Genomic DNA, 54,954 nt, shown 5'->3' with positions numbered 1-54,954 from the left:
CGGCCTCGGCTTCCAGGCGGGCGCGCTCGCGGGCGATGAAGGCATTTCCCAGCTCTCCTGTTCGAGCATAGAAGGCCGTGTCCACTCGAGCCAGATCGTCCAGACAACGCTGAGTCCATGGTGCCAGGTGGGTCATGAAGAAGCGGGCGCCCTCCGCGGAGCCCTCGTCGACCAGCATGGCCATCACCTCGAACAGGGCGGCCAGGTGATCCTCGGGGTCGTGGCTCGATTCGCTGCGCTCGAAGCCGAGCCGGCGCAGGTCGTGGCGCAGCTCCACCAGGGCCTGATCCATCAGCTCGCCGTTGCGGTACCAGGAGGCATAGGGGGTGATCTCGCCCTGGATCACGCCGACCAGGTGGCGGAAGTGAGCGCGCTCGAGCGCCTCGCGATCGGCCTCGGCGGCGGCCTGGGCAAGCGACGTCAGGGCCTGGCTCACCGGGTCCTGACCCGGGTCCACCTCGAGCCCGGCCAGCCAGTCGAGCAGGTCGGCGTCCGCCGGTTCGCGCACCAGCCGGGCGAGCAGGCGGTAGAGGTCGGCGCGCAGCGCCTCCTGCTCGTCCAGACCCGCCTGGCTGGCGGCGTCATCCGGGAGTATCTGCTGGCTCATGGCGTCATACCTTCAGTTGGGAGTCGGGATCACGGGCCATGGTCTGCCACACATCCTTGACCCGGCAGTCCTCGCACATCTCCAGGCGTGCGGCCGCATCGCCGGCGAAGTAGGGGTGATCGGCAAGCTTGGCCTTGATGCTGGCGATGGTGCCTGCGCTGGCGAAGGGCTTGCCGCAGCGGATGCAGCAGAATGGCGCCTCCTCGTGGCAGACGCGCCGCTCGGTGCGCGCGGCGTCGGCCAGGAAGCCCGGGTGCAGGCGGATGGCATCCTCCGGGCAGGCCTCCACGCAGAGCCCGCACTGCACGCAGTCCGCCTCGCGATAGCTCAGCATGGGCGTGTCGTCGCCCGCGGCCAGGGCCGGGGTAGGGCAGTTGCTGACGCAGGCGAAGCAGAGGGTGCAGGCCGCCTGGTTCACCACGATCCCCCCGTAGGGGGCAGCCGCCGGCAGGGCGTGGCGCGCCCCGTCCGGCTCGCCCAGCTCGGCGAGCCGGGCCAGCACGGCATTGAGGCGCTCGCGCTTGCTGCCCTGGGGCAGGGCGAGGGGTGCCTCGCCGAGCGGCAGCGACGCGGGCAGGGCATCGCGGGCCGTCGTGTCTCCGCGCTGGATCGTCCGGATGCGGCCTGGCGAGTGACCCAGCGCCGCCAGCAGCCCGTGGGCCTGGGCCAGCTGGTCGTCGATGAAGGCGGCCAGGGTCGGCGGCAGGTCGAGATGCAGCTGGACGCGCACCTCGGCGGCGCCCGCCGCCAGGGCGGTGAGCCACTGGTCATGGCCGGCGTTGCCGAGCTCCTCCAGGGGCACGTCGAGCAGGTGACCGGCCGGGGCGTCGCTCTCGGCCTCCTGGTCGCCGGCCTCGATGAAGCGCAGCACCGGCAGGTGACCGCCCGCCTGGCGGTAGGCGTCGAGGCGCTGAATCAGCGCCTCCTGCTGGCGTGCCGGTTCGGGCAGGCGGAACTGGATGGCCCCGGTGGGGCAGGCGCTGGAGCAGCTGCCCACCCCCTGGCAGCGGTAGGGATCGATCTCGATACGCGACTCGATGCGCCCCTGGTGACTGGAGATGGCGTCGGCGGGACATACCTCCAGGCAACGGGTGCAGCCGAGGTTGCCCGAGGCGGAGTGGGCGCAGAGGTCGGGGTTGATCTGGAAGTAGCGGGGCTTGTCGAACTCCCCCACCAGCTCGGCAAACTCGGCCAGGGCGGTGTCGCGTTCCGGGCTATCCCAATGCAGGTGGCGATAGCCCGGGGGTGGCAGCTCTAGGGCCAGGGTGGGCGAGCGGCCGAGGTCGAGGACCAGGTCGGCGTGGCGACGCCCCAGCAGCGCCAGCGTCAGGTTCAACGGGCCTTCGTCGCCCTCCAGGCCCACGGCGAAGCGTCCCAGGTAACCCTCGATACGCAGGGTGGCGCGCTGGACGGCGGTAAGCGTCCGGCAGGGCAGGTGGCGGGTGCTGGCCAGCAGCGCCTCGACGTCAGCGTCGTCGGCGTCGGCCTCGGTGGGCTCGGTGATCAGCAGGGCGATGGCGGCGAGTCCACTGTCGGCCAGGGCGGCCGCGGCCCGGTGCACGGCGAGCTCGTCGCCCAGCAGCAGCGTATGGCCCGCGCTCTCGTAGGTGACGCTGGCGGGGGCCAGGTTGACCGGCCAGGAGACGCGACGGCGCGCGGCTTCACGCGCGGCCCGATTGGTGGCGTCATCCACGGTCACGGCATCGATGGGAGATGTCATGCGTCCTCACGGTTCACGGTGCGTATGGCGTGTTGTCGTTGTCGTATTGTCTTGTGCGCAACTTTGAATAATATATCAGTCTTTTACGGTTTTTCCCTCTTGTCCAACACTCCCTTGGTCTAAGGGGCACGACGCCTGGGCCTCCTCCTCGTCGGTCGCGGAAGCCGACGCGACGTCCCGGGTCTCGCGCTCCCGAGACTCGTCGTCGGCGTGTGCGGCGGGCTGGTCTCGTTCCGCGGCCGCCGGCTTCTGGTCGTCCTGGGTCTGAACCTGAGCGTCATCGCTATCGGGCTCGGATCGGGTCCAGCGGCGCAGCTGGTCGGCGAGGTCACGGGCCAGGGGCTTGAGCGCCTCGCGGTAGTTCTCGTCGTAGTCGTCGAGGCCGTCACGCAGACCGTAGCCGCCGGTGGACCACAGTCGGCGCAGGGCGCGGCGGCGCAGCTGGCTACTGACCCCCTTGACCAGGTAGGCGGAGAAGTCGGCATCCGCGGGCAGGCTGTCGGGGTCCGGCAGGGTGGCGTCGAGGCTGCCGGGAGCCGGCTCCGCGTCGACGGCCTCCGTGGAAGAGGCGTCGGCGGCGGGGCGCTCGGCCTCTCGCGCTTGCTGAAGCTCTTCCTGCAGCGCCTCGACCGGTTCGTCGCCTTCCTGGCCGAGCTTGCGCCGTGACCAGCGTTCGAAACGGCTCATGGGGCCAGCTCCCGGGCGCGACCCGCGCCCTTGCGCTTCTTCTTGCGTCCCTCTTCCGGTGCCTCACCGTGGCGGGCGAGGTAGCCTTCGATCCAGACCTGGATGGCTACCGGCATCGCCACATCCAGCACCTGCTGCTCGCCATCCATCCAGCTGGCGGCGACGTCCTGGCTGGCGGTGATCGCCGAGGGCACGGCGGCCTGGCCGGCATCGCCGCAGCGCACGAAGAGTCGCGGATGGTCGGAGGTGAGGTTGAAGCGGTAGGCGGCACGCTCGGTCAGGGTGAGCTGCAGCGTCAGGGAGCAGGGGCCGGCGTCGCCGGGGACCAAGTCGCGAATGACCGGGCGGCGTGAGACGAAGCCCTTGATGCGGGTGCGCTCCTCGCCCAGGGTCAGGCTGAGGGTGCGGCGATTGTCGGGGAGTGACATGATGAGGCCTTCGACATGAATGACTGCGACACGCCCATTCAACCCCCGCAGCCCCCCGCTGCGCAATCAACGCCGCACAGGAGCCCGCCAGGATGCCAGCGATCAGCCTCAGCCGTGCCCGCCTGCCCGCGACCCTGGAGATCGAGGTGCTCGACGAATTCGGCGACCCTCGACGCCAGGCTATCGCCGCCGAACGCCCACTGACCCTCTATCTCAACAAGCGCGAGATCGTCACCCTGATGACGCTGGGTGCCGACCCGGAGGCGCTGGTGGTGGGCTACCTGCGCAACCAGGGGCTGCTTTCTCGTCTCGAGGACCTCGAGGCGGTCCACGTGGACTGGGAGGTGGAGGCGGCCGCGGTGGTAACACGCCACTTGCCCGATGACCTGGAGGAGCGCCTGGGGCATCGCACCGTGACCACCGGCTGCGGCCAGGGCACGGTGTTCGGGCGACTCCTCGAGGCGGTGCCGCGCCAGGCCCTTCCCGATACTCCGGTGCGCCAGTCGGTGCTCTATGCGCTGCTGGAGAACCTGGGTGCCTACAACGAGACCTATCGCAGCGCCGGCGCCGTGCATGGCTGTGCGCTGTGCCGCCAGGAGACGGTGCTCGACTTCGTGGAGGACGTGGGGCGGCACAACGCCGTGGATACCCTGGCGGGGCGCCAGTGGCTTGGCGAGAGCGAGACCGGCGGGGCGGATATCTTCTACACCACCGGCCGGCTCACCTCGGAGATGGTGATCAAGGTGGCCCAGATGGGGATCGGGGTGCTGGTGTCGCGCTCCGGGGTGACCCAGAAGGGGGTCGAGCTGGCGGAGCGCTTCGGCGTCATGCTGGTGGCGCGGGCCAAGGGGCGTCACTTCCAGGCGATCCATGCCGAGGGACGGTTGACCCTGGACGCGATCCCGACCCGCCGTCCCGGGGAGCGACGCCGCGAGAAGGCCTGATCAGGCCGCCTCGCCCCGGGTACAGACCGACAGCACCACGGCATCCTCGCGGCTGGTGGAGACCAGGGCGTGGCCCATGTCGCTGTCGAAGTAGATGCTGTCGCCGCTCTCGAGCCGGAGCGGCTCGTAGAACTCGGTGTAGAGCAGGATCTCCCCCTCCAGCACCATCAGGAACTCCTCGCCGTCATGGCGCACCCACTCGCTGAACTCCTCGAAGCGCCGTGCCCGCACGATGGTCTTGAAGGGGATCATGCGCTTCTGGGCCAGCTCGCAGCTGAGCAGTTCGTGCTCGTAGGTGGGCGTGGGGTGAAGCTCCCCCTGGCCGCGCCGGGTGAGGTCACGCCGGCCGTTTGTGCGGGCCTGCTGGCGGGGCGGTGAGAGCAGCTGTGGCAGGTCGATGCCGAGTCCCGCGATCAGCTTCTGGACTGCGGTGAAGGTCGGCGAGATCTGGTCGTTCTCGATCTTCGACAGCGTCGAGCGGGCGAGGCCGGTGCGCTGGCTGACGTCCTCGAGGGTCCACTGGTGGGCGAGGCGGATCTCGCGCAGGCGCTCGCCCAGTCGCAGCGGCTCCACGAAGGGCTTGCGCCCGGAGGCGATGCGCAGGGCGGCGTCCTGATCGGTGGTGGCGGTCATGGCGGCGTGTTCACTATAGGAAACAGGTTTCCTGCAGCTTAACACGCCGGCCGGCCAGCAGCACCTCGCTGCCGATCCATGATCAACCGGCGCGGCCCTGCGGTGCTGGCGGTGGTGCCTGGGGCGCCGGGTTCGGTACCGGTCTGAAGGCCAGGTTTCCCGGGGTCATGAAACGCCGTCGCCGAAGGGCAGCCCCAGCAGCGCCTTGACATGGGCATCCACGCAGCGCCCCAGCGACTCCAGGTGGTAGCCCCCCTCCAGCACCGAGACCAGGCGGCCATCGGCGTAGAGCTCGGCGATCTCCAGGGCCATGTGGGTGACCCAGTGGAAGTCCTCGTCCTCCAGGTTGAGCTCGGCCATCTCGTCCTCGCGGTGGGCATCGAAGCCCGAGGAGAGGAGCACCAGCTCGGGCTTGAAGCGGTGCAGCGCGGGCAGCCAGTCATCCTCGATCGCCTGGCGGAAGGCGGCGCTGTCGGTGCCGGCGGAGAGCGGGGTGTTGACCACGTTCTGCCACTCGCTGCGAAGGTAGCGCCAGGGATAGAAGGGGAACTGGAAACTGGTGCACACCAGCACCTCGGGGTCGTCCTTGAAGATGTCGATGGTGCCGTTGCACTGGTGGACATCGAAGTCGAGGATGGCGATGCGCCTGGCGCCGTACTTGTCCCGGGCATGGGCGGCGCCCACGGCGACGTTGTTGTAGAAGCAGAAACCCATGGCGTCGGTGGCCTCGGCGTGGTGGCCGGGGGGGCGCACCGCGCAGAAGACGTTGTCGGCCTGCCGCCGGAACACCTGGTCGACCCCGCGGATCACCGCCCCGGCCGCGACCCTTGCGGCCCTGAGGCTGTCCGGGTTCATCATGGTGTCACTGTCCAGGGTGATGATGCCCGCCTCGGGAACACACTTGTCCAGGGCGCGCAGGTGGCGCAGGGGGTGGACGCGGGCCAGCTCCTCCTCGGTCGCGGGGCGCGCCTCGGACTGCATGGTCTGCTGCAGGGTGCCGGAGAGCGACAGGCGAGCGCGGATCGCCTCCAGGCGCAGTGGGCTCTCCGGGTGCTCCGGCCCCATGTGGTGCAGGTGACAGTCGGGATGAGTGATATAACCGGTGATCATGGGGCCTCCGTGCTGACTGGCATCACTTTACGTCGGCCCCGCCCTTGCCAGACAGTGTCAATAGGTCGTACACAGTAGGCAGCCCATTCACGCCAGCATCCCGGGAGATCGCCTTGAGCACCCGCTTCCTGCGTCACTTCTTCGAACCTCGCACCATCGCCGTGATCGGCGCCTCGGAAAAGTCGGACTCGCTCGGCGGCATGGTGATCCGCAACCTGCTCGAGGGCGAGTTCCCCGGCACCCTCTGGGCGGTGAACCCAAAGGGTTACGACAGCGTGCACGGCCAGGCGGCCTTCTCCCGGGTCTCCCAGCTGCCCGAGGTGCCGGACCTGGCGGTGATCTGCTCGCCCGTCGCCACGGTGCCGGGGCGCATCGCCCGGCTGGGCAGCTTCGGCTGTCGTGCCGCCCTGGTGCTCTCCGGCGGCTCGCACCTCGACGAGGCGCGCGACGGCAAGGCCTCCATCCGCAGCCGCATGCTAGATGCCGCCAGGGCTTCCGGCATCCGTGTGCTGGGCCCGGAATGCATGGGGCTGATCGTGCCCGGGAGGCGGCTCAACGCCTCCTACGCCAACCAGACCATCAAGCGCGGCAAGGTCGCCTACCTCGGCCAGTCGGGGATGCTGGGCACGGCGATGATCGACTGGGCCGCAGGGCGCGGGGTGGGCTTCTCGCACCTGATCACCCTGGGCGACAGCGTCGACGTGATGCTTCCCGACTTGCTGGACTACATCAACCAGTACTCCCCCACCCAGGCGATCCTGCTGCACCTGGAGAAGGTGATGGACGCCCAGCACTTCATGACCGCGCTGCGCGACGCCTCTCGCAACCGCCTGGTGCTGGCGATCAAGAGCGGACGCACGCCGCAGTCCGACCTCACTGGTCTGCCGCCGACCCCGGGCATCGCCAACCGCGACCAGGTGTTCGACGCCGCCTTCTCGCGGGCCGGTGTGGTGCGGGTCCACGACTCCGACGAACTGTTCGACGCGCTGATGACGCTGTCGCGCATGAAGCCGCTGCGCGGTGACCGCCTGGCGATCGTCTCCAACGGCCTGGGGCCGGCGATGCTGGCCATCGACAAGCTGATCCACGCCGGCGGCAAGCTGGCCGACTTCAGCGAGGAGACCCGCGACGCCCTGAACCGCGGCAACTTCGACATGAGCAAGCCCGGCGAGAATCCGGTGGACCTGGGCGGTAATGCCACCCCGGAGAAGCTGGTGGACGCCCTGGAGATCGTCGCCGCCGACCCGGGCGTGGATGCCGTGCTGGTGGTGCATGCGCCGACGCGGCTGGCCCCCTCCAAGGTGACTGCCCAGGCGCTGGTGGCCAACCGCAAGCGCTTCCGGCGCAACCTGCTGACCAGCTTCATGGGGCTGGAGGAGGCCTTCTCGGCCCGCCACGAGTGCAACCTTGCCGGGATCCCCACCTATGTCTCCCCCGAGCAGGCGGTCAAAGCCTTCATGCACATGGTGGACTACCAGCGGGTCCAGGCGCTGCTCCAGGAGACGCCGCCCAGCCTGCCGTTCTCCACCACCCGGGAGATCCGTGCCCGCTGTCGCAAGCTGATCGAGACGGTCAAGGCGGAAGGGCGCGAGACCCTGACCCACTCCGAGACCGCGCGGGTGCTCGAGGCCTATGGCATCGCCGTGGCGCCCAGCCGCTACGTGGCGACGCCGGAGGAGGGTGCCGAGGCCGCCGCGGCCTTCGAGGGCGCCATGGCCCTCAAGGTGATCCACGAGGGCAACTGTCGCCCCTTCCGCTACCGCAAGCACCCGCATCGCCTCTCCGCCGGCCTGCTGCAGGACCTGCGTACCCCCGAGCAGGTGGCCGAGGGCGTCACCCTGCTCGGCGACAAGGTGGCGGAGAAGTACCCCGCCTTCGAAGTGCGCGAGTACTGCCTGCAGCCGATGCAGCGGGGCAAGCACTCGATGCAGGTGTGCGCCGGCATCACCCGCGATCCCGTGTTCGGCCCCGTCATCGTGTTCGGTATCGGCGGCTACAAGGTCAATATCCTGGCCGACCGCCAGGTGGCGCTGCCGCCGCTCAACATGCGCCTGGCCGAGGACATGGTGGAACGCACCCACGTCGCACGGCTGATCCACGAGCACTCCGGCGACCCCCACCGCGACATCGACCGCCTCTGCCAGCTGCTGGTCAAGCTGTCGCAGATGGCAAGCGACCTGGTGGAGTTGCGCGGGCTGGAGATCAACCCGCTGCTGCTCAACCGCGACGAGATGGTGGCGGTGGACTTCGCCATGGACCTGGGCCAGCCGGCGCGCTTCGCCATCCTGCCCTACCCGGAGGAGCTGCGCGAGTGGGTCACCCTGAAGAACGGCTGGGAGGTGGAGGTGCGCCCGATCCGCGCCGAGGATGCCCCGCTGATTACCCGCTTCCACGAGCAGCTCTCCGAGGAGAGCATCCGCTTCCGCTACTTCCACAACAAGGCGGACCTCACCCAGCGTGACCTCTCGATCCTCTCCCATATCAACTACGACCGGCAGATGGCCTTCATCGCCGAGCACCTGCGGGAGGACGGCGGCAAGGAGATGCTGGGGGTGGTGCGCGTCTGGAACGATCCCGACAACATCCGCACCGAGTTCTCGGTCATCATCCGCGACGACCTCCAGGGGCTGGGGATCGGCAGCCTGCTGATGAACAAGATGATCGACTACTGCCGCAGCATCGGCACCCTGGAAATGATCGGCAAGATCATGGTGGACAACCACCCGATGCGCGCACTGATGAAGCACCTGGGCTTCAGGCAGCGCTACAACATGGAGGAGCAGGTGGTGGATGCGGTGCTCCGGCTCAACGAGCCCGAGAGCGAGTGGCAGCGTCACCGCTTGGAGAGCCTGCCCGACTGACGGGGCGCCCGCGCCCCTGGCTGAACGACACAGGCCCCGCCTCGGCGGGGCCTGTGTCGTGGTGTGGGTACCCCGGGCGGGATCAGGGCGCCAGGCGGAAGTGGTGCCAGTGGCCGTCGCGGCGCTCATAGCGGATGCGGTCGTGGAGCCGGCTGGGCTGGCCCTGCCAGAACTCGATCATCTCCGGCAGCACCCGGTAGCCGCCCCAGTGCACCGGACGGGGGATCTCCTGGCCCTCGTAGGCCTGCTCGAAGCGGCTCTGGCGCTCCTCGATCCAAGTGCGATCGGGGATCACCACGCTCTGGGTGGCGATCCAGGCGCCCAGCTGGCTGGCCCGCGGTCGGCTGGCGAAGTAGCTGTCCGACTCCTCGTCGCTGACCTGCTCGACACGTCCCTCGACGCGCACCTGGCGCGACAGCGACGGCCACCAGAACACCAGGGAGGCATGCGGTACGTTGGTCAGCTCGCTGCCCTTGTGGCTGTGGTAGTTGGTGTAGAAGACGAACCCCTGCTCGTCGACGCCCTTGAGCAGCACTACCCGCGCATGGGGCAGGCCCTGGCTGTCGACGGTGGCCAGCGTCATGGCGTTGCCGTCGAGCCCCTCACTGTCCAGCGCCAGGGTCAGCCACTCCTCGAACAGCGGCATCGGATCCTCGGTGACCTGGGCCTCGTCGAGCTGGCCGCCCTCGTAGTCACGGCGAATATCGGCAATCTTGCGTGTCATCGTCCATTGCTCTCCTGGAAATTACTGTGCATGGTCGCCGCTCCGGCGCCGCAGCTCAACACCTCTTTATGATCGACGTCAGGTTTTTTGACGCTGAGCTTAGGCCGTGTCGCGGGGCCTCAGCCCCACCAGCCGAGCTGTACCATCGCCATATAGGCGCCGGTGCCGGCGATGATCGAGAGCAGGGCGTTGCGGCGCCACAGGTGCAGGACGACCACCAGCAGCGAGGCGAGGATCATCGGCCAGCCGTCGGCTCCGGCATTGAGCCGGCCGTCCAGCAGCGGGCGGAAGTCGCGCAGCGCATAGATCACCAGGATCATCATCACCGCGGGGGGCAGGTAGCGCCCCAGGTGCAGGATCAACGGGTGGTCGGCATGCCGGGCCAGGGCGACGAAGGGGATCACCCGGGTGGCGAAGGTGGCCAGGGCGCAGACGGCGATGAACAGCAGAAGGGAAGGAGTGCTCATGCGCTCACCTCCCGGCGGCGGGTGTGGTGGAAGTGCAGCAGAAGCACCAGGGTCGCCGCCCCGATCGCGCCCAGCAGCAGGTGGCGGTCGGGCAACAGCAGCAGGGCACCGAGCCCTGTGGCGAGCGCGATGACGAAGGGCAGCCCCTGGCGCAGGCGTCGTGCCTGCTCCAGGGTCAGCACGATGAACAGCGCCGTCAGGGCGAACTCGATCCCCTGGCTGTTGAAGTCCAGGGTGGTGCCGATCAGCACCCCGGCGATGGAGCCCAGCACCCACCACCCCTGGTTGAGCAGGGTGACCCGGAAGGCCAGGGCCTGGTCGCCGGCGCGTTCGGCGGGCAGGGTGGTGATCAGCGAGTAGGTCTCGTCGGTGAGGGCGAAGATCAGGTAAGGCTTGCGCCATCCCGCGCCCTGGAAGCGCTTGAGCAGCGATAGCCCGTAGAAGAGGTGGCGCGAGTTGAGCATCAGGGTGGCCACGGCCAGCTCCACCAGCCCGGCGCCGGCGGCCAGCAGCGCCACCGCCAGGAACTGGCCGGCGCCGGCGTAGATCACCAGCGACATCAGCACCGCCGCCCACCACGGCACGCCGACCTCGATGGCGAGGATGCCGTAGGCGGCCCCCAGGGGGAGATAACCGAACATCACGGGGAGGGTCAGCAGCCCGGCTTCCTTCCAGGCGTGGGGCAATGACACGGTGGTAGACTCCTTGTGGGTCGATGGGCATTGAGGCGCCCCGAGCCCTTCATGGTAAGCCAGAATCACCGTCTTGGCAGCCATGCTCGCGACGATCATCTGACTAGCGCAGGGAGGCAGGATGAAACGACTGCTCGTGTGGGATATTCCGGTTCGGCTCTTCCACTGGGCCCTGGTCGGGCTGGTGGCGCTCTCCTTCTACACCATGAAGACCGAGGGGGCCCCCTTCGTCTTCCCCACCGACATCCATGCCCGCGCCGGCTACCTGCTGCTGGGCCTGCTGCTGTTTCGCTGGCTGTGGGGGCTGGTGGGCAGCTTCCATGCCCGCTTCGCCAGCTTCCTGCGCTCGCCGCGGACCATGCTCGACTACGCTCGCGCGATGCGGCGCGGCCGCCCGCCGGCCTATGCCGGGCATAACCCGCTGGGCGGCGCCATGGTGCTGGTGATGCTGCTGTCGCTGAGCGTGCAGGCGGTAAGCGGGCTGTTCATGAGCGACGACATCTTCTTCAACGCGCCGCTGAAGGGCTGGGTGGATGACGACACCGCCTCGCTGATTCAGTCGATCCACCACCTCAACGCTAACCTGATCCTCGTGCTGGTGGCCGGCCACCTGCTGGCCCTGGTGGTGCACCGCCTCAAGGGTGAGCGACTGGTCGGTGCCATGTTCAGCGGCCGCAAGACGCTGGAGGAGCTCCCTCGGGACGAGCCCGAGGAAGGTGCGCAGCGGCGGGTGGCGAGCCTGTGGCTTGCCCTGGTGCTGGCGGGGATCAGCCTGCTGCCCGTGGTGTGGTTGTGGCAGGCATGACCCGGTTGCGGCAGCCATGACGACGACGGGGTGGCCGGTGGCCACCCCGTCCTGCCTGGCGACGCCGTCGCTTATTCGGCGCGGTAGTTGTCGTGGCAGCCCTTGCAGCTGTTGGCCACGGCGCCTACCTGCTTGCGCAGGGCGGCGAACTCCTCGCCGTCATCGACCATCTGCGCCAGGGTGTTGGCCTCCTCGATGAAGGTGTCGCGACGCTCGTGGAAGCCCTCCCAGTCATCGCCGATCTTGGCCAGGGCCTCGGTCTCCACGCCGTGGCCGTCATCGCGCAGGGTACCCTCCATGAACCCCTCCCAGGGCAGCGGGGCGGCCGCGGCCAGGTTGGCGGCCTTGGTGGCGAACACCTCGGCGTCATAGTCGATCTCGCCCTGGGCCATGGCCCCCATGGGGCCGAGCTGCCAGGCCAGCACCCGCAGCGCGGACTGGCGGTACTCGATGGCCTCGTCGGGCTCGGCGGCCTGGGTGGCAAAGGGCAGAGCCAGGGCGGCGGAGAGCCCCAGGGCGAGCAGGGGGCGCAGGGTCACGGTCATCACGTACTCCTTTCGTCGGTCTGTCGTCGGCGTGTCGATGGTTGGCTTGATCCCGTTGACGTCCTCCTCTCCCTCAGCTTCTCAGGAAGCTGAGGGAGGGGATTCCTACGGCGCTCAGGCGCGGCATTGAGCCACTCCCAAGTCGCTTCGGTGGGTTCCTGCTGCTGGCGGCCTTACCGCACCACTCACTTCACAGGCTAGCCGGGCGTGCCCCGCCCTTAACACATTGATGGCGCCGACATGATCGGCGTTGGCCTGGTAGCCACATTCGACGCAGGCGAAGCGTTCCTGGCTGCGCCGGTTCTCCGCGGCCACATGGCCGCATTCGGGACAGGTCCGGCTGGTGTTGTGCGGTGGCACAACAACCAGATGCGCCCCGCGCCAGGCCAGCTTGTAGTCGAGCTGGCGGCGAAACTCGAACCAGCCCTGGTCGAGGATCGAGCGGTTGAGACCGGACTTCTGACGGATGTGGCGGCCGGGTTGCTCGACAGTGCCTCTGGCTGAGCGCGACATGTTGCCCACCTGCAAGTCTTCCAGCACCACGAGCGCGTGGTTTTGGCTGATCGTGGCGGAAGCCTTGTGCAGGGTGTCGCGCCGGACATTGGCGATGCGAGACTGAACCTTCTGGACGCGGACCTTGGCCTTCTTCCAGTTGTTGCTGAACTTGACCTTGCGGCTCATGGCTTGCTGCGCCTTTCGCAGCGCCGCCTGGTGCTTTCTGAAACTGTTGAGGGGTGCCAGGTAGCTGCCATCAGAGAGCGTCGCGAACCGCGCCACGCCCATATCGATGCCCACGGCACCGCCAGTCGGCGCCGTCACCGCGACCTCCCGCTCGGTCTGGATCGACACGAACCATCGGCCCGCCGACTGGCTGACCGTTACGTTCTTGACCGCTCCCAGTACCTCGCGGCTCTTGCGGAAGCGCAACCAGCCGAGCTTGGGCAGGTACAGCCGACGATTGCCCTGGTCGAGCTTGATCTGTTTCGGATCGGGATAGCGGAAGCTGTCGCGGAGCCCCTTCTTCTTGAAGCGCGGAAAATCGGCCCGCTTGGCGAAGAAGTTGGCGTAGGCACGCTCCAGATCCTTCAGCGACTGCTGAAGGGGGTGGATCGGGCCGTCCTTGAGCCACAGCGTGTCATCGCTGTTGCGCCAGCCGGTGAGTTCCTTGCACAGGGCCGCATACCCCAGCTTCTTCTCACCGACCTCATACCGTTCTTTCTGTAGCGCCAGCCCTCGATTGAACACGAATCGTGCCATGCCGGCGAACTGGCGCATCTTGCGCACCTGCTCCCCATTGGGCATCAGTTCGTATTTGAAGGCTTGGAGGCGTTTCACAAAGCACCATTAACTGTCTGTATGTCCAGCATTATAGGGCGCCTGCGGCGCCCGCGCTATCCTTCCCCGCACTAAAAGTACGGGGCATGCCGCGCACTTTGGTCAAGCCTTCTTCCAGCGAACCTAAGCCTAGCACCCCGGCGTGTCAGTTGCCCTCGGCCATCTGTCGCAGCTGGCGAGCACGGAAGCGGGCATAACCGGTACAGCCGGCGAAGAGGAAAAGCGACACCAGCGCCTCCAGAGTGCCACGCAGCCCCTGCCCGGGCAGGGTCGCCACCATCACGCCCTGGGAGAAGTAGAGCAGGCTGACGAAGGCCAGCCAGGCGTGGCCGCGGGGGCGCCTGCCAATGAGTGAGGGCAGGAAGAGCACCAGGGGAAGCACGAAGGCGACGATAGGGATCAGCGGACCGCTGTCGCCCTCGATCTGCAGCCCGCGGTAGACCATCAGCGCCATCAGTACCCCGTAGCTGCCCAGCACCAGCCGGCGCATCTTCGCGGTCAGGTGATCCAGGCCGCGCTCGTTCTCGAGTCGTTCCAGCCAGGCCCTCATGCGCTCTCCTCGCGCATGGCGGCCAGGGCCAGGGCGAGACGCGCCAGTCGCCTGCCCTGGGCATGGGCCAGGCTGCGCTCCTCGTCGTCCAGCGGGCGGTCGCTGCGCTTCCCGGCCAGGTGGCTGGCTCCGTAGGGCGTGCCCCCGCCGGTGGTCGCCATCAGTTCGGTCTCGCTGTAGGGGAGGCCGGCGTAGACCATGCCGTGGTGCAGCAGCGGCACCAGCATGGTGAGCAGGGTTGCCTCCTGGCCGCCGTGCAGGCTCGAGGTGGAGGTGAAGGCGGTGGCGGGCCTGTCGATCAAGGCGCCGCCCAGCCACAGCTCGCTGGTGCCGTCGAGGAAGTGCTTGAGAGGGGCGGCCATGTTGCCGAAGCGGGTCGGGCTGCCGATGGCCAGGCCGGCGCAGTGACGCAGGTCGTCGAGACTGGCGTAGATCGCGCCCTCTTCGGGGATCTCGGGATCCACCGCCTCGCAGGTGGGCGAGACCGGCGGCACGGTGCGCAGCCGCGCCTCGACGCCGCGCACCGACTCGACGCCGGCGGCGAGGCGCTCGGCCATGGCACAGGTGGCGCCGTGGCGGGAGTAGTAGAGGATCAGCACATAGGGCAGGGAAGCGCTCATCGATGCTCCTGATGGCAGGAAGGGAAAAAGGGGGTCACGCCAGCAGCGTGAGGATCGCCTCGGGAGGGCGGCCGATCACGGCGCGGCTGCCATCGTCGGCGATCGGCCGCTCCATGATCCTGGGGTGGTCGAGTATCGCCCGGATCACCTGCTCGGGGTCATTGGTGTCCGCGTCGAGGGCCTTCCACTCGGCCTCCTTGCGACGCACCAGGCCCGCTATGTCGCCCTCTAGGCGACCGATCAGGGCGCGGAGCTCCGCCTCGTCGAGGGGCTCGTCCAGGTAGCGGCGTACCGCGACCTCGATACCGCGCGCCTCGAGCAGGGCCAGTGCCTCGCGCGACTTGGAGCAGCGGGGATTGTGCAGCAGGGTGATGGCGGGCATGGGGACTCCTTGTCGACGGGGCCGGTATGAATGACCGGCACAGTGTAGCAAGCCGCGTCCCGCCGCTCACGACGAGAGCACGGCACCCTCTGCCTCGGGCAGGCGGCGATAGACCCAGGCCTCGCCGCCGTCGTCCAGGGGGAGGCGCACCCGCTCGTAGCGGATGCCCAGGCGTTCGTAGCGATCCAGCCGGCGCAGCGCCTCGGCATCGACGGTCAGCACCTCGCCCTCGACACGCTCCCCGGGTGCCGGCTCGAGGTCGAGCCCGGTGCGTCGCCAGCCAGAGAGGGTCGCCGGCCGGGTGTCGACCCGCTCCCCCAGCACCACCCAGCGGATGGCAGGGACACGCAGGGTGCCGTAGACGAAGACCTCGTGGGGGCCGTCGTTGATAGGCGCCAGGTGGTCGGGGCGCTCGTAGGTGAAGGGGCTGAGCATGGTCAGCCACAGCCAGCCCGCCAGGGCCAGCGGGGCGCCGATCAGGGTGGTGATCACCAGGTGTCGGGGTCGCATGGGCGTCTCGCGGTCGTGGTGGGACCATCCTGCCATGCGTGGGCGTCGCTGTCCGCCTCGGCGCTCTGCTAGGATGGAAGTCCCCATGACGACGGAGGGTTGAGCCATGAACCAGTCGGCACGCGACGACCTCGATTTCCAGGCGCTGATGGGGGATGTGCAGCCGCTGACCCGGGGGCGGGGGCGCGCCGATACCGGGCGGGGCGCGCGTTCGCCCAGCGAGGCCCAGCTGGCCCGCCGCGAGAGCGCCGAGGCCGAGCTCGAGGGCCACGGCTTCCTCTCCGACGACTTCGTCGACCTGGTGCCGCCCTTCGACCCGCTCGAGTATCGCCGCGACGGTATCCAGGAGGGCGTGGTGGATCGGCTGCGCCATGGCGGCTATGCCGCCCAGGCCCGACTGCATCTGCTGCGTCGCCCGCTGGAGGAGTGCCGGCGCAGCCTGCCGCCCTTCATTCACGAGGCCTACGCCCACGACCTGCGCTCGGTGCTGATCGTGCATGGCCGCAGCCAGGCCATCGACGGGGCGCCCAACGTGCTGCGCTCCTACCTGGCCAAGTGGCTGCGCGAGTTCCCCGAGGTGCAGGCCTATGTCTCGGCGCAGCCCGCCGACGGCGGCCTGGGTGCCACCTGGGTGATGCTGCGCAAGAGCGAGCGGGCCAAGGCCGCCAACCGCGAACGCCAGCAGAAGCGGCGGGGGTGAGCCAACCCTGGTACCTACCCTCCCTGCCACCGAGGTCGGAAATGCCCCGGGGCTTACCCGGTGACATACCTGTGCGGGGGCGCTGTGAACCCCTCCCTGGGCGCTACCGACGCCATCCCTGGCGTAGGACCCCCTTCAGGCCTGTCCCCGGCGTCCCTCGATGTTCTATTCGATGTCGAAACAGCAACGGTTGGCTCAGGCTCAGGCGAAGGCGGGGGCCGCCTCGCGGCGCTTGGTCAGCTCGCGCTGGCGAAGGCGGAACAGCGGCTCGGGCTGGTCCACCGCCGGCTGGTAGGCGCGGCTGAAGACCCGCAGGTTACGCAGGGCGTCCTCCAGCCACTGGTCTTCGCGCAGCGCCAGGCCATCGAAGCCGCAGCGGGTCATGAAGTGGAGCTGATCCACCAGCACATCGCCTACGGCGCGGATCTCGCCGCGGTAACCGTGGCGCTCCCGCAGCAGGCGCGCCAGGCTGTAGCCGCGCCCGTCGGTGAACTTGGGGAAGTCGATGGCGATCAGCGGTGCTGAGGCGAGCTCCGCCGCCAGTGCCGGCGTCAGCTCGGTATCGGCGGCCAGCCAGGGAGCACGAGCGGCATCGTCCTGGCGCTCACGCCACTCCTCGAGAGGCACGATGGCGGCCGCGTCGGCCGGCGGCTCGCCCTCGCGCACCAGGGTCCAGCGATCCGCGGCGGGTTCACCGCGGAAGAGGTAGGGGCCGGTGGTCACGGCGTGAAGGGGCTGATCAGGCATAGACGCGCTCCTTGAAGGGCTTGAGGCCGATGCGACGGTAGGTGTCGAGGAAGGTCTCGCCGTCATGGCGCTCGCCGACGTAGACCTTGAGCAGGGTGTCGATGACGTCGGGGACGGCATCACGGCTGAAGGAGGGGCCGAGGATCTTGCCCAGCGAGGCAGCGTTGCCCTGGGCACCGCCGAGCGAGACCTGGTACCACTCCTCGCCCTTCTTGTCGACGCCAAGGATGCCGATGTGGCCGACGTGGTGGTGGCCGCAGGCGTTCATGCAGCCCGAGATGTTGAGGTCCAGCGGGCCCAGGTCGTAGAGGAAATCGAGATCCTCGAAGCGCTCCTGGATCGCCTGGGCCACCGGGATGGACTTGGCGTTGGCCAGGGCGCAGTAGTCGCCCCCCGGGCAGCAGATCAGGTCGGCCAGGGTGCCCACCGTGGGATTGGCCATGCCCAGTGCCTCCAGGCGCTGCCAGAGTTCCTCCAGGCGATCCATGGGCACGTCGGAGAGCACCAGGTTCTGCTCGTGGGTGACGCGTAGCTCGCCGAAGCTGAACTCGTCGGCGAGGTCGGCCACCTGGTGCATCTGCTCGGCGGTGACGTCGCCGGGGGAGTGGCCATGCCGCTTGAGCGACAGGGTTACCGCCTTGTAGCCCGGCACCTTGTGGCCCTGGACGTTGTTGGTCATGAAGCGGCCGAAGGCGCGATTCTCGCCGCGCAGCGCCTCGACGCGGGCGATGGCCTCCTCGGCCACCGGGCGCCGCTCGGGGTCGACGAAGTGGGCCGCCACCCGCTCGACGCTCTCCCGGGTCAGGGTCTGGGGCCCCTCCTTGAGGTGGGCCCACTCCTCGTCGACGCGGCGGCGGAACTCCTCGATGCCCAGCGCCTTGACCAGGATCTTGATGCGCGCCTTGAACTTGTTGTCGCGGCGGCCGAACTGGTTGTAGACGCGCACCAGCGCCTCGAGGTAGGTAAGCAGGTGTTGCCAGGGCAGGTCCTCGCGCACCACCTCGCCGATCATCGGCGTGCGACCCAGGCCGCCGCCGGCCAGCACCTTGACCCGCACCTCGCCGTCACCGTCGCGCCAAAGGCGCAGGCCCACATCGTGCACCTGGATGGCGGCACGATCCTCCTCGGCGCCGGTCACCGCGATCTTGAACTTGCGCGGCAGGTAGGCGAACTCGGGGTGGAAGGTGGACCACTGGCGGATCAGCTCGCACCAGGGGCGCGGGTCGACCTCCTCGTCCTCGGCGACGCCGGCGAACTGGTCGGTGGTGGTGTTGCGGATGTCGTTGCCGCTGGTCTGGATGGCGTGCATCTGCACGCTGGCGAGCTCCGCCAGCATGTCCGGCACCGTCTCAAGCTTCGGCCAGTTGAGCTGCAGGTTGGTGCGAGTGGTGAAGTGGCCGTAGCCACGGTCGTAGTCCCGCGCCAGGTCGCCCAGCTTGCGCAACTGGTAGGCGGCCAGCATGCCGTAGGGGATGGCGATGCGCAGCATGGGGGCGTAGCGCTGCACGTAGAGGCCGTTCTGTACCCGTAGCGGCAGGAACTCCTCCTCGCTCAGGCGACCGGCCAGGTAGCGCGCCATCTGGTCGCGGAACTGTTCCACGCGTTCGTTGACGAGGGTCTGGTCATGAGCGTCGTAGCGATACATTCGGCCATCCTGCTGCAGTGAAGGTGCGGATCCTGGCCCTGTACCTTATGCCGCGAGCGATATTATTTAAAAGAATAAATATTCATAGTTTTTATACAAAAAGTAATTACACGATCACCCGCTGCCAGCGCCGGCGCTGCCAGATCGCCGCGAACCACAGCGAGTTGAGGGCGCGATAACCCAGCTGCACCCACCAGATGCCCACCAGCCCCTGGTCCAGCCAGACCCCGACCCACCACGCCAGGGGCAGGAACAGTAGCCACTGCAGCGAGAGGGTGGCGGTCATCACGGTACGGTTGGCACCGGCGCCCAGCAGCGCCTGGGCCAGCACCAGGGCGGCGGCGTCGAGCACGATCATCAGCGCGGTGAGGCGCAGCGGCAGCCGCGCCAGCTCGACCAGGGCGGGGTCATGTAGGAAGAGCCCCAGCACGGCGTCGGGAAAGAGCGCCATGGGCAGGGCGATCACCGCCAGGCACAGCCAGGCCAGGTGGACCACCTCCCAGCCCCAGCGATGGGCGTCGCCATGGGCCTCGCGCCCCAGGGCCTCGCCCACCAGGCTCATCGCCGCCATGCCGAGCCCCACGCCGGGCAGGATCAGCAGCAGCGAGAGGTTCACCAGCACATGGCCCGCCGCCACGCTGGCGGTGCCCACCTGGCCGAGGATCCAGAACAGCACCGCGTAGCCGCCGGCGAACCACAGCTGCTGGAAGGAGTGGGGGGCGGCCAGGCGCAGGGTGGTCAGGAAGGTGAGGCGGCGCGGCAGCCCAGCAAGGAAGCCGCTGGGGCGGGCATGACGCAGGCTGGCGGCCGCCCAGAGGGCCAGTCCCGCGTACAGCGACAGGGTGGTGCCGGCCCCGGCGCCGGCCGCGCCCATGGCGGGGAGTCCCAGGTAGCCGAAGATCAGTCCCAGGCTCGCCGCCACATTGACGGCGTGCATCGCCAGGATGATGCGCAGGTAGAGGCCGGTCTGCTGGATACCGTTCCAGTAGCCGCGGAAGCAGAAGATCATCGCCACCGCCACCAGCGAGAGCACCCGCCAGCGGAAGTAGGCGACGGCCTCGGCGCCGACCGCGGGGTCCTGGTTGATCAGCGCCACCAGGCCAGGGGCCTGCCACAGGCAGAGCAGGGTGATCGGCAGGGCAAGCAGCGCGGCGATCACCAGTCCCGCATTGAGGGGCACGGCGCGCCGCTCCCAGGCCGCCTCCCCATGGCGTCGGGCGGTCTGGGCCTGGACCCCGGAGGAGAGCCCGAACAGCAGGGCGGTGACCATGAACATCAGGTAGCCGCCGATGCCGACCCCGGCCAGGGGCACCTCGCCCAGGCTGCCCACCATGGCCGCATCGATCAGGTTGATCAGGCTCTGGGAGAGCATGCCGGCGATGATCGGCAGGGCGAGACGCAGGATGGTACGACGGCGTGATGATGGGGGCAGCATGGCGATCCGCGACAGGGAAAGAGGGCGGGCCGACGACACGGCCCGCCGCGAGTCAGGCGGGGTCGTAGGAGAGCACCGGCGCCAGCCAGCGCTCCATCTCCGCGAGGCTCATGCCCTTGCGCTCGGCCAGCGACTCGACCTGGTCGCGGGTGATCTTGCCGGTGGCGAAGTACTTCGACTGCGGATGCGAGAAGTACCAGCCCGCCACCGCGGCCGCCGGCCACATGGCGAAGTTCTCGGTGAGGGTGATGCCGGCGGCCTCGGTGGCCTCGAGCAGCCGGAATAGGGTGGGCTTCTCGGTATGGTCGGGACAGGCGGGGTAGCCCGGCGCCGGGCGGATGCCCTGGTACTTCTCCGCGATCAGCGCCTCGTTGTCCAGCGTCTCCTCGGGGACATAGCCCCAGAACTCCTTGCGCACCCGCTCATGCAGCCGCTCGGCGAAGGCCTCGGCCAGGCGGTCGGTGAGCGACTGCACCAGGATGGCGTTGTAGTCGTCGCCGGCGGCCTTGTACGCCTCGGCGAGCTCCTCCACGCCATGGCCGGTGGTCACCGCGAAGCCGCCGATCCAGTCCGGTTTGCCGCTCGCCTTCGGCGCCACGAAGTCGGCCAGGCTGTAGCAGACGCCGTCGCGGTTCTTGGTGGTCTGCTGGCGGATATGGTGCAATCGCTCGATCACCGTCTCGCGGGATTCGTCGGCATACACCTCGATGACGTCGTCATCGACGCTGTTGGCGGGCCAGATGCCGATCACCCCGCGCGCCTGCACGCGCCTCTCGTCGATCAGTTTGGCGAGCATCGCCTGGGCGTCGCGGAACAGGCTGCGGGCCGCCTCGCCCACCTTGTCGTCGTCGAGAATCTTCGGGTACTTGCCGGCCAGCTGCCAGCTCATGAAGAAGGGCGTCCAGTCGATGCGCTCGACCAGCTCCGCGAGGTCGTAGTCGTCGAAGGTCAGGGTGCCGGTCATGGCCGGCCGCGGCGGCGTGTAGCCGGCCCAGTCCAGCCGGCACTTGCGTTCCCGCGCCTGGGCGTAGCTGAGGTCGGCGGCCTTGGGGCGGCGCTTGGCGTTACGCTCGCGCACCTTGTCGTACTCGGCGCGGATCTCCTCGACATAGGCCGGCTTGAGGGTCGGCGAGAGCAGCTTGCCTGCCACCCCAACGGCGCGGGAGGCGTCGGCCACGTAGATCACCGGCTGCTCGTACTGGGGCTCCACCTTGACCGCGGTATGCGCCTTGGAGGTGGTGGCCCCGCCGATCAGCAGCGGCAGCGTGAAGCCCTGGCGCTGCATCTCCTTGGCCACATGGACCATCTCGTCCAGCGACGGGGTGATCAAGCCTGAGAGGCCGATGATGTCGGCGTTCTCGTCGCGGGCGGTCTGCAGGATCTTCTCCGCCGGCACCATCACGCCCAGGTCGATCACCTCGTAGTTGTTGCACTGCAGGACCACGCCGACGATGTTCTTGCCGATGTCGTGGACGTCGCCCTTGACCGTGGCCATGACGATCCTGCCCTTGGCCTGGGTGTCGGCACTCTTCTCCGCCTCGATGTAGGGGATCAGGTAGGCCACCGCCTGCTTCATCACCCGCGCCGACTTGACCACCTGGGGCAGGAACATCTTGCCGGCGCCGAACAGGTCGCCGACCACGTTCATGCCGTCCATCAGCGGCCCCTCGATTACCTCGATGGGGCGCTCGGCGCGCTGGCGGGCCAGCTCGGTGTCCTCCTCGATATAGGCGGTGATCCCCTTGACCAGGGCGTGCTCGATGCGCTTCTCCACCTCCCAGGAGCGCCACTCGAGGTCCTCCTTCCGGGCCGCTCCGCCGCCGTCGCCCTTGTACTTCTCGGCGAGGTCCACCAGGCGCTCGGTGCTGTCGGCGCGGCGGTTGAGCACCACGTCCTCCACCGCCTCGCGCAGCTCCTCGGGGAGGTCGTCATAGACCGCCAGCTGGCCGGCGTTGACGATGCCCATGGTCAGGCCGGCGCGGATGGCGTGGTAGAGGAATACCGAGTGGATCGCCTCGCGCACCGGGTTGTTGCCGCGGAAGGAGAAGGAGACGTTAGAGACGCCGCCGGAGACCATGGCGTGGGGCAGGTGCTCGCGGATCCAGCGGGTGGCCTCGATGAAGTCCACGGCGTAGTTGTCGTGCTCCTCGATACCGGTGGCGATGGCGAAGATGTTGGGGTCGAAGATGATGTCTTCCGGCGGGAAGCCGATCTCCTCCACCAGCAGGCGGTAGGCGCGCTGGCAGATCTCGGTCTTGCGCGCGAAGGTGTCCGCCTGGCCCGCCTCGTCGAAGGCCATCACCACCACGGCGGCGCCATGGCGGCGACAGATGGTGGCCTGCTGGCGGAAGGCCTCCTCGCCCTCCTTCATGGAGATGGAGTTGACCACCGCCTTGCCCTGCACGCACTTCAGGCCCGCCTCGATGATCTCCCACTTGGAGGAGTCGATCATGATCGGCACCCGGGCGATGTCCGGCTCGCCGGCGATCAGGTTCAGGAAGCGCACCATCGCCTCCTGGGACTCCAGCATCCCCTCGTCCATGTTGATGTCGATGACCTGGGCGCCGTTCTCCACCTGCTCGAGGGCCACCTCCAGGGCGGTGGTGTAGTCCTCCTCCTTGATCAGCCGCTTGAAGCGCGCCGAGCCGGTGACGTTGGTGCGCTCGCCGACGTTCACGAACAGCGAGTCGGGGGCGATGTTGAAGGGCTCGAGGCCCGACAGGCGGCAGGCCAGCGGCACCTCGGGCACCCGGCGCGGGGTCAGCCCCTGGATGGCGCGGTGGATCGCGGCGATATGCTCGGGGGTGGAGCCGCAGCAGCCGCCGATGATATTGACCAGGCCGCTCTCGGCGAACTCGGCGACGATGGCCGCCATCTCCTCCGGAGTCTGGTCGTACTCGCCGAACTCGTTGGGCAGGCCGGCGTTGGGGTGGGCCGAGACGAAGGTCTCCGCCTTGGTGCAGAGCTCCTCGATGTAGGGGCGCAGCTCGGCGGCGCCCAGCGCGCAGTTGAGGCCCACCGAAAGCGGCCGGGCGTGGCGCACCGAGTTCCAGAAGGCCTCGGTGGTCTGCCCGGAGAGGGTGCGGCCCGAGGCGTCGGTGATGGTGCCGGAGATCATCACCGGGTGGCGCTCGCCGCGCGCCTCGAAGAGCTCTTCGAGGGCGTAGATCGCCGCCTTGGCGTTGAGGGTGTCGAAGATCGTCTCGATCATGATCAGATCGGCGCCACCGTCGATCAGCGCCTCTGCCGCCTCGTAGTAGTTCTCGCGCAGCGCGTCGAAGGTGACGTTGCGCTTGGCGGGATCGTTGACGTCCGGGGAGAGCGAGGCGGTGCGTGAGGTGGGGCCGAGCACCCCGGCCACGTAGCGGGGCACGCCGGTCTCCTCGGCCACGGCGTCGCAGACGCGGCGGGCCAGGCGGGCCGCCTCACGGTTGAGCTCCGGCACCAGCGCCTCCATGCCGTAGTCGGCCTGGGAGAGACGAGTGCTGTTGAAGGTGTTGGTCTCGACGATGTCGGCACCCGCCTCGAGGTACTCGCGATGGATCCGCGCCACCAGGTCGGGGCAGGTGAGGGCGAGCAGGTCGTTGTTGCCCTTGAGGTCGGTGGCCCAGTCGGCGAAGCGCTCGCCACGGAACTCCTCCTCGGAGAGGCCGGCGTTCTGGAGCATGGTGCCCATGCCACCGTCGAGCATCAGGATGCGCTCCTCGAGGCATTGGGTCAGGCGTGCGGTCTGGGCGGTGGGAACAACGGCCATGGGTCGAGTCGATCTCCAGCGTGTTGGGGGTCCGGGGCCGCGGGGACGTTCGGGCGTCTTCTGCGAGGCGGCCAGGGTCAAGCCCGCCATCTTACCAAAGCCGCGGGGGCAGGGGCAGGCGGCGGGGTAAAAACCCAGCAAATCACTCGGGATTGTCTCGTCGCGTCGCCTGTCTTACCATTGGCACCATCAATTCTCCGGTACGTGGCGTCCCCGCCGCTGCCGCGGACCGACAGCGAGACCCGACATGAGCGAACCGATCCAGATCACCGACAGCGCCCAGGATTACCTCGCCGAGCTGCTCGAGAAGCAGAACGTCGAGGGGATCGCGGTGCGCATCTTCATCACCCAGCCCGGCACCCCCTACGCCGAGACCTGTCTCGCCTACTGCCGGCCCGGCGAGGAGGAGCCCACCGACGAGAAGCTGGAGCTTGCCAAGCTCAATGTCTTCCTGGACAAGAACAGCCTGCCGTTCCTGGAAGAGGCGGTGGTGGACTTCAACGCCGACCGCATGGGCGGCCAGCTGACCATCAAGGCGCCCAACGCCAAGATGCCCAAGGTCAACGCCGATAGCCCCCTGGAGGATCGCGTCAATTACATCCTCTACAGCGAGATCAACCCGGGGCTCGCGGCCCACGGCGGCGAGATCAAGCTGATTGAGCTGACCGGCGAGAACGTCGCGGTGCTGGCCTTCGGCGGTGGTTGCCAGGGCTGCGCGGCGGTGGACCTCACCCTCAAGGAAGGCGTCGAGCGCACCCTGATGGAGCGCATCCCGGAGCTCGGCGGCATCCGCGACGTCACCGACCACACCGACACCACCAACGCCTACTACCGCTAGGCGCGAGCCGCCGGCCGACGCGCCGGCTGCCAACGCCTGACGCAGAAGGGCCCCGCCAACCGGCGGGGCCCTTCGCGTTCCATGGGCGGCAAGCAAACGTAGGTGCCGCGGATCAGCGAGTCGCTTCCGGCGGCGTCTCGTCTGACGCCTCCCGCTTTCCTGCCTGATCGTCCGCGCAGGTGTCTTCCTCCTCCTGATCACGAACCCCCGGCACCTGCCACAGGCAGCGATGCAGCTGCTCCTCCAGGCGGCGCACCCGGCCGGCCTGCTCCTCCAGGTGGCGCTTCTGCTCGTCGACCCGCGCCTGCAGCAGGCTGCGCTCGTGCTCGCGGGTATCGGCCTGGGCCAGCGCCTGGCGACGGGCCCAGTCGGTCTCGCGGTGCCGCTTCTCCTCCTCGGCCAGCCGCCCATGAGCCTCCTGAAGCTGGCCTTCCAGGCGCTCCAGGCGCTTCTCCAGCTGCGCCTCGCGGCCGGCGGCGGCCTTCTCCAGGGCCTGGCGCTCCTGCCGGGCCTGGTCGAGCAGCGCCATCAGGCGTGACTCCGCGCTTTCGTGGCGCTGCTCCTCCCGGGCAAGGCGCTCGCGGTGGGACGCCTCGGCGGCCTCCAGGGCCTGGCGATGCTCGTCGGCCAGGCGCTCCGATTCCTCGCGATGGCGGGCCAGCAGCGACTCCAGCTCCGCCAGCCGGGTGGCGAGTCGGGTTTCCTGCTTGTCGCGGGCCTCCAGCTCCGCCTCACGGCGGGCCAGCTCGGCGGAGAGCGACCCCAGGCGCGCCTCGGTCCCGGCCAGGTGCTGGGCCAGGGCCGCCTCGCGCTGCTCGGCATCCTCGGCGAGCCGGCGTGCCTCGGTGGCGCCCTCGCGGGCCTCTTCCGCGCGGCGGTCGGCCTCCTCGCGATAGTGGGCCAGGGCCTCGTTGGCACTCTCCTGGGCCTGGCGCCACAGCCCCTCGGCCATCTCCTGGAGGGCGGCGGGCATGCCGCGGGGCGGCGGCACGTCACGGTTCTGGGCGCGCCGTTGCCGCCACTCCCGCAGGTGGTCGCTGATGGTGGTGAAGCTGCCGGTGCCCAGCCGTTCGCGAACCTTCTGCACGCTGGGGGATTCCCCCTGGGCGAGCAGCTCGTCGATCGCGCGCTGGACGTCCTCGTAGGTCACGCCGCTACGGGCCATGGGCTCTCCTGATGGTGTCGCCTGGGTCATGTGGGGCGGGTCGAGAGCCGCAGCATAGCCCCGTGATGCCGGAAAGGGAAGCTTTTTACGTTATACGTAATACGTAAAATACGATACGATAATGGAAATAAAAGCAAGATTACGCGGCTTATCTTGATTTTCTACGGCCATGACAGGCAAGCTAAGCCACAAGGAGCAAGGAGCAAGGAGCAAGGAGCAAGGAGCAAGGAGCAAGTAGCAAGCGATGGGTCGTGCAGTAAAGGAAGGGCGGGTAATCGAGGCGCTGCCAGCACCGATGGCAGGGCGGTTGTCAGCGACAGGGGGGCAGGGGGCCCATATCGCGGCGACCAGCGACGCCGAGGCGGTGGCGCGCTGGATGGCCGAGTACCGGGGAAGCCCCAGGACGCTGGCCGCCTATCGCCGCGAGGCCGAGCGGTTGCTGATGTGGCTGTCTGAGCAGGGCCTGGGCCTTGCCGAGGTGCGCCGCGACCATCTGGAGGCCTTCGAGGCCTTCCTCGCCGACCCGCGTCCCCGGGAACGCTGGGTGGGGCCGCCGCGGCCGCGCCAGGCGGAAGACTGGCGGCCGTTTCGCGGGCCGCTGTCGCCGGCCAGCCGCCGCCAGAGCCTGGTGATCCTGCAGGGCATGTTCGCCTGGCTGGCCGAGGCGGGCTGGGTGGCGCATAACCCCTTCCGGCTGATGCGTGACAAGCGGAGGCGCCTGGACAACCGCCAGGGCGGCATCGAGCGCTACCTGGAGGCGCCGCTGTGGGGGTGGCTATGGGACTGGCTCAATCGGCCGGTGGAGGAGGGCGCCTCACCACGAGTCCGCTTCGAATGGGCCCGGCGGCGCTTCGTGTTCGGCTTCGCCTACCTGCTTGCCCCGCGCATCGCCGAGATGGGCGCGGCGCGCATGGGCGACTTCCGCCGTCGCGAGGGGCGTTGGTGGTGGGAGGTGGTGGGGAAGGGGAGCAAGGCGGCGCGTATCCCGGTGCCGCCGGATATGGTGACGCTGCTCATGGAGTGGCGTGCCGTGCTGGGCCTTGCCGGCGAGCCGCAGCCCGACGACGACAGCCCGCTGCTGCGCGCCCTGGATGGCCGGCGCGGCCTCGGTGACAACCGCCTCTACCGGTTGATCCGCGAGACCTTCGGCGAGGCCGCCGCGGCGCTCGAGCAGGAGCAGGGCGACGCGGCTCGCCCCTGGGCCCTGCGCCTGAGACAGGCCACCCCCCACTGGCTGCGCCATACGGCGCTCACCCACCAGGCCCAGGCCGGGGTGGAGCTGCGCTACCTGGCGGCCACGGCGCGCCACTCGCGGCTCGACACCACCGCCCGCTATCTGCACGCCGAGGACGAGGCGTGGCATCGCCAGCAATCCCGCCATGGGCTGGCCCGGCCGGGGGCGGACGACGGCGGGGGTGAGCCGGTATAATCGCCGCAATCATCACGAGGAGATCCCATGACCACCGAAGCGACCGCGGAGCAGGCCCAGCAGGCGCTGCTGGAAGAGTTCGAGATGTTCGACAACTGGATGGACCGCTACCAGTACATCATCGACATGGGCAAGGCGCTGCCAGCCTTCCCCGAGGCGTGGAAGCGCGACGAGCTGAAGATCCAGGGCTGCCAGTCCAACGTCTGGATGCATCACGAGCGCCAGGGCGAGACGCTGCACTTCGACGCCATCTCCGACGCCGCCATCGTCTCGGGGCTGATCGCCGTGCTGATGCGCATCTACAACGACCGCCCGGCCGCGGAGATCCGTGACACCGATCCCCACTTCCTCGCCGACCTGGGCCTCGACAAGCACCTTTCGCCGACCCGCAGCAACGGCCTCAACGCCATGCTCAAGCGCATATACGAGGTGGCCGAGCAGGAAGCCGCCTGAACCGCGTCACTCTCCAGGGTGCCTCTCCCGGGTGGTGTCCTGCGGCGCCCGGGGCCGGAAGTGCTCGTCGAGCTCCGGGTCCTCGCGACACAGCGCCTCACTGGGGCCACCCGGCACCGGGTCGATGCCGCCCTCGCAACCCGGATGGCAGCGCGCGATGCGCCGCGCCGCCAGCAGGCCGCCGCGCCAGGGGCCGTGGACTCGAATCGCCTCGATGGCGTAGCTCGAGCAGCTCGGCCAGTAGCGGCAGCGCGGGCCCAGCAGCGGGCTCAGGGTGACCTGGTAGAGCCGCACCAGGGCGATCATCAGCCACCCCAGCACCTGGCGCAGGGCGCGCAGCGCACGTGCCAGCCAGGCGGCGAGGCAGGGCATCAGGCCTTGCCGTAGAGGGTGTCGGGGTCGATCAGCGGGGCACTGCCGATGCGTGCGCCGTCCTGCTCCAGCAACACGTAGAAGCAGCTGCGCCTTCCGGTGTGGCAGGCGGGACCCATCTGTTCCACCTGCAGCAGCAGGGTGTCGCCGTCGCAATCCAGGGCGGCGCTCTTCAGGTGCTGCTGCTGGCCGGAGCTCTCGCCCTTGCGCCACAGCGTGCCCCGCGAGCGCGACCAGTAGCAGACCCGCCCGGTGCGCAGGGTCTCCTCCAGCGCCTCGCGGTTCATCCAGGCCATCATCAGCACCTCGCCGCTGTCGTGCTGCTGGGCGATGGCGGGGATCAGGCCGTCGGCGTTGAACCTGACCGCCTCGAGCACGGCGTCCAGGTCATGGCGGCTGTCGACGGGGGCCCGCTCCAGGGCCTTGAAGGTGAGGGTCATGGGGTCTCCGCGGATTGGGGCTAAGGCGTCGTGGCTCAGGCGTCGGGGCAGGCCTCGCAGCGTCCCAGCAGCTCGATGGTCTGGCGCTCGACGCGAAACCCCAGCTCACGGGCGCGGTCGGCCAGCTGGTCGTTGACGTCGTCGAGGTGCAGCTCCTCGACCCGGCCGCAGCGGCGGCAGATCAGCAGCTGGAAGCCGTGGGAGTGCTCGGGGCAGGGGCAGGCGACGTAGGCATTGAGGGACTCGATGCGATGCACCAGCCCCTGGTCGATCAAAAACTCCAGCGCCCGGTAGACCGTGGGCGGCCGGGCGGCGGCATGCTCCGCCGCGAGGCGGTCGAGCAGGTCGTAGGCCTTGAGGCCGCCGGGGGCCTCGGCGATCAGCTCCAGCACACGACGACGGATCGGGGTGAAGCGCGCGCCGCGCGCCTGGCACTGGTGCTCCGCCTGGCGCAGCAGGTCTCGGGATTCGGTCATGGGGCCGTCGGCTGTCGGGTTCAGGCCCCATTCTACGCGGCCGGGGGAGGGCGGGCCACCGCGGCTCAGGCGGGGGTGGCGCTCTCGAGCTCGCTGCGCCGGGCGAAGTGCTCACGGGCGAAGGCCACCCGCTCCTCGGGAGGCACTCCTTCGGGCTGCTTCTCGACCAGGTCGAGGCGGCGCCTGAGTCCCTCGCCGTTGGCCATCTGAATGGCCAGCCCCGGGCGGGCGTTAAGCTCCAGCAGCATGGGGCCGCGATCACGGTCGAGCACCATGTCGGTGCCGAGGTAGCCGAGCCCGGTCATCTCATAGCAGCCGGCGGCGAGACGCAGCAGGGTCGGCCAGTCGGGGATCGCCAGGCTCGCCAGCTCATGACCGGTGTCCGGGTGGTCGTGGCGGGTGCGGTCGAACTGCACGCCACGCACCGCGGTGCCGGTGGCGATATCCAGGCCCACCCCCACGGCGCCCTGGTGGAGGTTGGCCTTGCCGTCCGAGGCGGCGGTGGAGAGGCGCATCATCGCCATCACCGGGTAGCCGCGAAAGACGATGACGCGGATGTCGGGAACCCCCTCGTAGGTGTACTCCGAGAGGCTCTCGTCGAAGTTGATCAGCGCCTCGATCAGCGCCACGTCGGGTGCGCCGCCCAGCGAGTAGAGCCCCGAGAGGATGTTGGAGACATGGCGCTCGACATCGGAAAGGCTCATGTGCATGCCGCTGGGCTTCACGAAGTCGCTGCCCTCGACATGGTCGATCACCAGGATCCCCTTGCCGCCGCTGCCCTTGGCCGGCTTGATCACGAAGCCGTCGTGGCCGGCGAGCAGGTCGGCGATGTGCTTGACGCCGAACTGGGTGGTCACGGTGCCGATCAGCGCCGGGGTGGTGATCCCGAAGCGCTCGGCCAGCAGCTTGGTCTGCAGCTTGTCATCGACCAGCGGGTAGAGGCGCCGGCTGTTGTAGCGGCCGATATAGCGGATGTTGCGGCGGTTCATGCCGATGATGCCGCGGGCGCGCAGCTTGCCGGGGGTGGTCCATTCGCGCATGGCTCAGTCCTCGGTCACCGGCTTGAAGCGACGCAGCTCCAGCAGGCGGTAGCCGGTGTAGTTGCCGATCAACAGGATCAGCGCCATCAGGATCAGCTGCACCCCCAGGAAGTTGAAGGTGATATGGCGCACCCAGGGGTTGTTCATCGCCAGGTAGGCGAGCACCGCGGTGACCAGGCTGCCGCCGCCCTGGATCAGCACCTCCTTGGGGCCTTCCTCCTCCCACAGGATCGACATGCGTTCGATGGTCCAGGAGAGGATGATCATCGGGAAGAAGGTGATGGTCAGCCCGGCGTTGAGCCCGAAGCGGTAGGCCAGCACCGAGAACAGCGAGATGATGCCGATCACCGTGATGATCACCGCCGTGACCCGCGCCACCAGCAGCAGGTTGAGGTAGGAGAGGTAGCCGCGGATTACCAGACCCACCGCCACCACCAGCAGGAAGCCGATCAGGCCGGTGGCCAGGCTGGTCTGGATGAAGGCCAGGGCGATCAGCACCGGCATGAAGGTGCCGGAGGTCTTGATCCCTACGAGGATGCGCAGCACCACCACCACCAGGGCACCGATGGGGATCAGCAGGATGGTCTGGAACAGCGACTGCTCCTCCAGCGGCAGGCTATGGATGGAGAAGTTGAGCAGGGTGTCCTCGGCGAGCTGGTTACGCACCGCCGCGGCCGCCGGCTGGTTGCGCGAAAGCATCGAGAAGGTCACCCGGGAGTTGGTGCCCCCCTGGACCTCCAGCACCGCCTGACCGCTGGCCTCCCACAGCAGCAGGTTGTCCGGCCGGCCCTGCTCGCCGGTGGCCGGGTCGAAGAGCGCCCATTGCTGGTCATCGAAGACCTGGATCCAGCGGGTCAGCGACTGGCGACGGCGGCCGTCCTCCAGCAGCAGGCCGTTGACTTCGCGGGCCGGCACCCCGGCCTGGTTGAGCAGGCGCACCAGCAGCGGCGTGCGCTCGAACTGGGTGAGCAGCAGCCGGGCGTTCTCGCCCTGGCGCTCATCGCTGAAGTCCTGGAACAGCTCCCGGGCGAAGGTGTAGGGGTCGGCGCTGCGGCTCCAGGCGCGTTCGATCACCTGGCTGGCGGCGGTGTCGTAGGGGCGCTCCCAGACGATGTCGCGGCGCACCGGGGGCGTCTCGATGCGCGGCGGGCGGCTGTCGGGGGCCACCAGCACCTGGGCGGTGTAATAGAGCTGCTGGGGCCCGGTCGCCTCGCGGATCGACCACTGGGCGCGCCGCGCTCCCTGTTCCTCGAGGTAGGAGAGGCCATACCCCGGTGAGGCGGTGTGCTCGGTGAGCAGCCGGAAGCCCTCCTGGGTGGAGGGCAGCGCCATCTCCACCAGCGCCGGGTCCCCCAGGGCGGTGAAGTTGACCTGGGCCTCCACCTCCCACACCTGGCGCTGCTCGCCGGGGGTCCAGGGCACCTCGAGCTGATAGTGACGATGCAGGCTCATGGCGACGCCGACCAGGAACAGCAGGCCGACCAGCAGGTAGAAGGGCAGTCGTGACATGGGTCTTCCTTGGCAGGGGCGCGGCCGGGATCGGCTCAGCGCGCCTCGGCTTCGAGTTCGGCGTCATCCTGGTCGCGCTCGGCTTCCGCTGCCGGGCGACCGCCGGGGAATTCGGGACGCTCATGGAGGTACTGCTCGGCGACGTCGACGACGGCGATATCCATCAGGAAGCGTCGTCCGAGCAGGGCAGGGTAGTCGAGGTGGGTGCGGTCGCTCAGGGTGAACTCCACCGGCTCCTGGAAGCTGCCGAGGGTCATCATCAGGGTGACCACCGGACGCGACTCCTCGCCGGTGGCCTGGATGACGCGCACCCGGCGCTCGATGGGCGCCTCGATCCATTCGTCGCGCACCGCATTCACCACCACGTCATCCTCGGTGAGGCCCAGCTTGAAGCGAATCCAGTCCTCGCCATCACGCTCGAAGCGGGTGATCTCCCGGGCCGAGAGCGACGAGGTGTTGGCACCCGAGTCGATGCGCGCCTTGAGGTAGGTGCCCACACCGGGCAGGCCGATCCACTCGCTGCGGCCTAGCACCATCTTGTTGGCCAGCCCCAGTTCGTCGGCGGCGCAGTCGCGGGCCACCACAACGGGGTCGGGCGCCTCGGTGTCGAGGGCATCCAGGCGCGTGTTCATCCCGCGCAGCAGGGAGCCGACCTCGCGCACGTCCGCCACCAGGGTCTCCTGGCGACGCGTCAGCTCGTCGTGCCGACGGTCGCTGACATCGCAGCGCTCGCCCAGGGTCGCCTCCAGTTGCGCCATGCGCTGCTGGAAGGCCGCCGGGGAGAGCGTGGGTTCCGGCGGGGTTCGATCGAGGTGGGCACAGCCGGCGAGAACCAGCACGGACGCCGCCAGTCCGGCGCGCAACAGGGGGTGGGGCATGAGGGTCGGCACATCCTTGAGACAGTGCGTTGATGATAAGGAGTGGCCGGGGACCTTGTCCAACGCCGCCGGATGGCGACAGGGGGTGTCGGGGCGGTAACGAAAGGAAATCCCCATGCAGGATTTAACATAATATACATTATGCGAATCATTGGCCCGGGATAAGACTCCTGGCCTTCGCGCGTCCTGGCCCCGCCGACGAACCTGCGCTGGTCATGCCGGCACGGGTCGGCTAGCCTATTTCTTTACGCATCCGCTACAGGAATATTGATCATGTACAGAAATTGGCTGTCACGCCTGGTGCTGCTGGGGGCCGCCCTGCTGCTGGCCGGCTGCGCGAGCGTCGATATCGAGCGCTACGCGGGGACACAGCCGCGCCTGGATATCGCCGAGTACTTCGAAGGCCGGACCCGCGCCTGGGGCATGGTGCAGGACTACTCCGGCGAGGTGCAGCGCCGCTTCACCGTGGAGATCGAGGGGCGTGTGGAGGGCGAGACCCTGACCCTGGACGAGCGCTTCGTCTACGATGACGGCGAGACCGACCGCCGGGTCTGGACCTTCGAGCGCGACGGCGAGGATCGCTGGATCGGACGCGCCAACGACGTCGAGGGCCCGGTGGAGGCGCGCCAGGCGGGACATGTCTTCCACATGACCTACCGGCTGCCGGTCACGGTCTCGGGGCGCGAGATCACCTTCACCCTGGACGACTGGATGTACCTGCAGCCCGATGGGCGGCTGATCAACCGCACGGCGATGAAGAAGTTCGGCGTGACCCTGGCCGAGATCACCATCGTCTTCACGCGCGGCGAGTGATCCCACCCACGCCGCGGGCCCCGACATCACTGCCGGGGCCCGCACGCTCAGGGTGTCACGCCCTGCCGGGTCACTCGCTCAGGCTCACTCCGCGGGGGCGTAGGAGCCGTCTTCGCGGTGCACTTCGGTGCCGGTCAGGCCCGGGGTGAAGACGCAGGCCAGGTGCATGGTCTTGTGGGCGCGCAGCAGGTGCTCGTCGTGCTGGTCGAGGATGTAGATGTCGCCCGGCTTGATCGGCCAGATCTTGCCGTCGGCCAGGGTCTCCACCTCGCCCTCGCCCTCGATGCAGTAGACCGCCTCGAAGTGGTGCTTGTAGTGGATATGGGTCTCGGTACCCTCGAAGATCCGGGTGATATGGAAGGAGCAGTTGCCGCCGTCATCGGCGAGCGACAGGCGGGTGCTGTCCCAGTTGCCGTTCTCCGCCTTCACCAGGCGGTCGGTCTTGCGGCACTCCTCGAGATTGCGAACGATCATGTGGTCTCTCCTACGTAATCCGTGACGGGCCGGTCGGCATCGCGACCGGCCGAGTGTTGACCGAGCCGCCGGGGCGGCTCTGACAAGCCTATCAGCTCAGCGCGTCCTTGGCGCTGCGCTCGAGGATATCCAGCCCTTCGCGCAGGTCCTCCTCCGGGATGGTCAGCGGGCAGAGGCACTTCACCACCTCGCCGTCCTGGCCGCTGGTCTCGATCACCAGGCCGTTCTCGAAGGCCTTGTGGGTGATCTTGTCGGCGATCTCGCCGCTGCCCACGTCGATGCCGCGCATCAGGCCGCGGCCACGCTCGGAGGCCTCGATGCCCTGCTCACCGATCCAGGCGGCAATCTTCTGGAAACGCTCGGCGACGATCTCGCCCTTGCGCTGGACTTCCTTGGCGAAGCTGTCGTCGCGCCAGAAGGTCTCCAGGGCGGCGGCGGCGGTGGTGAAGGCCAGCGCGAAGCCACGGAAGGTGCCGTTGTACTGGCCCGGCTTCCAGACGTCGAGCTCGGGGCGCATCAGTACCTGGGAGAACGGCAGGCCGAGGCCGGAGAGCGACTTGGAGTTGGTGACGATGTCAGGCACAACCTCGGCGTGCTCGAAGCTGAAGAACTTGCCGGTACGGCCGCAGCCGGCCTGGATGTCGTCGACGATCAGCAGGATGTCGTGGGCGCGGCAGATCTGCTCTAGGCGCTTGAGCCACTCGGTGCCACAGGCGTTGATGCCGCCCTCGCCCTGCACGGTCTCGACGATGACGCCGGCCGGCACGTCGAGGCCGCCGGACTTGTCGGAGAGCAGCTTCTCGAAGTAGTCCAGGGTATCGGTGCCGTCACCCAGGTAGCCGTCGTAGGGCAGGAAGCTGCCACCCACGGTGGGCACGCCGCCGGTCGCCTCGCGGAACTTGCGGTTGCCGGTGGTGGCCAGCGCCCCCATGGTCACGCCGTGGAAGCCGTTGGTGAAGGTCACGATGTTGTGACGGCCCTTGGCATTGCGCGCCAGGCGGATGGCCGCCTCGACGGCGTTGGTGCCAGTCGGCCCGGGGAATTGCACCTTGTAGTCCAGGCCGCGCGGCTTGAGGATGATCTCCTCCAGGGCCTCGAGGTAGCGGCGCTTGGCGGCGGTGAAGAAGTCCAGGCCGTGAATGATGTTGTCCTCGGCCAGGTACTCCAGCAGGGCCTGCTTGATCTCGGGGTTGTTGTGGCCGTAGTTGAGGGTGCCGGCGCCGGCCAGGAAGTCGATGTACTGGCGGCCCTCCTCGTCGGTCAGGCGCGCATTCTTCGCCTTGGTGAAGACCACCGGGAAGGAGCGGGAATAGGTCCGGACGTCGGATTCCATGCGTTCGAGGATCTGGGTCTGCATCGTGCGACCTCCTTGAGGAGAGGATGAATGAACGAAGGGTGGCGCGAGGCCGTCGTCGGCCTCGCCCAAGAGATCGGAAGGGATCAGAGACGATCGGTCTGGAAGGGGCCGATCCGCACCAGGTTCTCGGGGTCGTGTTCGCCGCCGAGCTGGTCGGTGGAGAAGTATTCGCGGCTGTTGAGCGGCGCCTGCCAGCGGGCGGCGAGGCGGCGGAACAGCCCCCAAGAGGCCTGGTTGTCGGGGGTGATGGTGGTCTCGAGGTGGTGCACCTCGGCGAGCTCCGGGCGGGTCATCACCGCCTCCACCAGGCGGCGGGCCAGGCCGGTACCGCGGGCCTTCTCGCCCACCGCGACCTGCCACAGGAAGTAGGTGTCAGGCGCGTTGCTCTTCACGTAGCCGGAAACGAAGCCGACGATCTCGCCCTCCTCGTCCGTGGCCACGGCGCAGCTGTCGCGGAACTGGGTGGCCAGCAGCAGGTAGGCATAGGCGGAATTGACGTCGAGCGGGGGGCAGGACTTGACCAGTTCGTAGATGCCCCAGCCATCGTCGGGATTGGGCTTGCGGATAAAGAGGTCGCTGGCCTCGGCGTCGACCACCTCGTCGGCGACGGTGGGCCGCGCGAGGTCGGCGGAGGGCGTGAAGGGCTCGGTTGTTGTCATCATGGGCGATGTTCGCTTCGGCGATGTCGGGGAGGATTATACCAAGCGTCGGCCAAATCTCAAATTTGCCATTATTTTGCGAGCCGCAAACCATAACGGAAAATTATGCAAGGGGCGCTCGCGGTAGGGAATCTCGCTGTGGTTGTCGATGAGTTCAGTCTTGTGCTCGCGGTAGGGAATCTCGCTGTGGTTGTCGATGAGTTCAGTCTTGTGCTCGCGGCAGAGAATCTCGCGGTGGGGTCGATGAGCTCAGTCTAGTCCAGACGGACCGGGGTGGCCCCAACGAAGAAGGCCGCCAAGTGGCGGCCTCCTTGCAGTCAGATCAGCGCCGCGTCGGCGTGCGCATGGTGACGAACTCCTCGGCGCCGGTGGGATGGATGCCCACGGTGGCGTCGAAGTCGGCCTTGGTCAGGCCCGCCTTCACGGCGATGGCGATGCCCTGGATCACCTCGCCGGCCTCCTCGCCCACCATATGCGCGCCCACCACCACGTCGCTTTCGTCATCCACGATCAGCTTCATCAGGCAGCGCTCATTGCTGCCCGACAGGGTGTGCTTCATGGGGCGGAAGTCGGCGCTGTAGACGCGGATCGCATCGTAACGTTCCCTGGCCTCCTCCTCGGAGAGGCCCACGGTGCCGATGTTGGGATGGCAGAACACCGCGGTGGGGATGTTGGCGTAGTCAAGCGATGCGTTCGGCGGCGTCGCCTCGAAGTGGCAGCGCACCAGGTGCATCGCCTCGGCCAGCGCCACCGGGGTGAGCTCGGGGCCGCCGATGACGTCGCCCAGGGCCAGCACCGAGGGCACCGAGCTCTCGAAACGCTCGTTGACCTGGATGTAGCCGCCGTCGTCGAGCTCAACCCCCAGCGCCTCCAGGCCCAGCCCCTCGAGGTGCGGGCGGCGGCCGGTAGCGGCGAGCACCGCATCCACCTCCAGCGTCTCGCCGTCGGTGAGGGTCACCGCCAGGCCGCCCTCGACGCGCTCGATACGCTCGACGTTGGTGTCGAAGCGCAGGTCGACGCCCTTGGCGGCCATCTGGTCCCTGGTGAACTCGCGCACCTCGCGGTCGAAGCCGCGCAGGAACAGCTCGCCGCGGTAGATCAGGTGGGTCTCGCTGCCCAGGCCATTGAAGATGCTGGCGAACTCCACGGCGATATAGCCGCCGCCCAGCACCAGGAAGCGCTCGGGGAAGCGGTCGAGGTCGAACACCTCGTTGGAGCTCAGGGCGAGCTCGCTGCCCGGGAATTCGGGAATCCAGGGCCAGCCGCCCACCGCCACCAGGATCTTAGCGGCGCTGTGCACCTCGTCGCCCACGGCGACGCGATGGGCATCCAGCACCCGGGCGCGGCCATTGATCAGGCGCACCCCGGCGCCATCCAGCAGGCGCGCATAGATGCCATTGAGGCGCTTGATCTCGCCCACCTTGTTGTCGCGCAGGGTCGGCCAGTCGAAGGTCGGCGGCTCGCCGAGCCGCCAGCCGAAGCCTTCGGCATCCTCGAAGGCGTCGTGGAAGTGGGCGGCGAAGGAGTAGAGCTTCTTGGGCACGCAGCCCACGTTGACGCAGGTACCGCCCAGGTAGCGGTCCTCCGCCACGGCCACGCGGGCGCCGGTGGCGGCGGCTGTGCGCGCCGCCCTGACGCCGCCGGAGCCGGCGCCGATCACGAAGAGGTCCCAGTCGTAGGTGGTGGTATCGAGGTCGGACACGGTCTCGCTCCTTGTGGTGGGTCAGGGGCCCGGGGTCGGATGCGGCGATGATAGCAGCCAAGGGCAACCCACGGCATGACGCGGGGTCGCCCCCGTCGCCCGCGGTTGACCCTCGCCGGCGCCGGGGGTAAAAGGGCGCCACCCACCCGCTAGCGAAGAGCCCGCCATGAGAAAGGAAATCGAGAGCCTGCTGGAGAAAAATCGTGCCTGGGCCGAGGCCGTGCGCCGCGAAGACCCCGACTTCTTTACCCGCCTTTCGAACCAGCAGAACCCCGACTACCTGTGGATCGGCTGCTCCGACAGCCGGGTACCGGCCAACCAGATCATCGACCTGCCGCCGGGGGAGGTCTTCGTGCACCGCAACGTCGCCAACCTGGTGCACCACAACGACCTCAACGCCCTCTCGGTGCTGCAGTACGCCGTGGACGTGCTCAAGGTGCGCCATATCATGGTGGTGGGCCACTACGGCTGCGGTGGCATCCGTGCCGCCGTGGAGGGCGGCGACAACGGCATGGTGGACAACTGGCTGCACTCGGTGCGCGAGCTCTACTACCTGCATCGCGACGAGCTGGCGCCGCTGCCGCTGGCCGAGCGGGTGGACCGCATGTGTGAGCTCAACGCCTGCGCCCAGGTGACCCGGCTGAGCCGCACCAAGATCATCCAGCACGCCTGGCAGCGCGGCCAGGAGGTGTGGCTGCACGGCTGGGTCTACGGCCTCGCCGACGGGCGGGTGAAGGATCTCGACTGCACCATCGCCGGGCTGGATGAGGCCGCCGACCTCTATCGGATCCGGGAGGTATCCCCTTAGACCAAGGTGTAACGCTTTCCCTGCCGATTCATCCCGCGCATGGCGCCAGTCGGAATTTCGATTGTGGCGAGCGCCGTCGGGTCTCTATGTTGTGAGGGGCAATCGCCGCGTGCCGTGATCGCGCCCCCACAACAATCCGAAAGGGAACCCGACATGATGTTCAAGCGTACCCTCCTCGCCGCCGTCGTCGGCGCCACCATGACCGGGGCGGCGCTGCTGCCCGCCACCGCCAGCGCCGAGACCACCCTGCGCATGGCCTACGATGCCGACCCGGTATCGCTGGATATCCATGAGCAGCTCTCCGGCGGCATCCTGCAGCTGTCGCACATGACCCACGACCCGCTGGTGCGCTGGGACCAGGACCTGTCGTTCGAGCCGCGCCTGGCCACCGGCTGGGAGCAGGTGGACGACACCACCATGCGCATGACCCTGCGCGAGGGTGTCGAATTCCATAGCGGCAACCCCTTCACCGCCGAGGACGTGGTGTGGACCGTGGAGCGCCTCAAGCGCAGCCCCGACTTCAAGGCGATCTTCGACCCGATCGCCAGCGTCGAGGCCATCGACGACCATACCGTCGAGATCACCACCGCCGAGCCCTACCCGCTGCTGCTCAACCTGGCCACCTACATCTTCCCGATGGACAGCGCCTTCTACAGCGGCACCGACGAGGATGGCGACCCCAAGGACGAGATCGTCAAGAACGGCAACTCCTTCGCCTCCGCGAACCTCTCCGGCACCGGCCCCTACACCGTGGTGGAGCACCGCAAGGGCGTGCGCATGGAGTTCGAGCGTAACCCCAACTACTGGGACGGCGACTCCCCGGGCAACGTCGACACCATCGTGCTGACCCCGATCAGCGAGAACGCCACCCGCGTGGCCGCCCTGCTCTCCGGTGACGTCGACTTCATCGCCCCGGTGCCGCCCAACGACCTGGAGCGCGTGCGCGAGAGCGAGGATGCCAAGCTGGTCACCATGTCCGGCACTCGCATCATCTTCTTCCACATGAACCAGGAGCGGGTCGAGGCCTTCAAGGATCCGAAGGTGCGCCAGGCCTTCGCCTATGCGGTGAACCAGGACGCCATCGCCGACCGCCTGATGAAGGGCTTCGCCACCCCGGCGGCGCAGTTCTCCCCGGAGGGCTACGCGGGCCATATCGACTCCCTGGAGCGTCGCTACGACCTGGAGAAGGCCCAGGCGCTGATGGAGGAAGCGGGCTACGCTGACGGCTTCGAGATCACCATGATGGCGCACGTGAACGACGCCAAGATCGCCCAGGCGGTGGCCACCATGCTGGCGCGCATCAACGTCGACGTCGACCTCAAGACCCTGCCCAAGGCCCAGTACTGGGGCGAGTTCGACAACCGCGCCGCCGACATGATGATGATCGGCTGGCACGCCGACACCGAGGACAGCGCCAACTTCCACGAGTACCTCACCGCCTGCCCGGATGCGGACACCGGTGCCGGCCAGTACAACGCCGGCAACTACTGCAACCCGAAGCTCGACAAGCTGGTGGCCGAGGCCAACCTGGAGGTCGACCTGGAGAAGCGTGCCGAGATGCTCCAGCAGGTCGAGCAGACCCTCTACGACGAGGCCGCCTTCGTGCCCCTGCACTGGCAGGACCTGGCCTGGGCCGCGGCGCCCAACGTCAACATCGAGCCGGTGCTCAATGTGATGAACTTCCCCTACCTGGGGGACCTGGTCGTCGACGAGGCCGAGTGAATCACCCGCCGGCCCGTCGGGCCGGCACCCATTCCCGCTGACCGCGCGACGCCCTCGGAACGCGAGGGCGTCGCCGCCTGTATGCCCACAGGACGCCCGACATGATCGCCTTCCTGATCAAGCGCCTCTTCCATGCGCTGCTGGTGATGTTCGTCATCAGCATCATCGCCTTCTCCATCCAGGACAACCTGGGCGACCCCATCCAGCAGATGGTCGGCCAGTCGGTGCCCGAGAGCGAGCGCGAGGCCCTGCGCGAGGAGCTGGGGCTCAACGATCCCTTCCTGGTCCAGTACCTGCGCTTCGCCAGGAACGCCGCCCAGCTCGACTTCGGCTACTCCTACATCTTCAACGAGCCGACCACCGAGGTAGTCCTGCGCCACCTGCCGGCGACCCTGGAGCTGGTGGCGGCCACCACCCTGCTGATCGTGCTGCTGTCGGTGCCCATCGGCGTCTACAGCGCCATCAAGCCCCGCGCCCTGTTGTCACGTTTCTTCATGGGGGTCTCCATCGTCGGCATCTCGATCCCGGTGTTCCTCACCGCCATCGTGCTGATCCAGTTGTTCGCCATCGGCGTCACCTGGTCCCCCTTCCCCGCCGATACCGGCTGGGGCAGCTGGCTCAACGGCCTGCTCTCCACCGAGGGCGGCATGCCCGCCTACGGCCGCGGTGACCCGGTGCACGTCTTCGGCACCTGGTACACCAACTTCGCCTCCCTCGACGGCCTGGTCTACCTGGTGCTGCCGGCGATCTCGCTGGCCTCGATCATGCTGCCGCTGTTCATTCGCCTGATCCGCGCCGAGATGCTCGAGGTGCTGCAGTCGGAGTACGTCAAGTTCGCCCGGGCCAAGGGCATCCGCCTGCGGCGTATCTACTTCCTGCATGCGCTGAAGAACACCATGCTGCCGGTGATCACCGTGGGCGGGGTGCAGATCGGTACCCTGGTGGCCTACACCATCCTCACCGAGACGGTGTTCCAGTGGCCCGGCATGGGGCTGATGTTCCTCAACGCCATCAACCGCTCGGACATCCCGCTGATCGTCACCTACCTGATGATTGTCGGCCTGATCTTCGTCATCACCAATACCCTGGTGGACCTGATCTACGGCCTGGTCAACCCCACCGTCAAGCTGACAGGCAAGCCCGCATGAGCACCGAGACCTCTCTCCAGCCGACCGCCGCCCTGCCGAGCCGCTGGGCGCGCTTCCGCGACTCCTACCTGCTCTACAGCTTCCGGCGTGACCTGATCGCCCAGGTCAGCCTCGCGGTGTTCATCGCCTTCGTCGCCTGCGCCGTGCTGGCGCCGTGGCTGGCGCCGATGAACCCCTACGACCTGGCGCAGATCGACATCCTGGCCTCGGAACTGCCGCCCTTCTGGATCGACGGCAGCGACCCCGCCTACCTGCTGGGGACCGACGCCCAGGGTCGCGACCTGCTCTCCACCATCCTCTACGGCGCCCGGGTATCGCTGATCATCGGCTTCGGTGCGGTGGCCCTGCAGGCGCTGCTGGGGGTGGTGTTCGGCCTGCTGGCCGGCTACCTGGGCGGGCGCATCGACGCCTTCCTGATGCGCCTGGCCGACATCCAGCTCTCCTTCTCCACCCTGATGGTGGCCATCGTGGTCGGTGCCCTGGTCAAGGCGATCTTCGGCGGCGCCACCTTCAGCGCCTATGCGGTGCCGCTGCTGGTGCTGATCATCGGCCTGGCGGAGTGGCCCCAGTACGCGCGTACCGTGCGCGCCTCGGTGCTGGCCGAGAAGGGCAAGGAGTACGTGGACGCCGCCCGCACCATGGGCCTGCCCAGCCGGCGCATCATGTTCCGCCATATCCTGCCCAATACCCTGTCGCCGATCTTCGTCATCTCCACCGTGCAGGTGGCCAACGCCATCATCTCCGAGGCCGCCCTCTCCTTCCTGGGGCTGGGCATGCCGGAGACCCACCCGTCGCTGGGTTCGCTGATCAAGTCGGGCTTCGACTACATCCAGTCGGGCTCGTGGTGGATCACCCTGATCCCGGGCGCGGTGCTGGTGGTGCTGGTGCTGGTGATCAACCTGCTCGGCGACTGGCTGCGTGATGTTCTCAACCCGCGACTCTACAAGGGCTGAGAACATGCCGAATATCGAATCCTTTCATCTTTCCGACGGTTGCTGGCACGAAGTGCTCAACCCGCGCCTCTTCATGCTGCACAAGGGCTGATCCCATGTCTCTTCTCGAAGTCAACCACCTCGACGTGCGCTTCGCCCTGCGCCGCGGCGACGTCAAGGCGCTGCGCGACGTCAGCTTCTCCCTGGACCGCGGCGAGCGCCTCGGCATCGTCGGCGAGTCCGGGGCGGGCAAGTCGGTGGCCGCCTTCACCCTGCTCAACCTGATCGCCCGGCCCGGCTACATCGCCGGTGGCAGCATCCGCTTCGATGGCCAGGAGCTGACCGGGATGAGCGACCGCGCCCTGCGCAGGATCCGCGGCAACCGCATCTCGATGATCTTCCAGGACCCGATGATGACGCTCAATCCGGTGCTCTCCATCGGCGAGCAGATGGTGGAGTGCCTCAAGGCGCACCGCCGCATCGGCCGTCGCGAGGCCCGTGCCATCGCCCTGCGCAAGCTCGAGCAGGTGCATATCCCCTCCCCCGAGGCGCGCCTGGACCAGTACCCCCACGAGCTCTCCGGCGGGATGCGCCAACGGGTGATCATCGCCATCGCCCTGCTGCTCGACCCGGATATCATCATCGCCGACGAGCCCACCACGGCGCTGGACGTCACCATCCAGGCCGAGATCATGGACCTGCTGCTGGAGCTGTGCGAGAAGCACAACGTCGGCCTGATCCTGATCACCCACGACCTCGGCGTGGTCAGCCAGGTGACCCAGCGCATGCTGGTGATGTATGCCGGGCGGGTGATCGAGCAGGGCCCGACCCGGGATATCATCAACGACCCCCAGCACCCCTACACCCAGGGGCTGATGAACGCCCTGCCGCAGATGGCCACCCCGGGCAGCCGGCTCAACCAGATCCCCGGCAGCATGCCCTCGCTGGACAACCTGCCGAGCGGCTGCGCCTTCCATCCGCGCTGCGGCTTCGTCACCCGCCCCGACGGCAGCGAGCGAACCGCCTGCCGTACCCAGGTCCCCGGGTTCGTGGCCTCCGGCAACTGCCAGGCCGCCTGCCACATGGTGGCCGAGATGCTCGAACGCGAACGCCTTCCGGCCGAGGAGACGACACGATGACCGCTACCGCGACTGCCCCCCTCGCCCATCCGGCCGCCACCGGCGACGAGGCCGCCCGCCCGCTGCTGGAGATCCGCGGCCTGGAAAAGCGCTTCTCGCTCTCCGGCGACTTCCTTGAGCAGCTCAAGTTCAAGGGCGGCAAGCTGGTGCGCGAGCAGGAGCATGTCCACGCCATCAACGGCGTCGACCTCGAGATCCAGCGCGGCGAGGCCCTCTGCGTGGTGGGCGAGTCGGGCTGCGGCAAGTCCACGGTGGCGCGCACCGTGATGGGCCTGCTGCACCCCTCGGCCGGCGAGATCCGCTACGACGGCCAGCGCATCGATAACCTCTCGACCCAGGCGCTGATGCCCTACCGTCGGCGCATGCAGATGATCTTCCAGAACCCCTATGCGTCGCTGAACCCGCGCATGACCATCCAGCAGACCCTGGAGGAGCCGATCCGCCTGCACCACCCCGACTGGAGCCGCCAGCAGGTCAGCGACAAGGTCGCCGAGGTGATGGGCTCGGTGGGCATCGCCGCGGACTGGGGCAAGCGCTATGGCCACGAGTTCTCCGGCGGCCAGCGCCAACGCATCGCCATCGCCCGGGCGCTGGCCGTGGACCCTGAGTTCATCGTCGCCGACGAGCCGATCTCGGCGCTGGACGTCTCCATCCAGGCCCAGGTGCTCAACCTGCTAATGGACGCCCAGCGCGACCGCCACCTCACCTACCTCTTCATCACCCATGACCTCGCCGTGGTGGAGCACTTCGGCACCCGGGTGGCGGTGATGTACCTGGGAAGGGTGTGCGAGGTGGCGCCCACGGCGACGCTCTTCGCCACGCCGCGCCACCCCTACACCCGGGCGCTGATGTCGGCGATCCCGCGCCTCGAGGACGACCGGCCGCAGCATATCCGCCTGGAGGGCGAGGTGCCCACGCCGGTGCACCTGCCTTCGGGCTGCGTCTTCCACGCGCGCTGCCCGCATGCCAACGCCCGCTGTCGCCAGGAGGTGCCCGCGCTGATCGCCCGCGACGACGGCAGCCAGGTCGCCTGCCACGCCATCGAGGAGGGGCGCCTCGACTGAGCCCCGACCCGCTCTGGCATAATGCCGGATTCGATGGCCCCGACCGGGAGAGACGATGGAACTGCGCTGGCTCGACGACTTCATCGCCCTGGCGAGGACGCGGCACTTTTCGCGTGCCGCCGAGCAGCAGAACGTCACCCAGCCCACCTTCTCCCGGCGCATCAAGCTGCTCGAGGAGGAGATGGGCAGCGTGCTGGTCAACCGCCAGACGCTGCCCCTTTCGCTGACACCGGCCGGCGAGGAGTTCCTGGCCCTGTGCCATGACGTGACCCAACGCCTCGCCGACAGCCGCCGGCGCATCGCCCAGCTCGGTGAGCAGCAGGCCGGCCGCATCCGCCTGGCCACCCCCCAGAGCCTGCTGACCCACTTCGTGCCCGGCTGGCTGGGGCGCTGGGTGGTACCGCCGCCGATCGTCCCCGACCTGCGCGCCACCGGCTGGCTGGTGGACGACTTCTTCCGCGCCCTGGCCCGGGACGAGTGCGACCTGGTGCTCTGCTACTGGCCCGAGACGCCCTGCGGCATCGAACCCGACACCAGTGAGTTCGTCTCCTGCCGGCTCGGCAGCGAGCGGCTGGTGCCGGTCTCGCTGCCCGAGGCCGGCGGTCGACCGCGCTTCGCCCTGGAGGAGGCGCTGCGCCTGCCGCTGATCGCCTACCACCCGCGGGGGCTGACCGACGCCGCCATCCGCGCCCACCTGGCGCGGCTGGGCGATGCCCCGGCCTTCAGCATCCTCAACGAGAGCATCCAGAGCAGCAACATCCGCGAGCTGGTCGCCCTGGGCTACGGCCTGGGCTGGCTGCCCGAGGCCAGCGTGCGCGAGGCGCTGGCCAGGGGCGAGCTGGTGCCGGCCGGCGGCGAGCGCTGGCAGGTGCCGCTGGAGATCCGCCTGTTCCGCCGCGCCGAGCAAAACCCCGCCGCGGTGACGGCCCTGTGGGAGGAGATCGCCGCGGCCGCCTCACCCTGATTCACCGGAGACCCCATGACCCAGGACCTCGATACCCTGCAGGCGCGCCACCTCGACGCCCTGCTCGCCGCCTACGCCGAGACGCTCGGCCATCAGGCGCTCGATGGCGTGCTGATCCACAGCGGCCGGCCGCGCTGCCACCTTGGTGACGACCAGGAGGCGAGCTTCGTCGCCTACGGCCACTTCGTGCACTGGACCGGCCAGGCCCATCTCGCCCACAGCTGGCTGCTGGTGCGCCCCGGCCAGACACCCCGCCTCTACCTGCACGCCCCCGAGGACTTCTGGCACCTGCCCGCCGCCCTGCCCGACGAGCCCTGGGTCAACCGCTTCGAGGTGGAGCGCGGCCGCTTCGAGACCCCGCCGGCACTGCCCGGCGGGCGCTTCGCGGTGATCGGCGACATCGAGGCCGGTGAGGCCCGCGCGCTGGGTGCCGAGGCCAACCCGCCGGCGCTGCTCGCCGCCCTCGACGAGGGGCGGGTGCGCAAGAGTGCCTATGAGGTGGCCTGCATCCATGAGGCCAACCGCCAGGCCCTGGCGGGGCATGCGGCGGCACGGCGCCGCTTCCTGGAGGGCGGCGCCGAGCTGGATATCCAGCTCGCCTACCTGGGCGCCTCCCGCCAGCGTGAGGGCGAGCTGCCCTACGCCAACATCGTCGGGGTCAACGCCCACGGCGGCGTGCTGCACTACCAGCACTACGATCGCCAGGCCCCCGCCCGACGCCACAGCCTGCTGGTGGATGCCGGCCATCGCCACCGCGGGCTGTGCGCCGACATCACCCGCACCTGGGCGGGGCCGGACGCCGACCCGGCCTTCGCCCCGCTGATCGAGGGGGTCACCGCCATCAAGGATCGCCTGGCCGCGGCGCTTTCCCCGGGGGTCGAGTTCGTCGCGCTGCAGGAGAGGATGCACCGGGAGCTTGCCGAGCTGCTGGTCGACCAAGGGATCGTACGCGGTTCCGCAGAGGGCGCGGTGGAGAGCGGCCTGACCCGCGCCTTCTGCCCCCATGGCCTGGGGCACCTGCTGGGTGTCCAGGTCCACGACGTCGCCGGGCGCGTCGACGCGGCGGGTCGCCCGCTGCCGCCCCCCGAGGCCCACCCGGCGCTGCGCCTGACGCGCCGGCTTGAGGCGGGCATGGTGGTGACCATCGAGCCCGGGCTCTACGTGATCCCGATGCTGCTGGCCGCGCATCGCGGACGGGATGACGTCGACTGGGGGCGGGTGGAACGCCTGGCCGACCACGGCGGCATCCGCATTGAGGACAACCTGGCGATCACCGCCGAGGGGGCCACGAACCTCACCCCGGCCCTCCCCGACTGATCGCGCCCCCCTCGCCGCTCAGCCGAGCGGGCAGCTGACCCCGGTGCCGCGCAGGCCGCAGTAGCCGCCGGGGTTCTTGTGCAGGTACTGCTGGTGGTACTCCTCCGCGTAGTAGAAGGCGCTGAGCGGTTCGATCTCGGTGGTGATCTGCCCGCCCCCGGCGCGGGAGAGCGCCTGCTGGTAGGCGTCCCGGGTGCGCTCGGCCACCACCTGCTGGGCGGCGTTGCGGGTCAGGATGATCGAGCGGTACTGGGGGCCGATGTCGTTGCCCTGGCGGTCCCCCTGGGTCGGGTCGTGGGCCTCCCAGAACACCCGGAGCAGGCGTTCGAGGTCCACCTCGGCAGGGTCGAAGACCACCCGCACCACTTCGGCGTGGCCGGTGAGCCCGGTGCAGCACTCCTCGTAGGTGGGGTTGGGGGTCACCCCGCCGGCGTAGCCCACGGCGGTGACGTAAACGCCCGGCAGCTGCCAGAAGAGCCGCTCGGCCCCCCAGAAGCAGCCCAGGCCCAGCACGACCTCCTCCATCCCCTCCGGGAAGGGCGGGGTCATGGCGCGGCCGTTGACCGCATGGACGCCACTGATGGCGAGCGGGGTGTCGCGCCCGGGCAGGGCGCGGGCAGGATCCAGGGACATGGCAGGCTCCTCAGTCGTCGTCGATGATGCGCGGGTTGCCGGACCGCGTGAAACGGTAGACCAGGTCCACCGCCTGGGCGGTTCCCGACACCGCCTCCAGGTAGAGGCTGCGCCAGATGTTGTAGCGCAGGGTGAGCTCGGCGATGGGCGAGAACACCCCTACCCCGTAGCGCACCTCGAGGTCGTCGGTGAGCTGGCCGCTCAGGGTGACCTGGCTGTCCTCACCGCTGCCGGCGGTGTCCAGGGTGAGGTCGGAGACCCCGAAGGCCTCGCCGATGCCGCCCACCGCGCCGCCGGCCTGGCCGACCGCCATGCCCACCAGCGCCGAGGTGAGGGCGCCGTCGGTGTCGCTGTCGTTGGGCGCGCGGCCGCGCAGCAGGTAGGAGAGCGCGCTGGCCTCGTCCATGGCCGGCTCCGAGAACACCCGCAGCTGCGGCTCGCTGGCGCTACCGGTGACGCGCAGGCCGGCGATCACGCCATCCTGGGTGGCGTCGGGGTTGCGTACCGCCTCGAAGTTGAGCAGCGGCTGGCCTGGCGGCCCGCTGAACAGCAGCTGCCCCTCGCGGATCAGCAGGTCCTGGCCGTAGGCGCGGAAGCGCCCGTCCACCAGGCTGACGTCGCCGAACAGCTGCACCGGCCCATCCTGCTGGCGCACCTCCAGGGTGCCGGAGAGGCCCGACTCTAGCCCATAGGCGGCGAGCTGCATGTCCGGGCCGAGCGACAGCTCGACCTGGACGTCGAGCGCCATGCCCGCCTCGGCCATGGCCGCGGCGGTGTCCTCCCCCGCCGCCGCCTCGTCGGCGGCGCGTTCGGCCTCGCGCCGGGCCCGCGCCTCGTCGCGGGCGGTGATGATCACCTCGTCGGGGCTCGGTGCCACCGCCGAGGGGGGCAACTCGCCGACCTCCAGGCGCGCCCAGGGGATGCGTACGTCGCCGCGCACCTGCAGCAGGGTCGGTCGGGCACGGATCTGCAGGTCGGGGGCGATACGCAGCCGTCCGAACGCCGGCAACACCGCGAGCAGCGGCTGCTCGGTGCCCACCAGGTCGATGTCGGCGCGCCACGCCTGGGGAGAGGGCCAGGCGGCGCTGCCGTCGATCTCGAGGCGCCCCTGCTCGGCGGCGATGAAGCCGTCGAGGGTCGCGGCGTCGCCGGCCAGGTCAAGGCGCACCTCGCCGTCGCGCACCGCCAGCGGCACGTCGGCGCCGCTGGCACGCAGGCCGGTCAGGGCGAGCTCGCCGCGCAGCTCGGGCGTCGTCAGGGTGCCGGCCAGGTCGACCTGGCCGGCAAGCTCGCCGGCCAGGGTCTCGATGCCGGGCGCCAGGGTGCGGTAGGGGGCGAGGCTCAGGCCGTCGAGGGTCAGGGCGCCCGCCAGGCGCCCCTCGCCCGCGGGGTCGTCGAGGCGCGCCTGGAGCGCCAGGTCGCCGGCCTCGGCGAGCCCCAGCGACAGGTCCAGCTCGGCGGCCTGGTCGTCGGCGGTGAGCCGGCCCTCGAGGCGGGTTCGCGGCAGCGACCAGGGCTGGCCGTAGGCGTCCTCGCCGGCGAGGTCGAGTCGGCTCTGCAGGCGTGCCTCGGCGCGCCAGGTGCCGCCGGCGCCCCAGCCGGCGTCGAGGTCGAGCTCGGTCATGCCGGTCGCCGACCAGGGCTCGGGCAGGAAGGGGTCGAGCAGCGCCATGGGCAGCTCGCGCAGCGCCAGGCGCGCCTCGCCACCATCGGCCGAGGCGGTGAGGGTCTCCACCACGCAGAGGCTGCCGCCCTGGCGGCGTGCCAGGCAGAAGGGCTCCACCCGGGCGCCGCCCTCGGCCAGGTCGGCGGTGAACACCGCCGGCGAGGGCAGGCGCAGCTCGCCCTGCTCGGCGTCGACCTCCAGGCGCGAGACCTGGCCAGCGTAGGTGGTGCGGGTCGGGTCGAGCCCCCCCTCCACGGCGAGTGCCGCCCGCGAGAGCGGCATGCTGGCCGGGGCCGTGGCGTCCAGGGTCAGGGTATGGTCGGAGAGGCGACCGCCGAGCACCAGGGCGAGGCGTTCCAGCCGCTGGCCGCCGGCGGCGAGGGCCTCGGCGTCGAGGGTGACGTCCAGCGCCGGATCCTCCAGGCCGCTGACCCGGGCCGCCAGGTCGAGCCGCTCGAGGCGATTCTCGGCGAAGGCGAGTGCCTCGCCGGTCAGGGCGACGTCCAGCTCGGGGGCCTCGAGGCTGCCGGCGGCGGCCAGGGTGCCGCTGATCCGTCCCGACAGCGCCTCGTGGAGGCTGGCCAGGGCGGGCATGTCGACCTCGCCGTCCAGGGCGAGGCGCGGTTCGCTGACCTCGCCCGAGAGCGCTAGACGGTTCTCGCCCTGGCGGAAGTCTAGGGTGCGGATATCCCAGCGCATCTCGCTGTCACCCGCGAGCTCGGCGCGCAGGCTGAGCGGGCGCTGCTGCAGCTCGCCGTCGATGGCCAGGCGCGGCACCGTGAGTGTCCAGCCCGCCTCCCCCTGGCGGAAGGCGGCGGCGAGGTCACCCTCCAGGCGCCCCGGCAGGCCCTCCACGAAGCGGCCGGGATCGACGTCGTCGAGGCGCGCCTCGGCCTCCACCGCCAGGCCGTCCTCCCAGGCGACGCGGCCGCGGCTGGTCAGCGAGGCGTCGGCCACCGCCAGCGACAGTGGGTTCCAGGCGAAATGGGTGAGATCGCCGCTGCCGGTGAGGGCCAGGCGGGTGAAGGGCAGCTCAGGCCCCTCGGCGGAAAGCGCGGCGGCCAGGCGGTAGTCCACCAGGCTGCCCTCCAGGCGCAGAGCGATGTCCTCCACCACCCAGGGCTCGACGGCGACCTCCTCGCCGCTCTCGTCGAGGCGGGTCTGGTGACCGGGCAGCGGCCACTGTACCAGGTCGCTGGCCAGGCTCACGGTCATCGGCAGCGTGGGGGCCAGGGCGTCGAGGCGGGCGTCCAGGGCCAGGTCGATCGGCCCCGAAAGGTCGAGGCGCGCCACCAGCGCGGCGAGGCTGCCGTCCAGGGCCAGGGTGATGCGCTGTCCCGCCAGTTCGGGGAGCCGCTCGGGCAGCCACAGGGCGCTCTCAAGGCGCAGTGTCAGGGGGTAGTCGCCGGCGAGCGCCACCTCGGCCTCGAGGCTCGCCTCGGCGTCGCGTGTCGCCACCTCCAGCGGACGGACCTCCACCCGGTGGCCCTCCCCGTAGAGCGACAGCGCCAGGCGCTCGACCCCGTACTCCACGGCCCCCTCCACGGCACTCTCCTCCACCAGCAGCTCGGGCACCTCGAGGCGCAGCGGCAGGGTGATCTCCGGGAGTTCGCGGCGCGGCTCGCTGGCCAGGTCCCGCGCGGCGAGCCCCTCGGCCTCGGCGGCGACCGGTTCCGGCAGCGGCGAGCGCACGGCGATGGCAGCGTCGATGGCCGGCGCCGAGAGGCGCGGCCCCTCGGCCTCGCCCTCGGCGAGGGCCAGGCGGGTGCCCGGCGAGAGCGGCAGGGTCAGGCGCGTGCCGACCAGCCGCGTCGGCAGCAGGCGCAGGGTGTCGCCCTCGGCGGTGGCGCCGCTGCTGAAGTGGTCCCAGCGTAGCCGGGTGCCGTCGGCCAGGCGCACCTCCACGTCCTCGAGCAGCAGGCGACGCAGCTCGATGGGGAACGGCAAGGCGATGGGCCCGGGGGGGGCGGCGCCCTCGGGGGCTTGCTCATCGCTCGCCTCGCCCTCGGCGAGGCGGATGCGTGCCCCCTCCACCGCCAGGGTCTCGAGGCAGAGGCGGCCGTCGAGCAGGCACTCCTCCGACCAGGCCAGCTCCAGGCGGCGCAGCGCCACGCTGGCCGGGCCGGCCTCGAGGGAGAGCCCCTCCAGCACCAGGCGATCCAGCGGCGCCCCCGCGTGGGACTCGACCTCCAGGAAGCCCAGGCGCTCGCCCTGGTCGAGGAGCAGCCCGGTGCCCCAGGGCGAGAGCGCCAGGCCCAGGACGAGGACGACCAGGCCGAGGAGCCACAGGGGAAGCAGGATCAGCAGGCGGATCAGCGCCCAGAGCGCGGTCAGAACTCTGGACCGATGGCGAAGTGTAGGCGCCACGAATTGTCCTCGTCGTCGAACGGGTGAGCGATGTCCAGGCGGATCGGGCCGACCGGCGAGATCCAGCGCACGCCGAGGCCGGCACCGGTGTTGAGGTCGTCGGGGCCCCAGCTTGCGAAGGCGTCGCCGGTATCCACGAAGGCCGCGCCCCACCAGTCGCCGGTCACCCGGCGCTGCCACTCCAGGCTGGTGGTGAGCAACTGCTGCCCGCCGGTGAGCTGGCCCTCGGCGTCGCGCGGCGAGAGGCTCTCGTAGCCGTAGCCGCGCACGCTGTTGTCGCCGCCGGCAAAGAAGCGCAGCGACGGCGGGATCATCGAGAAGTCATCGGTCTCGATGGCCCCCAGGCCGACGCCGGCCAGCAGGCGATTGTCGTCGCCCATCTTGCGTATCCAGCGGGACTCGCCGGTGACACGCATGAAGTCGGCATCGGAGCCCCACAGGCCGTCGGAGACCTCCAGGCTCAGGCGCTGACGATCGCCCCAGGAGGGGAAGGTGGGGTTGCGGGTCCGGGTCCGCGACCAGCGGATCCCCGGGTAGAGCAGCAGCACCTGCTCGCTGTCGCCGGCCTGGGTGAAGTCCTCGTAGGTGGTGCGCACATAGAGGTGCTGGACCCAGCCGTTGTCGAACTCCCAGCGGCGTGCGCCCTCCAGGGTCGCCTCCAGCGAGCGGGTGTCGTCGTTGTCCTTGTTGGTGAGGCCGTACTGGAACTCGTAGCTGTCGCGCAGCGGGTTATCCAGCGGCATGGAGTAGACGCCGCCGAAGCGCTGCTCCGGGGCCGAGACGTAGAGGTCGTGGTCGAGGCCGTGGCCGTAGCGGTTGATCCACGGCTGGTCCCAGCTGAAGCGCAGGCGCGGGCCGACGTCGGTGGCGTAGCCCACGCCCACCTCGAACTGGTGGCGGTCGGCGGGCGCCAGGTTGACGTCGATGGGCACCGTTGGCGCCGAGTCCGGGGTGGCGGTGACCGCGGTGGTGGCCGCCAGCGCCGCCCCCGAGAGGCGCGGTCCGGCCACATAGCTCGCCTCGCCCTCGGTGGCCACCGACGCGATCCAGCCAGGCTCCCCCTCGTCCAGGGTCAGGGTGGGGCTCTGCAGCCGGGGACGCACGGTCACCGAACGGAACCACTCGGTCTGCCCCAGACGCTGGTTGTAGCGGGCCAGCTCGCCGGCCAGGTAGGGCTCCCCGGGGGCGAAGGGCAGCATCCGCCGCAGGCGTTCGTGCTCGATATGGCTGCCGATCAGCAGGACGTCGCCGAAGCGGTAGCGGGGGCCGCTGTCCAGGGTCAGGTAGAGGCGCGCGCTCTCCTCATGGGGACGCACCTCCAGGCGGCGCGTGGCGTAGCGCCAGTCGAAGTAGCCGCGCTCCAGGGCCAGGTTGGCCAGCCGAGCACGCAGGCTGTCGTAGGGGGCATGGACCAGGGGGTCGCCGGTCGCCAGGGGGAAGGCGTCGATCGCCTCCCGGAAGGGGGGATCCTCGTCGGCCGCGCCCTCGAGGCGGAACTCCAGCGTCTCGATGCGCACCCGCGGGCCCGGGGTGATGGCCAGGGTGACCTGCTCGGGAGGCTCACCCTCCGCCAGGCGCACCTCGAGGGTGGGCTCGTAGTAGCCGTAGGCGCGCATCGCCTCGGCGGCGCGGCGCCTCGCCTCCCCCTCCAGCCGAGCGCGGCTGTACTGGGCGGCATCCAGCCCCTCCAGGTAGTGGCGCACGTTGTCCGCCACGTCCCCCTCGAGACCCTCGATGCGCGCCTCGAGGGCGAGTGCCCCCGGGCTCACCAGCAGCCCCACCACCAGAGTCGCGGCAGCCAGGCGTCCCGTCACGCGATTCTCCATCTCCCCACGCCCTTCTGTCTGCGACTCGCGGGGATGCTCCCGGCGCCACCTCACGGCCGCAGGGCCTCGAGGCGGGCGCTCAGCGCGAGCTGGCTACGGCGCAGCTCGCCGGCCTCGGCCTCGAGGGCGGCCAGGCGCGAGCGCAGGGCATCCCGATCCTGGCGGCTATCTTCCCGCGCCTCGTCGACGCCTTCAACCGCCTCGTCCAGGGCGGCAAGGCGCCGCTCGAGGGCATCGCGGGCCTCCTCGCCCGCCTCGCGGGTGGCCGCCAGGCGTGACTCGAGGGCTGCCAGCGACTCGCGCAGCCCCTCCAGAGCCGCGGCGTCCCCGCCGTTGGCGGCATCCAGGCGCGCCATGCGCTCCTCGAGCGCGGCGCGCCCCTCCTCGCCGGCACGCTCCAGGGCGTCGAGGGAGTCCTGGAAGGCGGCGAGCATGGCCTCGCGGGTGGCGGCGGCCTCCCCCATGCGGCTGAGGCGGCCCTCCAGTCGCTCGATGCCGGCTCCCAGCTCATCGAGACCGGCGGCGAGGTCCTCCTCGAGCACCGCGAAGCGCCGCTCCTGGGTCGCGTTCTCCTCGCCCAGTGCCGCGACGCGCTGCTCGAGTTCCTGGAGGGCGTCGCCCTCGCCCAGCGCCGTGTCGAAGCGGGCATGGACATTGGAGAGCTCGCCGCCGAGGCGCGCCACCTCCGCCGACAGGCGTTGTCGCTCCTGCCAGCCGAACCAGCCGGCCGCCCCCAGCCCGGCGGTGAGCAGCAGCACCAGCAGCCACAGCGGCCACACCGTCGGCGGCTCGGGATAGCGGTGGCGCTGTGCCGTCAGGCTGGCCTCCGGGTCCGGGACGATCGGTCCGGCGTAGCGGCGCGGATCCTGGCGCTCTGCCATGGGGCGACTCCTTGTAGGGCCTGGGCGGGGAACGGATGCCGGGATGGCGGTCGCCTGCTATCATGCCGCGGCGCCTGGCGACCTGCATCCCGATGCGGCCGTCAGTGTAAGGGGTTTCTCGGCCCCGGCGCACGGGCGAGATGCCAACGCAGCCCTCGCCGTCCATCGCCGCCCCTCGATCAGGAAGCCAGATGTCCCTCGAACTGCCCGCCCTGCCCTACGATATCAAGGCCCTCGAGCCGTACCTCTCGCGCGAGACGGTGCGCCGCCGCCATGGCCGCCTGCAGCGCCGGTGCGTCGCGCGTCTCGCCGCCCTGGCGGCCGGTACCCCCTGGGCCGACGCCTCCCCCGAGGCCATCGCCCGTGGTGCCGAGGGCGAGCTGGCCCGCGAGGCCGCCCGCGCCTGGGCCCTGACCTTCCACTGGCACAGCCTCGCGCCTCGCCAGGGTGCGCCGAGCGAGGCGCTGGAGGCCGCCATCGTGGCCGCCTTCGGTGACCCTGAGGGGCTGTATCGCGCCCTCGACGACGCCAGCGCGCCGCTGCGCGGTGTGGGGGGTTGGGGTTGGCTGGTGGCCCGGGGCGAGGGGCGGGAACTGGCGGTGCTCGCCACCGCCGAGGGCGAGCTGCCCCTGGCGCCGGGAGTGATCCCGCTGCTGGTCCACTACGTGGCACCCGAGGCCGAGGAGGCCGCGGCGGGGCTGGCGGCCTTCCGGGCCCTGGCCAACTGGCGCTTCGCCGCCGCCAACCTGGCCGGCCCCGCCCTGCCGGCCTAGTTGGCGTTCAGGGGTCGGCGCGACGCCCGATACCGCGATAGGTGAGCCCCTGGGCGGAGACCCAGGCCGGGTCGTAGATGTTGCGCCCGTCCAGTACCAGGCGCTCGGAGAGCGCCTCGGCCAGGCGCGCCCAGTCGGGGTTCCAGTAGGTCTTCCATTCGGTGACCAGCATCAGGGCGTCGGCGCCCCGACACGCCTCCAGGGGGTC

General features: G+C 69.5%; 52 protein-coding genes (2 of these 52 running past the window's edge). 17 read left to right on the top strand and 35 right to left on the bottom strand.

Annotation, left to right across the window (positions count from 1 at the left end; translation table 11 throughout):
- From BLP95_RS06305 to BLP95_RS06290, 4 genes are all read right to left on the bottom strand, one after another.
- A protein-coding gene (locus tag BLP95_RS06305) for a TorD/DmsD family molecular chaperone (RefSeq protein WP_089677549.1) crosses the window boundary here: on the bottom strand, nucleotides 1-607 show its 5' portion. 32 nt of this gene lie to the left of the window's left edge; 607 of the gene's 639 nt are visible here — the first part of the coding sequence; the start codon lies at nucleotides 605-607; the stop codon falls past the left edge of the window.
- A 4-nt stretch (nucleotides 608-611) separates the two neighbouring features.
- Nucleotides 612-2,327: a 4Fe-4S binding protein gene (locus BLP95_RS06300; RefSeq protein ID WP_089677548.1), complete on the bottom strand. Its 1,716-nt coding sequence runs from the start codon at nucleotides 2,325-2,327 to the stop codon at nucleotides 612-614.
- 75 nt (nucleotides 2,328-2,402) lie between these two features.
- A complete protein-coding gene (locus tag BLP95_RS06295; protein ID WP_089677547.1) occupies nucleotides 2,403-3,014 on the bottom strand; it encodes a DUF3306 domain-containing protein in 612 nt (203 codons plus the stop codon).
- Entirely contained in the window at nucleotides 3,011-3,442 is a 432-nt protein-coding gene (locus tag BLP95_RS06290; protein ID WP_089677546.1) for a DUF3305 domain-containing protein, read from the bottom strand. Before BLP95_RS06290 ends, BLP95_RS06295 begins: the two co-directional genes overlap by 4 nt.
- Before the next feature lie 92 nt (nucleotides 3,443-3,534).
- On the opposite strand from BLP95_RS06290, the gene BLP95_RS06285 reads away from it, so the two are divergent.
- Complete coding sequence (locus tag BLP95_RS06285; RefSeq protein ID WP_089677545.1) at nucleotides 3,535-4,386, top strand: formate dehydrogenase accessory sulfurtransferase FdhD; 852 nt, start codon at nucleotides 3,535-3,537, stop codon at nucleotides 4,384-4,386.
- Here BLP95_RS06285 and BLP95_RS06280 read toward each other — a convergent pair whose 3' ends face one another.
- A complete protein-coding gene (locus BLP95_RS06280; RefSeq protein WP_089677544.1) occupies nucleotides 4,387-5,019 on the bottom strand; it encodes a helix-turn-helix domain-containing protein in 633 nt (210 codons plus the stop codon).
- Between the two features lie 165 nt (nucleotides 5,020-5,184).
- A complete protein-coding gene (locus BLP95_RS06275) occupies nucleotides 5,185-6,129 on the bottom strand; it encodes a histone deacetylase family protein (protein ID WP_089677543.1) in 945 nt (314 codons plus the stop codon).
- Between the two features lie 113 nt (nucleotides 6,130-6,242).
- On the opposite strand from BLP95_RS06275, the gene BLP95_RS06270 reads away from it, so the two are divergent.
- On the top strand, nucleotides 6,243-8,990 hold the full coding sequence (locus tag BLP95_RS06270) for a bifunctional acetate--CoA ligase family protein/GNAT family N-acetyltransferase (protein ID WP_089677542.1): 2,748 nt from the start codon (nucleotides 6,243-6,245) through the stop codon (nucleotides 8,988-8,990).
- 82 nt (nucleotides 8,991-9,072) lie between these two features.
- Here BLP95_RS06270 and pdxH read toward each other — a convergent pair whose 3' ends face one another.
- From pdxH to BLP95_RS06255, 3 genes are all read right to left on the bottom strand, one after another.
- Entirely contained in the window at nucleotides 9,073-9,714 is a 642-nt protein-coding gene (gene pdxH, locus BLP95_RS06265; protein WP_089677541.1) for a pyridoxamine 5'-phosphate oxidase, read from the bottom strand.
- 119 nt (nucleotides 9,715-9,833) lie between these two features.
- Nucleotides 9,834-10,181 (bottom strand): branched-chain amino acid transporter permease, encoded by a 348-nt coding sequence (locus tag BLP95_RS06260; protein WP_089677540.1) that lies wholly within the window; start codon nucleotides 10,179-10,181, stop codon nucleotides 9,834-9,836.
- A complete protein-coding gene (locus BLP95_RS06255; RefSeq protein WP_245678696.1) occupies nucleotides 10,178-10,873 on the bottom strand; it encodes an AzlC family ABC transporter permease in 696 nt (231 codons plus the stop codon). The genes BLP95_RS06260 and BLP95_RS06255 overlap by 4 nt, the downstream gene beginning before the upstream one ends.
- A gap of 121 nt (nucleotides 10,874-10,994) precedes the next feature.
- Here BLP95_RS06255 and BLP95_RS06250 point away from each other — a divergent pair, with 121 nt between their 5' ends.
- Entirely contained in the window at nucleotides 10,995-11,678 is a 684-nt protein-coding gene (locus tag BLP95_RS06250; protein ID WP_089677539.1) for a cytochrome b/b6 domain-containing protein, read from the top strand.
- Nucleotides 11,679-11,749: 71 nt separating this feature from the next.
- Here the strand turns inward: BLP95_RS06250 and BLP95_RS06245 are convergent, their stop codons facing one another.
- From BLP95_RS06245 to BLP95_RS06220, 6 genes are all read right to left on the bottom strand, one after another.
- Entirely contained in the window at nucleotides 11,750-12,223 is a 474-nt protein-coding gene (locus tag BLP95_RS06245) for a c-type cytochrome (protein ID WP_089677538.1), read from the bottom strand.
- A 114-nt stretch (nucleotides 12,224-12,337) separates the two neighbouring features.
- Nucleotides 12,338-13,558, bottom strand: a complete 1,221-nt coding sequence (locus BLP95_RS06240; protein ID WP_089677537.1) for an RNA-guided endonuclease InsQ/TnpB family protein — start codon at nucleotides 13,556-13,558, stop codon at nucleotides 12,338-12,340.
- A 145-nt stretch (nucleotides 13,559-13,703) separates the two neighbouring features.
- Nucleotides 13,704-14,108 (bottom strand): DUF2069 domain-containing protein, encoded by a 405-nt coding sequence (locus tag BLP95_RS06235; RefSeq protein WP_089677536.1) that lies wholly within the window; start codon nucleotides 14,106-14,108, stop codon nucleotides 13,704-13,706.
- Nucleotides 14,105-14,728: an NAD(P)H:quinone oxidoreductase gene (gene wrbA / locus BLP95_RS06230; protein WP_089677535.1), complete on the bottom strand. Its 624-nt coding sequence runs from the start codon at nucleotides 14,726-14,728 to the stop codon at nucleotides 14,105-14,107. The genes BLP95_RS06235 and wrbA overlap by 4 nt, the downstream gene beginning before the upstream one ends.
- A 34-nt stretch (nucleotides 14,729-14,762) precedes the next feature.
- Nucleotides 14,763-15,110, bottom strand: coding sequence for an arsenate reductase (glutaredoxin) (gene arsC / locus BLP95_RS06225; protein ID WP_089677534.1), 348 nt, complete (start codon nucleotides 15,108-15,110; stop codon nucleotides 14,763-14,765).
- A gap of 66 nt (nucleotides 15,111-15,176) precedes the next feature.
- Nucleotides 15,177-15,620 (bottom strand): gamma-glutamylcyclotransferase family protein, encoded by a 444-nt coding sequence (locus BLP95_RS06220; protein WP_089677533.1) that lies wholly within the window; start codon nucleotides 15,618-15,620, stop codon nucleotides 15,177-15,179.
- Between the two features lie 106 nt (nucleotides 15,621-15,726).
- On the opposite strand from BLP95_RS06220, the gene smrA reads away from it, so the two are divergent.
- Nucleotides 15,727-16,320 (top strand): DNA endonuclease SmrA, encoded by a 594-nt coding sequence (smrA, locus tag BLP95_RS06215; protein ID WP_089677532.1) that lies wholly within the window; start codon nucleotides 15,727-15,729, stop codon nucleotides 16,318-16,320.
- A gap of 201 nt (nucleotides 16,321-16,521) precedes the next feature.
- On the opposite strand, the gene BLP95_RS06210 is transcribed toward smrA, so the two are convergent.
- From BLP95_RS06210 to metH, 4 genes are all read right to left on the bottom strand, one after another.
- Nucleotides 16,522-17,067: a DUF934 domain-containing protein gene (locus BLP95_RS06210; protein ID WP_089677531.1), complete on the bottom strand. Its 546-nt coding sequence runs from the start codon at nucleotides 17,065-17,067 to the stop codon at nucleotides 16,522-16,524.
- Nucleotides 17,060-18,712, bottom strand: coding sequence for a nitrite/sulfite reductase (locus tag BLP95_RS06205; protein WP_089677530.1), 1,653 nt, complete (start codon nucleotides 18,710-18,712; stop codon nucleotides 17,060-17,062). The genes BLP95_RS06210 and BLP95_RS06205 overlap by 8 nt, the downstream gene beginning before the upstream one ends.
- 106 nt (nucleotides 18,713-18,818) lie before the next feature.
- On the bottom strand, nucleotides 18,819-20,147 hold the full coding sequence (locus BLP95_RS06200; RefSeq protein WP_089677529.1) for an MATE family efflux transporter: 1,329 nt from the start codon (nucleotides 20,145-20,147) through the stop codon (nucleotides 18,819-18,821).
- A gap of 52 nt (nucleotides 20,148-20,199) precedes the next feature.
- Nucleotides 20,200-23,901, bottom strand: coding sequence for a methionine synthase (gene metH, locus BLP95_RS06195; RefSeq protein WP_089677528.1), 3,702 nt, complete (start codon nucleotides 23,899-23,901; stop codon nucleotides 20,200-20,202).
- 247 nt (nucleotides 23,902-24,148) lie between these two features.
- Here metH and nfuA point away from each other — a divergent pair, with 247 nt between their 5' ends.
- Nucleotides 24,149-24,739 (top strand): Fe-S biogenesis protein NfuA, encoded by a 591-nt coding sequence (nfuA, locus tag BLP95_RS06190; protein ID WP_023005481.1) that lies wholly within the window; start codon nucleotides 24,149-24,151, stop codon nucleotides 24,737-24,739.
- A gap of 112 nt (nucleotides 24,740-24,851) precedes the next feature.
- Here the strand turns inward: nfuA and BLP95_RS06185 are convergent, their stop codons facing one another.
- Complete coding sequence (locus tag BLP95_RS06185) at nucleotides 24,852-25,904, bottom strand: DNA-binding protein (protein WP_176760235.1); 1,053 nt, start codon at nucleotides 25,902-25,904, stop codon at nucleotides 24,852-24,854.
- A gap of 295 nt (nucleotides 25,905-26,199) precedes the next feature.
- Between BLP95_RS06185 and BLP95_RS06180 the strand changes: the two genes are divergently transcribed.
- Both BLP95_RS06180 and BLP95_RS06175 read left to right on the top strand, forming a co-directional pair.
- Complete coding sequence (locus BLP95_RS06180; protein ID WP_089677526.1) at nucleotides 26,200-27,333, top strand: tyrosine-type recombinase/integrase; 1,134 nt, start codon at nucleotides 26,200-26,202, stop codon at nucleotides 27,331-27,333.
- 27 nt (nucleotides 27,334-27,360) lie between these two features.
- A complete protein-coding gene (locus BLP95_RS06175; RefSeq protein WP_089677525.1) occupies nucleotides 27,361-27,786 on the top strand; it encodes a SufE family protein in 426 nt (141 codons plus the stop codon).
- Between the two features lie 6 nt (nucleotides 27,787-27,792).
- Here BLP95_RS06175 and yidD read toward each other — a convergent pair whose 3' ends face one another.
- From yidD to BLP95_RS06145, 6 genes are all read right to left on the bottom strand, one after another.
- On the bottom strand, nucleotides 27,793-28,158 hold the full coding sequence (yidD, locus tag BLP95_RS06170; RefSeq protein ID WP_089677524.1) for a membrane protein insertion efficiency factor YidD: 366 nt from the start codon (nucleotides 28,156-28,158) through the stop codon (nucleotides 27,793-27,795).
- On the bottom strand, nucleotides 28,158-28,598 hold the full coding sequence (gene hisI, locus BLP95_RS06165) for a phosphoribosyl-AMP cyclohydrolase (protein ID WP_089677523.1): 441 nt from the start codon (nucleotides 28,596-28,598) through the stop codon (nucleotides 28,158-28,160). The genes yidD and hisI overlap by 1 nt, the downstream gene beginning before the upstream one ends.
- 35 nt (nucleotides 28,599-28,633) lie before the next feature.
- The gene (locus BLP95_RS06160; RefSeq protein WP_089677522.1) at nucleotides 28,634-29,074 is read right to left on the bottom strand and encodes a transcriptional repressor; all 441 of its coding nucleotides are present in this window, start codon (nucleotides 29,072-29,074) and stop codon (nucleotides 28,634-28,636) included.
- A 65-nt stretch (nucleotides 29,075-29,139) separates the two neighbouring features.
- Nucleotides 29,140-30,114 carry an alpha-L-glutamate ligase-like protein gene (locus BLP95_RS06155; RefSeq protein WP_089677521.1) on the bottom strand — a complete coding sequence of 325 codons (975 nt, stop codon included), beginning with the start codon at nucleotides 30,112-30,114 and terminating at the stop codon, nucleotides 29,140-29,142.
- A 3-nt stretch (nucleotides 30,115-30,117) separates the two neighbouring features.
- Nucleotides 30,118-31,623, bottom strand: coding sequence for a UUP1 family membrane protein (locus tag BLP95_RS06150; protein WP_089677520.1), 1,506 nt, complete (start codon nucleotides 31,621-31,623; stop codon nucleotides 30,118-30,120).
- A gap of 35 nt (nucleotides 31,624-31,658) precedes the next feature.
- Nucleotides 31,659-32,501: an ATP-dependent zinc protease family protein gene (locus tag BLP95_RS06145; protein WP_089677519.1), complete on the bottom strand. Its 843-nt coding sequence runs from the start codon at nucleotides 32,499-32,501 to the stop codon at nucleotides 31,659-31,661.
- Between the two features lie 273 nt (nucleotides 32,502-32,774).
- Here BLP95_RS06145 and BLP95_RS06140 point away from each other — a divergent pair, with 273 nt between their 5' ends.
- Nucleotides 32,775-33,314 (top strand): DUF3833 domain-containing protein, encoded by a 540-nt coding sequence (locus tag BLP95_RS06140; protein ID WP_089677518.1) that lies wholly within the window; start codon nucleotides 32,775-32,777, stop codon nucleotides 33,312-33,314.
- An 84-nt stretch (nucleotides 33,315-33,398) separates the two neighbouring features.
- Here the strand turns inward: BLP95_RS06140 and BLP95_RS06135 are convergent, their stop codons facing one another.
- The 4 genes from BLP95_RS06135 to gorA all read right to left on the bottom strand — a co-directional run bounded on the left by BLP95_RS06135 (nucleotide 33,399) and on the right by gorA (nucleotide 37,506).
- Nucleotides 33,399-33,788 (bottom strand): ectoine synthase, encoded by a 390-nt coding sequence (locus BLP95_RS06135; RefSeq protein ID WP_023004903.1) that lies wholly within the window; start codon nucleotides 33,786-33,788, stop codon nucleotides 33,399-33,401.
- Between the two features lie 91 nt (nucleotides 33,789-33,879).
- Nucleotides 33,880-35,145, bottom strand: a complete 1,266-nt coding sequence (gene ectB, locus BLP95_RS06130; protein ID WP_089677517.1) for a diaminobutyrate--2-oxoglutarate transaminase — start codon at nucleotides 35,143-35,145, stop codon at nucleotides 33,880-33,882.
- 83 nt (nucleotides 35,146-35,228) lie between these two features.
- Nucleotides 35,229-35,807 carry a diaminobutyrate acetyltransferase gene (gene ectA, locus BLP95_RS06125; RefSeq protein ID WP_089677516.1) on the bottom strand — a complete coding sequence of 193 codons (579 nt, stop codon included), beginning with the start codon at nucleotides 35,805-35,807 and terminating at the stop codon, nucleotides 35,229-35,231.
- Nucleotides 35,808-36,126: 319 nt separating this feature from the next.
- Nucleotides 36,127-37,506: a glutathione-disulfide reductase gene (gene gorA / locus BLP95_RS06120; RefSeq protein WP_089677515.1), complete on the bottom strand. Its 1,380-nt coding sequence runs from the start codon at nucleotides 37,504-37,506 to the stop codon at nucleotides 36,127-36,129.
- A 166-nt stretch (nucleotides 37,507-37,672) separates the two neighbouring features.
- On the opposite strand from gorA, the gene can reads away from it, so the two are divergent.
- The 8 genes from can (at nucleotide 37,673) to pepQ (ending at nucleotide 46,600) form a co-directional block, all read left to right on the top strand.
- Nucleotides 37,673-38,314, top strand: coding sequence for a carbonate dehydratase (can, locus tag BLP95_RS06115; RefSeq protein ID WP_089677514.1), 642 nt, complete (start codon nucleotides 37,673-37,675; stop codon nucleotides 38,312-38,314).
- A 153-nt stretch (nucleotides 38,315-38,467) separates the two neighbouring features.
- Nucleotides 38,468-40,036: an ABC transporter substrate-binding protein gene (locus BLP95_RS06110; RefSeq protein ID WP_089677513.1), complete on the top strand. Its 1,569-nt coding sequence runs from the start codon at nucleotides 38,468-38,470 to the stop codon at nucleotides 40,034-40,036.
- Nucleotides 40,037-40,137: 101 nt separating this feature from the next.
- Nucleotides 40,138-41,184, top strand: coding sequence for an ABC transporter permease (locus BLP95_RS06105; RefSeq protein ID WP_089677512.1), 1,047 nt, complete (start codon nucleotides 40,138-40,140; stop codon nucleotides 41,182-41,184).
- Nucleotides 41,181-42,137, top strand: coding sequence for an ABC transporter permease (locus BLP95_RS06100; protein ID WP_089677511.1), 957 nt, complete (start codon nucleotides 41,181-41,183; stop codon nucleotides 42,135-42,137). Before BLP95_RS06105 ends, BLP95_RS06100 begins: the two co-directional genes overlap by 4 nt.
- Nucleotides 42,138-42,232: 95 nt before the next feature.
- Entirely contained in the window at nucleotides 42,233-43,255 is a 1,023-nt protein-coding gene (locus tag BLP95_RS06095; protein WP_089677510.1) for an ABC transporter ATP-binding protein, read from the top strand.
- Nucleotides 43,252-44,319, top strand: a complete 1,068-nt coding sequence (locus BLP95_RS06090) for an ABC transporter ATP-binding protein (protein ID WP_089677509.1) — start codon at nucleotides 43,252-43,254, stop codon at nucleotides 44,317-44,319. The genes BLP95_RS06095 and BLP95_RS06090 overlap by 4 nt, the downstream gene beginning before the upstream one ends.
- A 55-nt stretch (nucleotides 44,320-44,374) precedes the next feature.
- A complete protein-coding gene (locus BLP95_RS06085; protein ID WP_089677508.1) occupies nucleotides 44,375-45,283 on the top strand; it encodes a LysR family transcriptional regulator in 909 nt (302 codons plus the stop codon).
- Nucleotides 45,284-45,298: 15 nt separating this feature from the next.
- Nucleotides 45,299-46,600, top strand: coding sequence for a Xaa-Pro dipeptidase (gene pepQ, locus BLP95_RS06080; RefSeq protein WP_089677507.1), 1,302 nt, complete (start codon nucleotides 45,299-45,301; stop codon nucleotides 46,598-46,600).
- An 18-nt stretch (nucleotides 46,601-46,618) separates the two neighbouring features.
- On the opposite strand, the gene msrA is transcribed toward pepQ, so the two are convergent.
- From msrA to BLP95_RS06060, 4 genes are read right to left on the bottom strand one after another with little or no spacing between them, the layout of a single operon-like run.
- The gene (gene msrA / locus BLP95_RS06075; RefSeq protein ID WP_089677506.1) at nucleotides 46,619-47,233 is read right to left on the bottom strand and encodes a peptide-methionine (S)-S-oxide reductase MsrA; all 615 of its coding nucleotides are present in this window, start codon (nucleotides 47,231-47,233) and stop codon (nucleotides 46,619-46,621) included.
- Nucleotides 47,234-47,243: 10 nt separating this feature from the next.
- Nucleotides 47,244-51,266: an autotransporter assembly complex protein TamB gene (tamB, locus tag BLP95_RS06070; RefSeq protein ID WP_245678694.1), complete on the bottom strand. Its 4,023-nt coding sequence runs from the start codon at nucleotides 51,264-51,266 to the stop codon at nucleotides 47,244-47,246.
- A complete protein-coding gene (tamA, locus tag BLP95_RS06065; protein WP_089677505.1) occupies nucleotides 51,230-53,092 on the bottom strand; it encodes an autotransporter assembly complex protein TamA in 1,863 nt (620 codons plus the stop codon). The genes tamB and tamA overlap by 37 nt, the downstream gene beginning before the upstream one ends.
- Before the next feature lie 50 nt (nucleotides 53,093-53,142).
- Nucleotides 53,143-53,973 (bottom strand): hypothetical protein, encoded by an 831-nt coding sequence (locus BLP95_RS06060; RefSeq protein ID WP_089677504.1) that lies wholly within the window; start codon nucleotides 53,971-53,973, stop codon nucleotides 53,143-53,145.
- Between the two features lie 191 nt (nucleotides 53,974-54,164).
- Here BLP95_RS06060 and BLP95_RS06055 point away from each other — a divergent pair, with 191 nt between their 5' ends.
- On the top strand, nucleotides 54,165-54,746 hold the full coding sequence (locus BLP95_RS06055) for a Fe-Mn family superoxide dismutase (protein ID WP_176760234.1): 582 nt from the start codon (nucleotides 54,165-54,167) through the stop codon (nucleotides 54,744-54,746).
- Nucleotides 54,747-54,753: 7 nt separating this feature from the next.
- Here the strand turns inward: BLP95_RS06055 and BLP95_RS06050 are convergent, their stop codons facing one another.
- Nucleotides 54,754-54,954, bottom strand: the 3' end of a protein-coding gene (locus tag BLP95_RS06050; RefSeq protein ID WP_089677502.1) for a nucleotide sugar dehydrogenase. 1,086 nt of this gene lie beyond the right edge of the window; the window shows 201 of its 1,287 coding nt (coding positions 1,087-1,287); the start codon falls outside the window, past its right edge; it ends in the stop codon at nucleotides 54,754-54,756.

It is taken from the genome of Halomonas shengliensis (genome assembly GCF_900104135.1).
Classification (GTDB): domain Bacteria; phylum Pseudomonadota; class Gammaproteobacteria; order Pseudomonadales; family Halomonadaceae; genus Halomonas; species Halomonas shengliensis.
This window is presented reverse-complemented; position numbering and strand designations above follow the sequence as displayed.

What these genes read in the sequence shown, in the direction of transcription:
- BLP95_RS06300 (WP_089677548.1), bottom strand. Translation starts at nt 2,327, where the DNA reads ATGACATCTCCCATCGATGCCGTGACCGTGGATGACGCCACCAATCGG.
- BLP95_RS06295 (WP_089677547.1), bottom strand. Translation starts at nt 3,014, where the DNA reads ATGAGCCGTTTCGAACGCTGGTCACGGCGCAAGCTCGGCCAGGAAGGC.
- BLP95_RS06290 (WP_089677546.1), bottom strand. Translation starts at nt 3,442, where the DNA reads ATGTCACTCCCCGACAATCGCCGCACCCTCAGCCTGACCCTGGGCGAG.
- BLP95_RS06285 (WP_089677545.1), top strand. Translation starts at nt 3,535, where the DNA reads ATGCCAGCGATCAGCCTCAGCCGTGCCCGCCTGCCCGCGACCCTGGAG.
- BLP95_RS06280 (WP_089677544.1), bottom strand. Translation starts at nt 5,019, where the DNA reads ATGACCGCCACCACCGATCAGGACGCCGCCCTGCGCATCGCCTCCGGG.
- BLP95_RS06275 (WP_089677543.1), bottom strand. Translation starts at nt 6,129, where the DNA reads ATGATCACCGGTTATATCACTCATCCCGACTGTCACCTGCACCACATG.
- pdxH (WP_089677541.1), bottom strand. Translation starts at nt 9,714, where the DNA reads ATGACACGCAAGATTGCCGATATTCGCCGTGACTACGAGGGCGGCCAG.
- BLP95_RS06260 (WP_089677540.1), bottom strand. Translation starts at nt 10,181, where the DNA reads ATGAGCACTCCTTCCCTTCTGCTGTTCATCGCCGTCTGCGCCCTGGCC.
- BLP95_RS06250 (WP_089677539.1), top strand. Translation starts at nt 10,995, where the DNA reads ATGAAACGACTGCTCGTGTGGGATATTCCGGTTCGGCTCTTCCACTGG.
- BLP95_RS06245 (WP_089677538.1), bottom strand. Translation starts at nt 12,223, where the DNA reads ATGACCGTGACCCTGCGCCCCCTGCTCGCCCTGGGGCTCTCCGCCGCC.
- BLP95_RS06235 (WP_089677536.1), bottom strand. Translation starts at nt 14,108, where the DNA reads ATGAGGGCCTGGCTGGAACGACTCGAGAACGAGCGCGGCCTGGATCAC.
- wrbA (WP_089677535.1), bottom strand. Translation starts at nt 14,728, where the DNA reads ATGAGCGCTTCCCTGCCCTATGTGCTGATCCTCTACTACTCCCGCCAC.
- arsC (WP_089677534.1), bottom strand. Translation starts at nt 15,110, where the DNA reads ATGCCCGCCATCACCCTGCTGCACAATCCCCGCTGCTCCAAGTCGCGC.
- BLP95_RS06220 (WP_089677533.1), bottom strand. Translation starts at nt 15,620, where the DNA reads ATGCGACCCCGACACCTGGTGATCACCACCCTGATCGGCGCCCCGCTG.
- smrA (WP_089677532.1), top strand. Translation starts at nt 15,727, where the DNA reads ATGAACCAGTCGGCACGCGACGACCTCGATTTCCAGGCGCTGATGGGG.
- BLP95_RS06210 (WP_089677531.1), bottom strand. Translation starts at nt 17,067, where the DNA reads ATGCCTGATCAGCCCCTTCACGCCGTGACCACCGGCCCCTACCTCTTC.
- BLP95_RS06205 (WP_089677530.1), bottom strand. Translation starts at nt 18,712, where the DNA reads ATGTATCGCTACGACGCTCATGACCAGACCCTCGTCAACGAACGCGTG.
- BLP95_RS06200 (WP_089677529.1), bottom strand. Translation starts at nt 20,147, where the DNA reads ATGCTGCCCCCATCATCACGCCGTCGTACCATCCTGCGTCTCGCCCTG.
- metH (WP_089677528.1), bottom strand. Translation starts at nt 23,901, where the DNA reads ATGGCCGTTGTTCCCACCGCCCAGACCGCACGCCTGACCCAATGCCTC.
- nfuA (WP_023005481.1), top strand. Translation starts at nt 24,149, where the DNA reads ATGAGCGAACCGATCCAGATCACCGACAGCGCCCAGGATTACCTCGCC.
- BLP95_RS06185 (WP_176760235.1), bottom strand. Translation starts at nt 25,904, where the DNA reads ATGGCCCGTAGCGGCGTGACCTACGAGGACGTCCAGCGCGCGATCGAC.
- BLP95_RS06180 (WP_089677526.1), top strand. Translation starts at nt 26,200, where the DNA reads ATGGCAGGGCGGTTGTCAGCGACAGGGGGGCAGGGGGCCCATATCGCG.
- BLP95_RS06175 (WP_089677525.1), top strand. Translation starts at nt 27,361, where the DNA reads ATGACCACCGAAGCGACCGCGGAGCAGGCCCAGCAGGCGCTGCTGGAA.
- yidD (WP_089677524.1), bottom strand. Translation starts at nt 28,158, where the DNA reads ATGCCCTGCCTCGCCGCCTGGCTGGCACGTGCGCTGCGCGCCCTGCGC.
- hisI (WP_089677523.1), bottom strand. Translation starts at nt 28,598, where the DNA reads ATGACCCTCACCTTCAAGGCCCTGGAGCGGGCCCCCGTCGACAGCCGC.
- BLP95_RS06160 (WP_089677522.1), bottom strand. Translation starts at nt 29,074, where the DNA reads ATGACCGAATCCCGAGACCTGCTGCGCCAGGCGGAGCACCAGTGCCAG.
- BLP95_RS06155 (WP_089677521.1), bottom strand. Translation starts at nt 30,114, where the DNA reads ATGCGCGAATGGACCACCCCCGGCAAGCTGCGCGCCCGCGGCATCATC.
- BLP95_RS06150 (WP_089677520.1), bottom strand. Translation starts at nt 31,623, where the DNA reads ATGTCACGACTGCCCTTCTACCTGCTGGTCGGCCTGCTGTTCCTGGTC.
- BLP95_RS06145 (WP_089677519.1), bottom strand. Translation starts at nt 32,501, where the DNA reads ATGCCCCACCCCCTGTTGCGCGCCGGACTGGCGGCGTCCGTGCTGGTT.
- BLP95_RS06140 (WP_089677518.1), top strand. Translation starts at nt 32,775, where the DNA reads ATGTACAGAAATTGGCTGTCACGCCTGGTGCTGCTGGGGGCCGCCCTG.
- BLP95_RS06135 (WP_023004903.1), bottom strand. Translation starts at nt 33,788, where the DNA reads ATGATCGTTCGCAATCTCGAGGAGTGCCGCAAGACCGACCGCCTGGTG.
- ectB (WP_089677517.1), bottom strand. Translation starts at nt 35,145, where the DNA reads ATGCAGACCCAGATCCTCGAACGCATGGAATCCGACGTCCGGACCTAT.
- ectA (WP_089677516.1), bottom strand. Translation starts at nt 35,807, where the DNA reads ATGATGACAACAACCGAGCCCTTCACGCCCTCCGCCGACCTCGCGCGG.
- can (WP_089677514.1), top strand. Translation starts at nt 37,673, where the DNA reads ATGAGAAAGGAAATCGAGAGCCTGCTGGAGAAAAATCGTGCCTGGGCC.
- BLP95_RS06110 (WP_089677513.1), top strand. Translation starts at nt 38,468, where the DNA reads ATGATGTTCAAGCGTACCCTCCTCGCCGCCGTCGTCGGCGCCACCATG.
- BLP95_RS06105 (WP_089677512.1), top strand. Translation starts at nt 40,138, where the DNA reads ATGATCGCCTTCCTGATCAAGCGCCTCTTCCATGCGCTGCTGGTGATG.
- BLP95_RS06100 (WP_089677511.1), top strand. Translation starts at nt 41,181, where the DNA reads ATGAGCACCGAGACCTCTCTCCAGCCGACCGCCGCCCTGCCGAGCCGC.
- BLP95_RS06095 (WP_089677510.1), top strand. Translation starts at nt 42,233, where the DNA reads ATGTCTCTTCTCGAAGTCAACCACCTCGACGTGCGCTTCGCCCTGCGC.
- BLP95_RS06090 (WP_089677509.1), top strand. Translation starts at nt 43,252, where the DNA reads ATGACCGCTACCGCGACTGCCCCCCTCGCCCATCCGGCCGCCACCGGC.
- BLP95_RS06085 (WP_089677508.1), top strand. Translation starts at nt 44,375, where the DNA reads ATGGAACTGCGCTGGCTCGACGACTTCATCGCCCTGGCGAGGACGCGG.
- pepQ (WP_089677507.1), top strand. Translation starts at nt 45,299, where the DNA reads ATGACCCAGGACCTCGATACCCTGCAGGCGCGCCACCTCGACGCCCTG.
- msrA (WP_089677506.1), bottom strand. Translation starts at nt 47,233, where the DNA reads ATGTCCCTGGATCCTGCCCGCGCCCTGCCCGGGCGCGACACCCCGCTC.
- tamA (WP_089677505.1), bottom strand. Translation starts at nt 53,092, where the DNA reads ATGGAGAATCGCGTGACGGGACGCCTGGCTGCCGCGACTCTGGTGGTG.
- BLP95_RS06060 (WP_089677504.1), bottom strand. Translation starts at nt 53,973, where the DNA reads ATGGCAGAGCGCCAGGATCCGCGCCGCTACGCCGGACCGATCGTCCCG.
- BLP95_RS06055 (WP_176760234.1), top strand. Translation starts at nt 54,165, where the DNA reads ATGTCCCTCGAACTGCCCGCCCTGCCCTACGATATCAAGGCCCTCGAG.